Consider the following 52,165-nt stretch of genomic DNA (forward strand, 5'->3'; position numbering starts at 1 on the left):
GCCTTCCGTATTTTGCTATCGGATGAAACCGTGGAAGTGGTGTTTATCAACATTTTCGGCGGCATCCTGCGTTGCGACAAACTGGCTGAAGGCGTGGTTAAAGCCGCCCGCAAGCTGGAAATGCGCTTACCGCTGGTCATCCGCATGAAAGGCACCAACGTGGATCAGGGCAAGCAAATTCTGGCCGATTCCGGCATTCAATACGCCGTTGAAGAAACCCTGGAAGCCGCCGCCAGCAAAGTGGCCAGCTTCCTGAAGCAGCCTGTCGCTTAACAGAACAATGTCTTTTACACGGTTCATAATAACAAAGCCTGATTCTTGTACTCTCCCTTGCTCAAAATTTTTTTCTGAGCAAGGGAAGATTATTGATTTTGCTTTTTATATAGCATCTATGGCTGTCCATATTGACCGAACCACCCAAATTGCAAAAAAAACATTAGAGTTTAATCCTTTAGTTGATAAAGAAATAAATTATGACGACTATGAAGTAGACATGAAGAGTGAAAAAGCTCATCCAGTCTTAGTAAAGCTTGGATCCTATAATATTTTCATCAGGGAATTAATGCTTTCTCGAGGCGTAGACAATTATTTAGCCTATATTTCAGAATTACTTTTCTTGATCTTCAAATCAAAACCAGAAATGCTGAAGTCAAATGAGCAAATAACTATTGAAACCATCTTGCACCATTCATCTATGGATGACCTGCTAATAACAATTGCGGAAAAAAAAGTTCACGAGCTTTCTTACCAAGGATTAAAAGAATTAGCTCTTTATTTGAAGAGTAAATTTGGTCTGATTCTTTTTCAGTCCCAAGCAGAAATCCTTAAAGCCATTGAAATTATAGAAATACGGAACCTTATTATCCACAACAGAGGCGTAATCAATAACATCTACCTTAAAAAAACAAAATCTAAAAATTATGAGATAGGTCAAAAACTAGACCTTTCTATAGAAACTATTCAAGACTATCTAAATTTTTTAGCAAATTCTGTACAAGAAATCGACAGTGCAGCTATAGATAAATTTTCACTCAAACCAGAAACAAATAATTTAAATATTGAGGTCGCATAATTTTTAGAAGGAAACGCAAAATGGCAGTTTTAGTTGATAAGAACACCAAACTACTCGTACAGGGCATTACCGGGAAAGAAGGGTCTTTTCATGCGGAAGGCTGCATGAAGTATGGCACCAATCTGGTGGGCGGGGTTACCCCCGGCAAGGGCGGCACCAGCGTGACACTGGATGGCAAGCAGATTCCGGTATTCAACACCGTGCTGGAAGCCCGTGAGGCCACCGGGGCCAACGCCACCATGATTTTTGTACCGCCCCCATTCGCCGCTGACGCGGTGATGGAAGCCACTGCCGCTGGCATTGAGCTGGTGATTTGCATCACCGAAGGCATTCCGGTGAATGACATGATGAAGGTCAAGCAGTTTATGCGGGATTTCCCCAATACCCGCTTGATTGGCCCCAACTGCCCCGGGGTTATTTCTCCCGAGCTGGCTAAAATTGGCATTATGCCCGGCCCTATTCACAAAAAAGGCCCGGTGGGCGTGGTTTCCCGCTCTGGAACGCTAACCTATGAAGCGGTGGATCAGCTGACCCAGCGTGGCATTGGGCAATCCACCTGCATTGGCATTGGTGGGGACCCCATTAACGGCACCAACTTTATTGACGCCCTGACCCTGTTTGAAGCGGACCCTGAAACCAAGGCCATTATGATGATTGGCGAAATTGGGGGCACCGCTGAAGAGGAAGCCGCCGAGTTTGCCAAAAAACATGTGACCAAGCCCATTGTGTGCTTCATTGCGGGCCAAACCGCCCCAACCGGAAAGCGCATGGGCCATGCCGGAGCCATTATTTCCGGGGGCAAAGGCACCGCCGCCGAAAAAATGAAAGTGCTGGAAGCCGCTGGCATTACCGTGGTGGTTAGCCCCGCTGAAATGGGCGAAACCATTGCCAAAAAACTGGGCGTGCCGGTGCTGGCCAAATAAACGATCTTTTCAAACACCGAAAAGGGAGGCTATTGATTGATAGCCTCCCTTTTAATTCCTTTTGAATGGGTTATTTTTGCATTTCCGCCCATTGTTTCAGCACAGCCAAACGATCTCTCAGGTCCGCCTGCAGGATTCGCAAATCCCAGTAAGCCACATCAGCCTGATGGGTGGTAGGACTTAATAAAAACCGGCTATACTCAAGCATCAGATCTCTCAATGGTATCCTGGGCTTGGACTTTAGCGCTTCAGACGAGGGGACTAACCCCATCGACGAGGCTATCGAGCCCGGAATGCCCACCAAACTTCTCAAATTATGGACAATATCATCCCATTGTCGAATGGGCCGGAAAATTTCAGTTTGCTCAGAGAGTTTTAGCAGGCATGATTCGGGAATCCCGTTCAAATAAGCCTCAATTTTTTTTAATGCTTTGGGATCAACCTCTTCTCCGCTCAAGGCCAGCACAAAAACCGCTCTCATCAACTCACTGGATTTTTTCAGGCTTTTTTGGGCCACCATAATAACCGGAAATTGTTTTAAAACGGCGGCGTCATACTGCTTTTCTTCCATCGGGGGAGGTATAAAGCGAGCCAGCGTCAGCCGGGTAAAATACACATCCGATTGAGCGCCAAAATCCCGATTGTTACGCTGAGCGCTTACTTTTACGGAAGTTCTTGCTTTTGGATGAAGCGCAGCCGCTTTGCGAATAACCATTGGCTCTTTACGAGAAGCTGAAAGGGGTGAGTTAGCGGTAGTTTGCTGGTTTTGAAAACCCGGCACAGGCTGAGAGAGCCTGGAAAGACTTTGAAACATTATATAAACCTACTTGAGATTGATTATGGGGAAACAGAAATGAATCTTACTACAACGGCTACAACATAACCAAACCCCAAAAACCCAACTCTCAAAAAGCAGGGTCAATTTTTACTGGGTTTTGGCCGCTTTACCCAACACACGGACAGACGATGGCGATGGCGCAGCGCCTTTCACCGGCAAAGCGGGGGCCACGAACTTGGCCGCCTTGATAGTAACGCTATTTCTAGCCGCAATATAATTCAGCAATTCATCGAGCAATTGTATTTTATGATTAAAATATTCAGCCCGAAACCGATTATTTTGCTCACTCTGAAGCCAGTGATCGGTAGCCAGACGCAAGGCCATCAAAGCCTCCTGAGCAGCCCCAAGCGATCCGGCAGGTATTTGGCCGGTGGCTTTAAAGCCGGATAAAGCGCTTAAACGGGTATGGAATTGCATGATAGAAGTTTGAATCTCTTGAATTTGAGGTGCGCTTAAGGTGGACAAAGCCCCTTTGGCTTGCAGGGTATTAAATTTTTGGCCGTAATCATCCAGAATTAATTGCAGGGATTTCACCACATTCTGGTGAGGCGGAATGGCGGTTTGTTCTTTGTAAGGGCCTGCTCCCAGGGTGTCAATTTTTTCCTGATCCAGATGAGCGCCCGCAAAGAGGGTGGCCCCCAGCCCGCCATGTTGACGCAAGGCTTCCAGTTGTTCCACCAGTTGCCCGCCATCCAAACGGTGCAGGGCAATGCCGGGATAAATGAGAGAACGCTTTTTGGGGGATGACTGCACATAGTCAAACATGCCTTGTAGCCGCTGGGGATCAGACGTATAAGACATGGGGCTGAGGGTATCCACCCAGCCATTATCAATCCAGGTTTCCCAATCCTGTTGAATGGAAACAATACGGGATTCTCGGCGCATGGGAAAAACAGCGGCGGAAATCATTAACTGCGGCTTGATTTTACGCAACCGCTCGGAAACCTGCTGCACAAACGAGCTGACCTGATAGGTTTTCCAGGCAATCCACAGTTTGGCGGTGTAATCATCCAGATTATCCAGCGATTGGCCGGTGGCCTGATAAAAACGGTCACGCCCCACCGGGTCAAACCCCATGCGGGTGGCGGAGGTTTGAAAAGGGTAGCGAATATAATCCAGTTGCAGGCCATCCACATCGTACTGGCTCACAATTTCCTCGTAGACCTTTAACAACAAGGCCCGGCCTTTGTCACTGGCCGGATTCAGCCAGTACTCATGCTGGCGGCTCCCTGCCTTCAAACTGCCTTCACGGCTGCGTAAGGCTTCACTCATTAATCCGCCTTCAGCCAGCACCGGCCCCGGATAACTGTCGGGCTGGGCAATCAGCACGTTATGGCGCTGGTTACCCACCGCAAACACCCAAACCCAGGCATGCACTTCCATACCCAGCTGGTGTCCCTCTTCCACCGCCGCTTTTAAAGGGTCCCAACCTTGCACCATTGGATTGCGCTTTAAAATAGCGCTGGGGTAAATCGGAAATCCGGCGTTCAGGGTTTCAAAATAAACGATATTAATCCCGGCCTGATGGAGTTTCAGCATCAGTTTTTTGAGTTCCAACGGATTTTTGGTTTGCAAAATGGTGCCGCGATCCAGCCAAATGGCCCTGCCTTCAACACGGGGAGAGGCGCTGGTTAGCGCCAAAGCACGCAGGGTGATGCGGCGGGCCTCGGCATACTGGTTAAGCCCCGCTTCGGTTTGATTGTTTAAATACAAGGACTCAAACTTGCGCTTGTGCTGATAGGCTTCCTTTAACATGGCCCGAATCTTCTCTTCCGGCACCTCCAGACTAAGCTGGCGAGCGGTTTCCAGGGCATTGTTAATGCGGCGGTTATAATCATCCAGAATTCGCAAGTTGTAGGAATAAGTTCCGTAATCAAAAGCCGGGGCCAGCACTTCCGCCGCTTCCGGATCTAAAAAACTGAACGGTTTCTGGGGCTGTTGAGGGGCGGCGGGGTCAACCGGCTGGGCCACGTTAGAAGACGGCGTAGTGAGCAAGGCACTGGGCCCGCTGGGAGGATTCCCCGGCGTGTCAGGCTCTGCCCCGCCCAGAATATTGTTCAGCACCTCTGCCTCAGTTTCGGCTTCCGCCTGCTCCTTGCTAACTTTGCTGGACTTTTTGACTGGCACGGCCAGTGCCGGTTTAACCGCAGGAGCTTTAGAAACAGGCGTTTTAGAAGCAGGAGCTTTATCAAAAGAAATTGGATTAGCAGGCTGAGCCGTTGGGGCTTTTGGAGCCGCCGAAGTGGAAGGCTCGGGTGGTGCCGGTTTAACACTGCTGGCTTTTTCAACGACGTTTTCAGCAACAGGGGTTTCCGCCTCGGCAATGGCCACCGGAGAAGAGGGTGTGCTGGGAGCTTTGACCATTGCCGCTTTATTGGCTTCCAGTGCCAGATTAAAAGCGTAATCGGGGCTTAAAGCGCTTTTTGGGAGTTTTTCAGGGTCAGCGCCATTAACAGCGGTTTGATCCGTTTTTTCTCTGGCAGTTTTTTCTCGGGCCGCTTTTTCAAACCCAACGGGCGGTTGAGTCGCCCCCCCTCCCGAAAAAACAATGGAATCGGGCTTAGCCATTGGCATCACCCGAGTTAAGGCCAGTATCAGGGTTTGATTGGAAAGACGTTGCCCCCAGGGCCAGTTTAAAAAAGCGCCTTTGGCGGTGGTGATAATAGCGGGATATTGCTGTCCCCAGTTGGCCAGCACTCGTTCATTCAAGCCGGGTTGCAGAGTCAGAACCCGACTGCCGGGGGTGAGGGCATCGCCACCGGGCAAGGAAGCCCCTTGCCAATAAAGGTTGATTTCGTTGGAAATTAAAGCCGTTCCGGTCACGTTCAGGCCAATCAGTTCCAGTAGCCGTTGGGCGGAAGGCTCAGGCACTTCTCCTGATGAAATCAGAATCACCTGACCCCCAGCCCCAACATAGCGACTTAACAGGCCAAAAGCGGAAAGTTCAACCCGACTGGACAACGGTACCAGCACATAGGGGGTCTCGGCTGGTTTCAGATGAAACAGAAAGTCTTCTTCCTGAATCAGGCGAGATTTATAGCCCGCCTCATCCATTGTTTTTAGCACCTGGCGATCCACCACGGATAAGTTAGGGCCAGTTACGGAAAAAACAGGCAGCTTTTGAGCAGCCCAGACGGAAACGCTGGTGCAGGCCCCCAGTTGAAAAGCAAACAGGAACCCGATTACAATAGAGCGACGAAAGAGACTTGCGCCATTGCGCCAGCGGAATGCTTGCGTTATTTTCGTTTTGTCAGATAGTTTCATCAAGCTCCGCGCCAGATACAGACACAATACACAGAAGGTTCTTTTTCATGCCGGATGATACAACGCCCATTGAAACCGCTATTAATATTGTAAGGCAAAAAGAGTATCCGCCTTCCAGTCGAATGAACGCCATACTATTTATGTTGGAAAAATTTGAGCCTCAGTGCCTCCCCGTGCTGGAGGAAATTTTGAAAGACCCGGAAGAAGAGCCGGATGTTCGCAGCGCCGCCGCATTGGCTTTGGGCAAAGTGGGGGGCGATGGGGCGCTTGAATTGCTTCAAAATATGGCCCACAGCGAAGACCCCATCCTGAAAAACTACTCCCTGCAAGCGCTGGGTATGACCGGACGTGAGGAAACCATTCCTGTTTTACTGGAAGCGTTGAGCGATCAGGACAATACCATTTTCGCCTCAGCCGCAGAAGCTTTGGGACGCATTGGCAAACCCGTGGTGCCCCACTTAATAACGCTACTGAACACCAGCACGGCGGAAGATGCCCGTTGTATCGCCGCTTGGCAGCTTGGCACCTTGCGCTATACCGAAGCCGTGCCCACTTTAATTGAGGTAATTCAGGCCGATAAGAACCCGGAAGTGATTGCGCTGGCCATTTGGGCTTTGGGCGAAATTGGGTTTGGCCCGCCTGAAGTGCTGGACCTGCTGCAAAAACAGCGCGCCCATGAAGATCCCGCCATTAACAAACGGGCGGAAATGGCCATTAAAAAAATCACCCGCCACGTCAATTAAGCCAGCCCAAAACTTCCACCCCTCCCCTTTTTGAAACCTAAACAGGCACTTAACCTCATGTCCCTGAACCCAACCCCATCAATTGCCTGATCGGGTAGTTGCTCCGCCCTTTTATTTCAAGCATACTGGCCCCGTTAACTGGTTGTTCAGGACTGACTGAGTGGGCTTTCCCCCTTTTATTTGCCGTTACTATTGATGGATGACTATTTAAAATCATGCCTATCTACGCACCCCTCTGCCCCACCAGCGTTTTGCCCCTGAAAGCGTCTTGCCTGAAATTGTTATCGCCTCAAGTACGATTTGGGCTAATACCACTGGCCACCGGGTTTTTAATGCTGAACGCCACTGTGGCTTACAGCGCCACCCCCTTTAAAGATCTGCCCGAGCGATACTGGGCCAACCCCGCCATTCAGTTTTTAAGCGAACGAGGCGTCATTAGCGGGTATGCCGATCAATCCTTCCAGCCCAACCGTCCGGTCACTCGGGCAGAATTTGCGGTCATTCTGGCCAAAAGCCAGGGACTGAACCCCAGCGCTTCCGGCAACATCGCAGATCACCCTGGCGGCAAGAATTTCTCGGATGTGCATCATTCCCATTGGGCGGCCAACGCCATTCAGGCCATCGTCAAGCAGGGCTGGATGTCCGGCTATCCCAACCGGCGGTTTCACCCCAATCAAATCCTGACCATGGCTGAAATGTATGTGATTTTGTCCAAGGCCCAAACCGGGTTGGCCTCCCTCAGCCCCGCCCAAGCCGATGAGGTATTACGCTTTTACCGGGATAGTGATGAGATTCCCGCCTGGGCCAGAATACCGGTGGCGCAAGCCATTGAAAGCGGTATTACGGTAACGGAGCGATCCAAAACCAAATTGTTTCCCAATTCACCCGCCGTGCGGGCCAATGTGGCCATCTCCGTGGCCAAACTGGTGAATCCGGCCTTGAGAGACAACAAGGCGGAGGGCTCGCCCCAAATCCCCGCAACCCAAAGATCCGCCCCACCGGCAGAAGACATTTCAGCGGTGAATCTGGTAGGGGTTCTGGAAAATACGCCTCCAAGCGATCAATGGATTTTAGTTCGAGCCGATGGCCGACGCTTTCCCTTATCGCCGGGTGCGCTGGATACCAGACAGTGGCAAGCCGGTCAGCAAGTTCGTATTACCGGCAATCTGAATGCGGTGGTTGGCACTGCGGCCAATCCTACCGTGGTGGTGCAGACCTACACCCCAATCGCCCCTGCCGTCCCTCCTGCCGTTTTGAATCCAGCGCCAGAGCCAGCACCGGTTTCTTCAGAACCAGCCGCAATATCGAACCCACAGGCAGCGCCGATTTCAGAACCAACCCCAAAGCCAGAAGCAAACCCAAAGGCAGAGCCAAGCCCAAAGCCCAGCCCGGAAAGCTCAACCACAACTCCGGCGGCGGAACTGCCTACCGAGGCGGAAATGGCCCTCCCGCTGAAACAGGACATTCGGACGCCCCAACTCTACTTCCCCAATCTGGCCAATCTGGTGAGTGATCCGGCCCTGATGCTGGGAGAACCGGTGCCTCGTCCCGCACCAGAAATCAGCACGCCCCGCAAGGCAGTAGAAGCGATCCTGAAAGGGCCAACCGAGGCCGAACGACGGCAGGGATTTTTTACCGATGCGGATCTGCATCGGCTGAATGTAGGCAAACTGAGCATAGACCCTCAGGGGCTGGCCACGGTCACGCTGGAAGCCCCCGGAGACTTTCAGTTCAGCAACAGCAGCGTTCCGGCCCGCCTGAGCGAACAGATTCGACGCACCTTAACCCAGTTTGAGGGCATTCAACAGGTCAAAGTTTCGGTTAAAAACCCCAAACACAAAGATCTCTGGATTTCTCCATAACCCAATAATCCCAATATCTTGATTTCCGGCTCTGGGCTTTGGCCTGGAGCCTTGCTCTATTCAAGGCTTTTGATTGAACAGCCTCTCCCGATAATTGAACCGGGACGAAACGGCCGGTTTCTGGTATAACCCCACCTAGAGAAATACAGCCAATGAGCCGCCCATGAAACGCCTGGAGTCCCCCCAAAACCAGAGTCAACACCCCGCCCTGCCTATTTTGATAGTGGGGCTGATTCTGCTGCTGGCGCTGGGACTACGGCTGAGCAATATTGCATCCGCCAGCCTGTGGATTGATGAGATCTATTCCCTGATAGTAGCCAACACCCACCTGTTCCCGGAGCGATTGGACACCCAAATTCACACCGCCCAGTATTATTACACGCATTATTTAAGCTGGCAGCCCATGGATATGAACCGGCTGCTGGCCTTGCTTAAAATCAACGTGCATATGCCGCTCTATTACTTGCTGGTAAATCCATGGATGGGCTGGTTTGGCAATCATGCCGCCGGGTTGCGCAGCTTTTCGGCCCTGTGGTCCACGCTGATGATTTTGCCGGTATTTGGGCTGGGCCAAGCCCTGGGCGGACGGCGGGCCGGGTACCTGTGCGCCTTGGTAGCCGCATTGGCCCCCTTCCAGATTTATTACGGCCAAGAAGGCCGCATGTATGCCCTCAGCCTGTTTTGGACGGCTTGCTCTGGTCTGGCCTTCTGGAAGCTGTTATACGGGCAGCATCCTTGGCGCTGGGCTTGGCTTTACGCTCTTTTTAGCGCAGGCGGCATGCTCAGCCATTATATGTTCGTGTTTTTTCTGGGGTTTCAATTCGTGTTTGGGTGCGTTGAACTTTTTCAAAGCAAAACCCGGCAAAGCAAAAACGAGAAAAATAAAAACGGGCAAAAAGCCCTGCTCTTTCTGCCTGCTCTGGCCCTGTTAACGGGCATTGCCTTCCTGTGGCTGCCGGTGTATCAAATGCAACAACAGGGGGTGAACGATGAGTACCATTTCGCCAAAGGCTGGGTGGCCTGGAGTCGTTATCTGACCGTGCCACTGTGGCAACCGCTGGTGGTGATGGCCGGGGATAACCGGCTGGTGCGGGCCTTTTATTTCCCGCTAACCTTGTTAAGTTTTGTGGGCATTGCCTGGGGAGCTTTGGTTCACAAGATTTCCATCAGCCGAAAGCGGGAAGGCTACATGCTGGCCTGGATACTAGGCCCACTTTTCCTGCAAATAGCCTACGATGCTATAAAACACACCCATATTTCCATCATCGATCGCTATGCCATGTTGATTGCCCCGGCCATGTGCCTATGGGTGGGGCTGGCCCTTCATCGGTGGTTGCAGACAAAATCCGGCCTGCGGCCCAAGCTGGGCCTGGCGGTGCTGGCTGGCATGTTGTTTTTGGCCATCGGATGCGTGTGGGCGCCTTCTCCGTTTCGGGATGAGCATAACAAGGATGACAATATTCGGCAGAAAATCCGGTATTTTACCAGTCAGGCCCAGCCCAACGATTTAATTTTTGCCAACGGGCCTTGGGGAGCCCCCAATCTGGCCGCCTATTACCTGCATCAAAGTAGGCCCGCCCAGCCCATGCTTTACTGGATTAACCAGTTTAACGGGCAAACGGTTCCCTTGCCCAAGCCCGCTTTACTCCAGCCTTATCAGCGGGTTTGGCTGTTTAGACACCGGGCCAATAACGAGCGGGGCCTGCAAACGTGCAAGGACTATTTGCAAGCCCTGTACCCCCATGTGGTGAAAACCCATGACTGGTTCATCTATTCCCGCACTGCCCCGGCCTCAAAACCCTGAAATAAAATCAAAAAAACAGCATGCCCCAATCGATTTTGGAGATACCTCCTATATCCACTGGGGAATTGTAAATAGAGCGGTTTATCTCAGAAACCGAAGTGGTATGATAAGTATGATCGTCTCCTTTGTCGTTAGCAAAATAACCGGGTAATCCTCGTGTCCAAAAATAGCGCTTTCAAACACAAGCCCATCCCCTGGATGTATTCCACCCTGGGCAGCATGTTCGCCGCCGCTTTGATGAAATTAAACCCCATCCACCGGCGTTTGTCCGAAATGGAAATCCGCAACATTCAGGATTACTTCAACAGCGACTTTATCAACCCGCTGAAACGCCGTCCCATCAATAATTTAACCGCCTTTTTCATGAGCTACTTCAACGCCATACGGCGATTGGGACGACTGGGAAAACTGGCCCGTCAGGACTATTACGCCCTGAACCGGCAGGGGTGCTTTGCGGTGCAGGAAATCCCCACCATGGTCACTTCCGCCGATCAGGATTTGCAAAAACTGCCTTTGCTCATTGTGCCGGGGTTGAACACCCCCCCGGTTTTCTTTCGGGAAATGCATGCCTACTTTACCCAAAAAGGGTATCCGGTGGCGGTTATGTCCTTGCCAGAAAACGGACTGGCCGATGTGGCCACCGCTGCGGACAAGCTGGAAATAGAACTGGAAAACCTGAAACGCCAGTGTGATGTGAGTAAAGTAAACGTAATTGGGCATTGCCTGGGTGGGGTTATTGCCCACTACTGGCTGCAAACCAGAACTTTGAAAGCCAATTCCGTGGCCAATCTGGTTTCTTTGGGGGCCGGGTATATGGGCGCTGAAGGGGTGAAGGAACTGAAAAATCTGTGGATTCCTCGCAACCCCGGCAAACCGGTGCCCAAGGTGTTTGACGAGTTGATTCACTGGAACCTGAATCTGGTTCGCCATTCCACAGGGGTGGCCTATCACAGCTTGCTAACCGTTTGGGATTTTATGGTTCACTTTCGCAAAGGCATTCTGGAATCCACAGGCGATGTGCCCTGCAAAATCAATAACCTGATTCTGGATGATCCTGACATTGATCATTTAACCATTGCCCTGAATCATGAAGTATTTGAGCAGATTGAGCGCATGATTCGCCTACCTCAACCCAAAAATAAGGCCCGATCGTAAACAGGGTTTTTACCCCTGTATGGGAACCGCGACTATCATTTGCAAAAATAATGGTAAGAGATGGGAACACAGCCGCAAAAAATCAGTCTTAATCCCAAGTATCTTGTATTAAACGGTGTGTAAACGTGTGTGAAAGGTTTGCAAAGCCTATGCCCCATTCAGCTTTTCAACCCTTTAAGGGCAAAGCCTCCCTACCGCCACTGGACGGGGAGCGACTGCCTTTGCACCAATACTATGTGCCTAACTTGAAGGCCAAAAGCAAAAGCCAGGCTCATTCTCACAATATGGAGTTTTTGAGCAAGGTATTTTCCAGTGAAGGGGCCAGCCGTTTTTTCATTACCTTTTTGCAGCGCTTTTTATTTGATAGTGGCAACCAGTCCTCCGAAGATTACTCTACGACGGCCTTAGCCGCCTAACGCCCCATTTCGGGCGCTCATTGGGCCTGCTTCTTTTTTTAAAGAGCGCAGGCAGTGGGCGAACCGAAGGCTATGGCAAGGCTTTTTTGTGTACGCCGTATTGAATCAACGAGGAACCATTGCCAATGAACAATGTATTGGGCCGCCACTTGCTGGTGGAATTCTACGATTGCGATACCCAAACCCTGGACGACGTGGCGGGCATTGAAACCCACATGAACGATGCTGCCCGTGCCTGCGGGGCCACCATTGTACAGTCCACCTTCCATCGCTTTGAGCCTTGGGGGGTCAGCGGGGTGGTGGTCATCTCCGAATCGCATCTGGCCATTCACACCTGGCCAGAATACGGGTACGCCTCCGTGGATTTGTACACCTGCGGAGACGAAATTGATCCCATGGGCGCTTACGAGCACTTGCGGCGAGTATTGGGGGCCCAGGAAAGTGAAATCCAGATGCTCAAGCGGGGCAATCTGGATTTGATTAAAGCCAGACTGGAGCAAAACGCCCTGAGCGCCGCCGAAGCCGAACTGTCCAAAAGCATCCTGCTGAAAGGGGGTGTACTATGACCCAAGTCATTCTGCAAGCCCAGTCCAAAGCGGGTCAGGAGCCTTCTGACAACCTGGGGTTTGGGCCACATTTAATGCTGGATTGCAGGCAGTGCGACCCCACCCGCATTGGGGATTTGGCCTATGTGTTTGAGGTGCTGAACACCCTGCCTGAGCGCATAGGGATGACCAAGATCATTCAGCCCTATGTGTTTCCCTATGCGGGTCTGGTACCGGAAGATCGGGGGATCACTGGCATGGTGGTCATTGCCGAATCCCATTTGTCTTTTCATTCGTTTACGGAAAAGGATTACTTCTTTTTTGATCTGTTTAGCTGCAAACCTTTTGATGTGGAAGCGGCCCGCCAGTTCATTGTGGAAGCCTTTGACGTAAAAGACTGGGAGGCCCACTACGCCGAACGGGGCCGGTACTTCCCCCGAGGCGGGGAATAGAATATTTACTAAAAAAATGGCGGCATCCCAAACGGTGCCGCCTTTCCTTTTCTTTCTTACTGAATGCTTTCCGGTCTATCTCAATGTTTTGGGACTCAATGCTGTCCAACGTAATTCTTTTCCGATGGAACTTTCCGGAGTGATTTCGGGTGGCATTCACCCCCAAACCGAGCACAAAGTGGCTCGTTTCAGTGGCCGGTTTTAGCTGGCCGCATATAGAACCTGAAGCAAGTCCAGCAGATCGAAGGTTTTGGGGTCCCGCACCGAATAAAAAACCTGATTGGACTGCTTTCGGGATACCAGAATGTCTTTATCCCGCAACTGGCCCAAGTGCTGGGAAATATTAGACTGGGTGGTCCCCATCAGAGCTTCCAGCTGATACACACTTTTTTCGCCCGAACGCAGCACATTCAGAATGCCCAGCCGAATGGGATGCCCCAGCGCCTTTAAACGGCGGCAAACCTTATCCGATGCCTGTGCGTTCATACCGATGACCTCTTGATTTTAATTGCTTTCGCTTCAATGACCCTTGCACTTATTATATATCAATTTATTAATAAATTCTAATATTTTTATAGGCGAATGGTTATCCCTCTTCCTGCTATCCCACTGGGGAATTGAAGCTGAGGCGATCCTGCCTCACACTGGGGACAGACGGAACACACAGGAATTCGCGTTGTTTAACAACACCCGCCATCCCGTGACTAGCAGAAAGGGGACAGCCATGGCCGATGCTCGTGACCCGTTCTACGCCCACTTTGAGAACCCAGCCGAAAGCGCCACCGTTTCACTGTGGAAACACAACGCCCAGAACAGGCCCATTCGTGGCGCCCTCACCAATCAATTTCCGCCCTTAAGCGGTTCACTGGAAACGGATGTTGCCATTATCGGGGCGGGCCTGACTGGACTCAGCACAGCCCTTTTGCTGCATAGGGCCGGTTATGAAGTTGCGGTGGTGGATGCCCACCCGGTGGGGTATGGGGTCACCGGCTTTAACTCCGGACATTTAACCAGCATTTTGCTGGATACCCGATTTCAGGAATTGATACCCGCCTTTGGCGAAGCCAGCCTGCGTAGCGTGGTACGGGGCATTGAAGAAGCCATGCTTTTAATAGAACGACAGGTGACGGATTATCGAATAGATTGCGGATTCCGCTGGCTGCCGGGTTACCTGTTTGCCGAAACCACCGAGCAGCAAAAGGCTTTGCAGCAGGAAGTGGAAGCCATGGCCAAGGCAGGTCTGGCCGCCAATCGAACCTTTAACGTACCCCTGCCCTTTGCGGTGGAAGAGGGGGTTCAGGTCAGCCAGCAAGCGGCCATCGATCCCCTGCGCTACGCCCAAAGTCTGGCCGCCCAACTGCATCAGGAAGGGGTCCCCCTGTTTGAAAATGCCCGAGTCACAGACATCGAAAGCCATGGCCGAGAGGGCGGACACCTCCTGAAAACCGAAGGCGGCAGCATTCACGCCAAAAACGTGGTGATTGCCACCCACACCCCCATTGGGTTCAGACCCCTGTCTCAAACCCGGCTGGAACCGTGGCGATCTTATGTGATTGGGGTGCGAACCGACAGCGTGATTGCCGATGCCCTTTACTGGGATATGGCCGACCCCTATCACTATCTGCGACTGGCCGAGGATGAACAAGGGCCGCTCCTCATTATTGGAGGCGCGGATCATCGAACCGGAGAGTCACGCAATGCCGAGCAGTGCTTTAACCAGCTGGAAGCCTTTGCCGCCCAGCGCTTTAACGTCAACCGGGTGGATTATCGATGGTCGGCCCAGTTTTATGAACCTGCGGATGGCTTGCCCTACATTGGAAAAAGCGCCGATGTGTATATCGCCACCGGATTTTCCGGGGAAGGGCTGACTTACGGCACCCTGGCCGCTCAACTGATTAGCGATCTGATTCAGGGCATTCCCAACCCCTGCGCCGATATTTTAAGCCCCAGCCGCACCAAGCCCATTGCCTCAGCCGGTGGTTTTTTATCGGAGAACCTCAGTACGGTAGGGCATTTTGTGGGGGATCGCCTCAAAAAAACAGCCATTGAGACACCCACCGATGTTCCACCCGGCGAAGGGGCAATTTGTTTGGTGGATGGGGACAAAGTGGCCGTTTATCACAGCCCGGAAGGCGTGTTTTATGGTTTTTCTCCGGTATGTACCCACGCCCGTTGTTTGGTGGACTGGAACCCCACCGAAAAAAGCTGGGACTGCCCCTGCCATGGGGGGCGCTTTAACGCCTTGGGCCAAGTGTTAAACGGACCGCCGGTGGAGGGTCTGAAACCGGTGGAACTCAGCCCGGATCTGGATCAGTCGTTGTAGATTTGGGGGTTTACTATTCCCAAACCCAACAAAAAAGTTACAATAGAAGCATAGCCACGAGGCTGAATCACGCAAACTGAATGTTTGTGCTGTTTCATACCCCGCTTTGGCGTTTCAGCGTTTAGTAAATTCGTTTAGAGAGTTTAGAGTGAGAGCGCCGAACCTGCTTAACCCGGCAAAGGGTCTGCCAATGTCACGAAATCATAACTCGCCCCGATCGCTGTCTTACCGTCGGTACCAGCACAAAAAGCAAAGGCAGCAGCGCATGGCCATTTTGGTGCTGGGCGTGTTGCTTTTACTGGGACTGATTGGCGGGGGAATCTGGACCGCGTTTCAAGTGGTGCCTCAAGTGCTGGCTCAGGGAGTAGAGGCATTGCCCGATTTGCCCGATGGGTCACAGTCGTTCACCGATGCCCCCCCGGACACCCGCCAGTTTGAAACCTTTCTGGATCGGGATTTCGGCTTGCTAAAAATTCCCAGCCTGTTGTATTACCATAACCTGGACTACGCCTTGCTCACCCATCACGGGGCAGGCATCTTTCAAAACAAACTGATGCCGGTGATGCCGCTGGCCGAAGACGCTGCCCTAAAAAGCCAGCTAGAAGCCCTTATGGCACAGTTTCCAGCCGATCGATTCAGGCCACACTTATATTTTTACAACCCACAGGATCGCACCTACGTTGAAATCAATGGGTATGATCCGGTACCTGCCGCCAGCGTGATTAAGCTGCCCATTTTGCTGGATTACCTGATGAACGTGGACAAAAACCTGATTACCATTGATACCCCGCTGTTGTATGCCGAATATCACCGGGCGGCTGGCTCAGGCAGTCTGCAATATCAGGATCCGGGCAAGGCGTTTACCGCCAACGATGTGGCCGGACAAATGATTAGCATTAGCGACAATACCTGCACCAACATGATGATTTCTTATTTGGGTGGCACTGAGGCGGTGAACAAAAAACTGGCCAACCTGGGGCTGGTGCATACCCGCATTCGCAACTGGTTACCCGACTTAAGCGGCACCAATACCATTTCTCCCTACGAAATGGTGAGTGTGCTTTACAATATCGATTCCGGCCCGCTGGTATCCCAATTATCCCGCATTAACGGCACCGAAATTCTGGAAAGTACGCACAACCGCCGCCTGATGGTATGGCCTTTGCCCAAAGAAGCCAAAGTGGCGCACAAAACCGGGGATATCGGCACCTCACTGGGTGATTCAGGAACCGTATACCTGCCCGATGGGCGCAAGTATTTTTTATCCATGCAAGTGGAACGCCCCTATAACGATTACAGCGTAAGGGATCTCTTCCACCAGGCCTCTCGCACCATTTATGATCACGTGGCCGCCCAACCGGCACCGCTGCTGCAATCCATTGATCCCACCCAGCTCACGGAAAACCCGTCATCCCATCACACCGGGGCTTTGAAAGCGTTGTAAGCCCACGCTTTATCCCATATCGCAAAGCGGTTGTAAGCAACAGGGCAAAATCGCTTGGGCGACTGAACGCCCAAGCGATAAAATTTTACCGGCGTGTCCGGGGCCGAATTAAAAGCCTATCAAACGCAAATTGCCTGTTTAAAGCTTCCAAAAAGAATTCTAAACAGCGACTTGAAGCTCTTTCCATTCCTGGTGAGCCAGCTCGATTAGATCACTGGCTTGATAATGGTTCAGATAACCTTGAAACAGGAATGAACCCGCTCCTTTATAGCCTTCAAACCACAGCCGAATAATTTCCACCGTACCGGGGTAACGCATCAGCAAGTCCTGAATGTCCTGCACATCGGAAAAAGGACCATCTTTCAGCAAGCCCACCATCTTGGTGTCCTGCTCGCCGCCTTCGGAAAGCTGCAAAGCCCCAATCAGGCGCACATCATCCAAAGTACCCATGGGTCTGGCCGACGCCAGGGTAATAATATCCATCGGATCTCCATCGCCGCCCTTCTCTTTGGGCAACATGGTTTGCGGGATAAATCCGTAGTTCATGGGGTAGGGTAAAAAGTTGATGACCCGTGGAATCCCGTTCTCTTCATCGTGATAGAAATCGCCACTGATGGGATCGGTTTGCCATTTCTCGTTTGTGCCAGCCGGAATTTCTACCACCATCCGGTATTGTCCTTGAGGACTTTTATATGCAATATCTTGAACCGGGTTAACACCAGCGGAAATGATTTCAATCATGGTTAATGGGGAACTCCGTAAACATCTAAACCAACCACTACCATACTACAGGAACATTCAAGCGCAACCCCGGCCAGCCCATGCTTTTAAGGCCGACTTTTCCGGCCGACTTTTACAGCCGGCTTTTACGAGAAGTGTAATGCCGAACAGGAAGGGCAAACATGAGCGCTGTGGCGGTAACAGTTAAGTGCAACACATTGTCGGCCATGTTAACGGCCATACCCAAAACGCGACCATCGGGGGCCAAAAAGCCCAGCACGGTTAAAAACCCGTAAATGAGGGCAAACAGCAAGACAATCCGACGGGCCACCCCCCAATGCACCCCAAAACCCACCCCCATTAATATCAGGCCCGAAACCAGATGTAACAGATTGTGTATAAAATCAACCCGAAAAATGCCAAACAACAACCCCTGCGGCGCAAATAACGGAATGCCGCCCAAAAGGCCCAACAGAAAAAGGGCCAGCCCCACCACCTTGGCATAGGTATGAACCATCACGCATCCTCCATGGTTTTACAGGGGGTGTTACAGGGGAACCATCCGGTAATCAGTCAATCTAATCGTGATTCAATTCAGCGGGTATTCAATTCGGGAGTCCGGCAAACCAACCATCCAAAACCCATCATCTGTTAAAAGCGGGGACAAAGAAACGCTAGCCAATTTTCCAGTTTGCTTCAGCATAGCGGGCCTCCCCCCATTAAAGAATTAGCCAATCGGGCCATTCCTACCCCCTTCCCCACACACCCAAAAACCGAATCAGGCAGGTCAGGAAAAACAAGCCACAATGGCCCCTCGTTCCGGGAGGCGCAACGGGTCAGGGTCTACTCTGAAAGAGTAGGGCCGATCAGTCGCTGCCCATGGCCGCAAAGTAGTTACGACAAGCCATATCCAGCATGGCCTCAGTTAAAACAGGCTGTGTTTTTTGATAAGAAGCCGCGTTTAAAATCTGCTCCAGAATATCGCGTGGCTGACAGCCCCGGAAGGGTCGTTTCCCCACATAGTGATTCTGAATCAAATAACTCACCTTGGCATCATCGTAAGCCACTTGGTATTTTTCACACAGCATTTTAAAAATTTGCCTGAACTGGGCCTCGCTGGGGTCTTTTACATGAATTTTATAGGGAATCCGCCGCAGAAAGGCATCATCCACCAGCGATTTAGGATCCAGGTTGGTGGAAAAAATAATCAGCTCATCAAACGGCACTTCAATTTTTTGACCATTGGGCAATACCAAAAAATCCATGCGCTTTTCCAGCGGCACAATCCAGCGATTCAGCAAATCAATATGGCTCACCCGCTGCCGACCGAAGTCATCGATTAAAAACACCCCACCATTGGCCTTCATTTGCAAGGGGGCTTCCGATATCTTGAGAATGGGGTTGTACTTGATTTCCAAAGCGTCCATCATCAGCTCACCCCCCACCATCACCGCCGGACGCTTGATTTCCATCCAGCGCTGATCGTACTTGGCCATCAGCGGGTTTTCCTGTGGCACCGGATCATGGTTCTGGGGGTCATACAGCTGTAAAATCTGACCTTCCACAAATAACGATTTGGGAATAAAGATATCGTTGTTAAAGCAAAGGGCCAGTTTTTCAGCAATGGACGTTTTACCGTTGCCGGGTTCCCCGTATAAAAACAAGCCCCGGCCCGAGTTAATGGCAGGCCCAATGGTATCAAACAGGGCCTCATCAAAAATCATGTCCCGAAACGCTTCAGAGAGTACCGCGTAATCGGGTTTTTCGTTGCGAATGGACTGCGCCTTGACCGCCTCCAGATACGTTTCAAAGCGAACCGGCACCGCCCCGGCGTAAGCGGAGATATCCCGAGCCATCATGGCTTTTTCCTGGCCCACTTCGCTGAGCATATACACAAAATCGCCCATGCCCACGTTATTTTTGTGCAAAACCAGCAAGCGACTTTTCAGGTCTGCCAAAATAGTTTCCACCAGAGAGAAGTGCAAACACAAGTCCATGGCCAGTTCTCGCCCGGTCATGGCCCCTTTGGCCAGCATAATTTTAAAAATCAGTTCTTCCACCACCACCTGGGCCAAACCGGTTTCGGCCAGGGTTTTGGGAATAGCCGGTACAAAGCGGCTGGCCGGAGCAGGAATTTGCACAGTGGGGGCCGCAGGCAGATTGCCCATTGCGGCTTGATAACTCTCCAGGGTGGACATGGGGCATGTATTCCTCAAAAAAACAAAAGGGGGACTTTTCGACCCCAACCTGAAGCGGGGCCATGTTCATTCGTATTAATAGGCATATGCCACCATTGCTTCATTCAAAAACCAATGTTAAAGAGAGTTAAAGCAAGCCCATCCATTCAACACATTGGTTTTAAAAATGGCAAACGGTGGCATAATAAGCTATTAGATAGGATTGGATTGGCTAGCTTGGGCCAATGGGCATGAGGCGTTGTATCGGGAGTTCGGTCATGATTATTAAAAAGTGCAATCGTTCCTTTAAGAAAGGGAACTTTACCATTCAATTAATTGGCTTAATTTTTGTTGGCCTCATGATGGCCGCCTTTGCGGTGGATTTTGCCTATTACTTTGCCGCCCAGAATTTACTGCAAACCAGCGCCGATAGTGGTTCTTTGGCCGCAGCCACAGCCCTTTACCGGGATACGGAAGTTGACCCCGCCGCCAAGTTAAGCAACGCCAAATTCGCCGCACAGGATCTGGTTCAGGAAAACACGCCCGAACTGCGACTGGCTGAAGAGGATGTGACCTTTGGTTTTATTGATCCAGCCACCAAAACTTACAACGCGGCCAGTTTTACCATTCCCAGCGTCAATCCCGATTACAGCCTGACCAACGGATACAACGCGGTTCGGCTGACAGTGCGACAGGCCGAAGGTAGCCTTAACAAACCCTTGCCCACTTTTTTCGCCCGCCTGTTCGGGGTGGATCATATGGATACCGGGGCGCAATCCATCGCCCTGATTGATCAAACCGTTAACGGTATTACCAACGGGGGATTACGCCCCATGTACGTTTGCGAGGCCCAATTCAAAAAAGCCATGGAAGATGGCGTTCCTGAAAATAACGTGGTTCGCATTTACGGCGATCATGTGGAAGTGGACGGGGTTCAGAATCAGGCCGGTTGTCCCGAACTGGGTTCCGGCAACTGGGGTTTTGCCGACTTAAGAAACTGTAGCCCCGATGCCGTAGGCAGCAGCACCATTCGAGACTGGTTTGCCACCGGCTTTCCGGGCACCGTAAACGTGGGAGAATGCTACAGTAGTAGCCCCGGTAACTTCATTTCCAGCGCCAGCAACGAGCTGGACAAACTCATCAGCAATAAAACCCTGTTTCCGCTGCCCCTTTACGATAGCTGGTCTGGGGGAGGCTCCAACACCAAAGTGAATGTAAGCGGGTTTGTGGGTTTTAAAATGACTGGCTACAAGGCCAATGGTTCTGCTGATAGCCGCTATATTGAAGGCCGCTTTTACCGGCACGCCTGCAAACAGGGATGCAACACAGGGGGCGCAGCCGCCGGAAGTACACCCGGTGGCTCTGTTGTTAAAATTCGGCTGGCCTCTCGTTAAGGCGACATAACCTCTATACCCTCACCTCCTCAAACCTGTTACAGGGTCTTTACAAGCGCGTTTGCTCAGGTTTGAAAAGTTTTAGACCGAGGCATTCTGCTTACAGTTGAAGTGGTTTGAAGTGGATTAGTACTAAGAACGTTATAGAGGTGTTACCCATGCAAGCAGCCAAACGGCGATCTTATGCTGGCGGGTCTGCCATCATTTTAAGTATTGGAGCCTTGATGCTGGGGCTAAGCGCATCGGTAATGGCCATTGATTTGCCCTATTACTTTGCCACCCAAAATCAGTTACAAACCGCCGTAGATGCCGCCGCACTGGCAGGGGCCACGGCCTTGCCCACCGGTGAAGCAGAAGCCTCCGAAGCCGCTTTGGAACTGGCCGCCGAAAACCCGGTGGGAGGGCAAGCATTGAGTGAGTCCAACCTCAATTTTTCGGTTGATAAAAGTAAATTTAAAGTCACCGGCGAAGTCTATATACCCACCATTATGGGAAAGCTGCTCTGCGCCCTGAGCGGCAACGGTGGCGGGAAAGAACTGGAAGGTGAGCAGGTGGAAGGCGGCAATGCCGGAAACTCTGGTGAAGCCAGTTGTAACGCCATGAAAGTGGTAGCCGGATCCTCAGCGGCCCCAGCGGCCCGAGACACCATTTTGGTCATCGACACCTCCAACTCCATGGATGACCTGGGAAACAACCGCCCCATGAAAGACATTAAAACAGCGGCCAATAAGTTCATCAGTATCATTGCAGCCTTGGACAATGAGTCCGTGGATCGCATCGGGCTGGTGAGCTTTGACCAGACCGGTGCCAAAGAGATTGGCTTAACATCGGCCAACCAGTCTCCCAGCTTTACAGCCGTTAAAAACAAGGTAAATGGTTTAAGTTTATTTAGCGGTGTGGGCTGGAACACCAATTACGAACCGGGCCTGAAACTGGCCCTGGATGAATTACAAAGCAAGGGCCGCAAAAACGCCAGTAAAATTATTATTTTTATGACCGATGGCATCCCCAACCTGCCCGCCCCCGACAGTTATTATTCCTACAACTATCGGGAACCCTACCGGAAGTGCATCGATCCGGTTAACAACTCTCAAGTGGTCAGAAACCTGTGCTACACCAGAAATGGTCAAAAAATTTGTCCGGTGTTGCCCAACGATGCCATTAAAAACAGCATGATCCCGGCCTCCGCCGTGCAATGTACCAACACTTATGTAGACGCCATGGAAAGCAAAACCAACCTGCAAACCGAGCGGGCCAAAACAATGGGGGTCACCATTCACACCATTTCCCTCTACGATCCTTATCTGTCAGGTAATTCTCAGGATATTTTTCGCCGGTTGCTGAAACAACCCACCTGGCGGCCTGAACAACTGGACTTTATGGCCCAGCGTACCGAGGGGCAACAGTACGAGGCAGCCAACTACGATTCTAATCGGATACAGGAAATTTATGAAACCGTGGCCCAGGATATTCATGTGCGATTGACCAATTAAGGAGCCTTTGCCCATTATGCTTAAACCACAGAAAACAACCCGCCTCTTCACCCGTACATCACTGGCCCTGTTGTTTGCGGCCATGGTGATGCTGGCCCAAGCCCATCTAGAACCGGCTTACAGCGCCTTGTTAGACGGCCTTGCGACCACCCCCATCGCACCCTCTCAAAATGAGAATGAGCCGGGCGGCGAATGCACCGATGCCGACGGCGACGGCCAATGCGACGCGGATACCGACAAAGAATAAGCAGAGGAAATAAGCACAAGGCCCCCCCCGATTCACTGCACCCCAACCACTGTTAAAAAAACAGCGGACCTGATCGACTGATCACGTCCGCTGTTTTGATATGTTTTAACAGAACTAGCCCTGAGGCAAAAACCTTACAGGCTGCGCTGACAGGTTACCCGGTACACGGCCTTGGCCACCGGCACCCCGTCCAGAATATACTCGGCAATCAATTCGCCTTCCAGGGTTTGCTCATCCATATAAGAAACCATCAGCGTTTCATCACGCTTCCACAAATTGTTGGTTTCATACTGGTAGCTGGTGTTAATAATGGCCAAAGCGCCATAAATGCGGGAAGGGCGCTCTGAAACCCGAAACAGGCGAACCCGTTCCGGCTCAATGTTAATGCCAAAATTATCGTAAACCACTTCCACCAAACTGCCGGTTTCCATCCAGTCACCCCGAAACTTATCGGCGTCAAAGGCGGCGTGCATGGCCTCAATTTTTTGATCCCGCTGCTGCACCTGTTTGTGCAAGGTTTCATTCAATAATTTCTGACGCGAAATTTCTTCCTGCTTGTACTGACTGAGCTTCTCTGCGTCAATCAGTTGCTTTTGCAAACGAGCTTTATCGTCCAGCAGTTTAAATTTCTCGTTTTCATTAAAATTTTCCCGCAACTGGGTCATTTGCAGGGTCATATCCCGCACTTTTTTGTGGAATAAATTATTGGCGCTGTACAGGTGCGAGTTCAGTTTTTCGGTTTCCAGCAACTTTTTATAAAGCTGATCTTTTTCCTTGTTAAGCTTTTGTACCAGATTCACCACGCTGGCAGCGCCACTGCCTAACTCTCCGGGTCGGGTGGGCCGCTTGGGCACTGAGGCGTAAGCGGATTTTTGCAGCACTTTGGCGGAAGCCGACTGAGCGCCAGCATCCCCGGTTGGCGAAGCAAAGGCAGGACGGACTTCTCTGGGTTTTGAATTTTCCAGCGGCGGCAGGCTAATGAGTTGCCGAATTTCCTGAATGGTGCGCCCCAGGGTAATGTGCTTTTTAATGTTTTTGAACAAATTAACGTGATGCGGACTGTATTGCTTGCGGCCATATTCGTCCACCGGAATTTCCAGGCTGAGTTCTTTTTCCCATCCCAGAAGGTCAGCCTCGTGTATATCGTACTTTCGCAACGACTCTAACGCGGTATCGACGGTGTACAATCTGATGTCCCCTATATTTTGCTGTGCTCCCACTCATCCTATTATAAAGGATGGCGGCGCTCTGTAAATATTACGCTCGTCATATCCTCCAAACAAAGGACATGATGGCCTCAAGGCGAATACGTCTTTTACCCGTGGACTTAACTGCCGGGATTGATAAACACGTTATAGACGTCGTTGCCCAAAATAAACACAATCAGGGCCAGTAAGCCCATAAAGCCATACTGGGTGAAACGCTCCCGCACTTCCTGCTTAACCGGAGAGCCCTTCACCGCTTCAATCAGCAAAAAGAAAATATGCCCGCCATCCAGCGCCGGAATGGGCAACAGGTTCATTACCGCCAAAATCACGCTGATAATGGCCGTTAACATCAACCCGGTCTGAATCCCATTTTGATCAATCATGGCAGCGCCTTGCTTCACGATGCCAATGGGCCCCGCCAACTCTTTCAGCGCCATTTGGCCCGTAAACAACCGACCGAACGCCTCAAACTGCTTTACAATAACCGTACCCAAAAAGGAGGAGGTTTTAACTGCCCCATCCACCGGACTTTTCAAGGCATCGTAGCGCTGCACGGCGGCCAACTGAATGCCAATGGTACCAGCCTTGTTCGGGGTTACGGTCAAGGCACGGGTTTGCTTGCCCCGCAGCACTTCAACCTCAATGGGGCGGGTGGCGTTTTCCTTGAACACCGCCTGCACATTCTTTACCATGGCCATGTAATCTTTACCGGCAATGGTTTGATTATTAATGCTTTTAAGCTCATCGCCCTTTGCAAAACCAGCTTGAGCCGCCGGAGCAGAGGCGTTGGCCACTCCCCCAATCATCACCCTGCGTTCGGCCTCGCCACTGGGATAACCCCAGGCCATAAACACCACAAACATCAGGGTCCAGCCTAAAATGGCGTTGACCGTCACCCCGGCCACCATCACCGCAAAGCGGGACAATAAAGGCTGATTCTCAAATCGCTCTGGAGAATCCTTGGGCAAGGGGTTTTCAGGATCATCATCCGCAAAAGCCACATAGCCCCCAAACAAACAGGCATGAATACAATATTCCACATCGCCTATTTTTTTGGACCACAGGGTAGGGCCAAACGGTAGGCCAAAGCCAAAGCGCTCTACCTTTATTCCGCATTTTCTGGCTACAAAAAAGTGTCCCATTTCGTGGGCAATGATTAAAACGCTGATGAAAATCAACATCATTAAAATGGAGCCGAACTTGGAAATGTCCGGGATAGCCAGTAATTCATACATGGTGGTACGGGCGCCTCTTTTTCATTAAAACCGGATAATGCCTGCGACACACCTCAGGCGGCGGGTAAAATGCCACTTGTTTCTTAAAGGGGATTGTTTCCATTCAACAAGTAGACTTTTATTCTACCAAATCCAAGCGATTAAACGGCTCATTTCAAAAATGGATGCCCCCAAACACGGCATCAGAACGCCGATGACCAGCCCAATCCGGCCAGCAACCAGTCCACCAGCCAGAACCCCGCCGCGAAGCCAGTCATCATTTGCAATAAGCCCGCCCCCCATAACCGTCGCCAAAAAGAAGGGACGCCGTGGGGACGTTCTGTAAAGCGCTCAAGCAACTGATGACCCGCCCGAATGCCACTGGCCAATTGCGCCCAAGAAGGCGTTTTGGTGGTGAAGTGCCTTTGCAACCAAAGCCCCATCGGCCTCCAGAAAGAAAAGACCAGCCAGAACCACAACGTGGCATACAACAACAAACCCAAACCGCTCAAACGCGGGTTGGCGTAAAACAACGAAATGGCGGCAATCTGCAATCCACCCAGCAAAGCCACCAGGTTGGTGCCGCACCGCTGATGTTCTCTGGGTTGGGTGCGAACCATAGGTTCAGTTAATGCCAAATCGGCTTCAATGGCGTTAATGGTCATATGTTCGGCGGCATGCAGACCCGCCAAAGGGGTCAACCGCAGTAACCCTAGCAAACAAGCCAGCAACAGCCCGCCCTGCAAAATGGTTTGCTCACCCACCGGTAAAATTTGAACCGGCGGATAAACCAGAACCAGCACACTAAAAAGCGCCACCGACAGCAAATCCAGAAAGGGGGCCAGTATGCCAAACAAAAAACCGGCGGCCACCAAACCCGGCCAACCGGCCCCGGCCATGTAATGCCCAGAAGTCATGTAAACCCCCAGTGGCGTGGCCAGCCCACCCACTCGGGGTGGTCGCAAGGTGCCAGATTTCAGCCGTATCAGCCGGGGCAAACTGGCGCATTTACCAGTATAGCGGCCTTTGGCATCCACCAAAGGCAGCATCGCTTGCTCACAGGAAGCAAACCGATAGTTCACCTGCTGCAAGGTTTCATTGGCAGAAACCTGACAAGGCATCCACGCCTCTGCAAAAGACTGAAGCCGCGCCTCATCTGGCTGTTTCCAAAGGTGTGCCAGATCGCCACGCCCAATCACAGCCAAAGGCTTTCGCTTTGGGCCTATTAGCACCACAAAGTCCAGGTTTAACAGCAATGCGCGAAGCTGGCCCATAGCGATATTTCCCTGAACGGCAGGCACCACCTCGGCAATCACATCAACACGCAGCCCTTGATAACGAGGGCTTAACTCACCGTTTGCATTGCCGGGTTGATGAACGGACTGTAACAAGATCATGGTATCCCACTGGTTGGGTGGCTTTATTATAATCCGCAGGTCCCCGTTTTGATACCCAAAAACAGGAGTAAAGCCCCGCAAGGCAAAGCCAGCGAGACTTTAAAAGGTGATATATCCGTTAAATTAGACGCCTAACTTACTTTTAAGTTCGCGGCTAACAACAACCGGTTCAGGTAGCTCATATGGCGGGGAGGGCCTTCCAGGCGTACATTAAATCCCCGAATCTCGTTATTATCGGCATAAATTGGATCAATTGAATTGATGGCCACTTTTTTGGCTTTTTGCACGTATTTATTGAGCAAGCCAATCTGATGAGTCACTCGCAGGCTTTCCGTCACCAGCGATTCTGGGGTCGTTGTTTCCATCGACACACACCTATTGCTTCTTGATAGTCAGGAACCGGGTCACAGTACTTTTCTTACGTAAAACAGGAACAGCGGCAAAACGCTATGTCTACTACTAAACATAGCAGTTGCTTCCTCTCAGTTCTATTATACTAATAGAGGATTTTTTGCGTTTGGCTTGTAACAAAATTACACGCAAATTTACATAACTTCGTACAGACCCAAAGTCAATGTGTGTATTCAATTGTTGGATTTTACAAACGACCCGGCTTGCGCCGAAAGCAACGTTTCCCCTTGCGACTTTAACTCAAACTCTTGCGACAGGCTCCTTTAAACAAAATTAACCCCAAACGACAGGAAAGCCGGGGTTGAGCAATTGTCTCCCCGGCCCATTTAACGCTAAACAGCCAAGGTGGCGTTCAGCTTATCCCAATCCGCTTTGAACAGGGACATACCCTTTTCAGTCAGCGGGTGATCATACATTTGCTTCAACACTTTGAACGGAATGGTAGAAATATCAGCGCCCGCAGCAGCGGCCTGGGTAACGTGCAATGGATGCCGAATGCTGGCGGCCAGAATTTTGCTGGCAAACCCGTGCTGGCGAACCAGATCCACAGATTCGGCAATCACTTGGGTACCATCAAAACCAATGTCATCCAAACGCCCCACAAAGGAGCTGATAATGCTGGCCCCGGCATTGGCGGCCAGTAACACCTGATTGGTGGAAAACACCAGGGTTACGTTGGTGTGAATGCCCTCTTGGGCAAACCACTTGACGGCTTTCATCCCTTCTACGCAAAAGGGAACCTTGACATAAATATTGGAAGCCCAGGTGGAAAAGGCCTTGCCTTCTTTAATCATTTGCTCGGCGGTGTCGCCCACCACTTCCATACTCACCGGGCCATCCGGCACCAGTTCGCAAATTTCACGAATCACACTTTTCACATCGCCACTGCCGTTTTTGGCCAACAGGCTGGGGTTGGTAGTAACACCAGAAATCACGCCCATGGCGGCGGCTTCACGAATTTCTTTCAGGTCGGCGGTATCAACGAAAAGTTGCATAGTGGCTATGAGTCCTTTTTTGATGCATTTTTAATTTAAAAAATAAAGATTTAATTTTTCAGCCTTGCTTTTTTTCAGCTCAACTCGAATTTTTATCGCTTTTTTTGAGTGGTCGTTTTTTGTTAACTTTGTAAGTTAGGCCGCTTACGGTAAGTCCCACACAAAGCCAAAATATCCTAGCAGAAAATCATCTACGACAAAAAGGCGTCGGTAAAGTTTTTCACACGATCCGGCCAAACAGCCGCGCTTTGCGAGCGTTTCATCAATACAGGAACGGCTCTAGGACATTCAGGGGATAACGCTGGGATTGCGCTTAAGGTAAACTGTGAACAGGGTTCTGTTTTAGTACCTATACGAACAAATGACGAACAAAATCGGTTTGGCTCGTCTGTAGAAAACAGAATCAGCCCGTCCGGCGGCATCAATGTTAAAAATGTGGAGTCCAGGCGCTATGAGCAATAAAACCATCCATACGCAACCGCTAATTGCCGCCACGCTAGCCTTGGCCCTGGCTTCTTCCGGTTTATTGGCCTGGACCCCAACCGCCCAAGCCCAGGATGCGGGTCAAACCGTATTGAAGGGCGGGGTTATCAAAACCAAAAAAACCATTACCAGCCCCACCGTTAATGAAAACGACATTAAGGAAATCCCGCCCGGCACCACGCTGGATATGGTAATTTCCACTGCCGTAACCACCGGTGTGAACATTGAGGGCGACGAATTTTTTGGCAAGGTGAGCAAAGACTACACTGTAGACGGCAAAGTGGTCATCCCCAAGGGCACCATCGTGCATGGACTGGTATCCGAAATGGAAGGCCCCAAGCGGGCCGGACGCAATGGGTATATCAGCACCAAGTTTGATTATATGATTACCCCGGACGGGCGGGAAATTTCCATTGAAGGCAAAAACACCACCCGAGATTCCAAAGCCAAGGCAGCGGCCAAAGTGGTGGGCCGAGCCACCGGCTTTACCGCAGTAGGCGGCGTGGCTGGGGCAGTTATGGTTTTAAAATATGGCGGAATGGCCGCAGTGGCAGCCTCTGAAGGTTACGCACTGGCTGGCGGGGCCGCCGTGGGTGGTGTGGTGGGACTCACTGCCGCCATGCTGACCAAAGGCAAAAACGCCATGATTCAACCGGGCGCCGAAATTCGGGTAAAACTGGCCGAAGATTTACACCTGCCCACCATGAATATGCCGGATGCCTCAGCCGATAACTACGCCTTAGAGGGGCTTCAGGTTAAAGTACTGGGCATGCGCTTTGATAATGACCCTTTCGGAGAACCCACCGAGATTAATTTAACGCTGGATGTGACCAATCACACCGAAAATACGTTTTCCACCTTTGAAATCGGGCTGGAAGACGAGCATGGCAACATGTTTTACCCCTCTCCCTTTGGCGATACCGGCATGTGGTTCAACAAAATCACTCCCAATGCCCATGTAACCAGCAATATTACCTTTAATGTGGACAACGTTAAAACTGACCACAAACTGGTCTTTTTCAAGCAATACAGCCGGGAACCTCTAGCCAAAATCGCGCTGACCGATGCCATGGCGACCCCTAAAAAAGGGCAACGCAAAACCGAAAAAGCGTCGAGCCATTAAGTTTTAAAACCGCCATCCGTCCACACCCCAGCCGTATCACAGCACCCGCTATCACCCAGGGCGGGGACAACCGGCGCTTGTGGAAATTTTTTCAGTATGTAATATAGTGTGACCCCGACTACGAATTTGCCTGCCTTTATTTTTGTTTTTAACGTTTGTGTTTAAACAGAAAAAATAAAGCCCAAAAAGCCAATTCGTTGTGAGGCACTATTGCCTATTGGTATCGTCTGTATCACCCACGTGAGACTTATTTGAAGGAGCAAGAACCACATATGCCAGTCGCATCACTACAAGAGTTGCTGGAAGCCGGCGTCCACTTTGGTCACCAGGTACACCGCTGGAACCCCAAAATGAAACCCTATATCTGGGGCGAACGCAACGGCATCTACATCATCGATTTAACCAAAACCAGCCACCTCTTGGACGAGGCGTATGAGTTCATGAAAAAATCCGCTGCTCAGGGCAAAAAGATTGTTTTCGTTGGCACCAAACGCCAGGCTTCCGACATTGTAGAAGAAGAATCCACCCGTTGCGGCGCATACTTCATCAACAAGCGCTGGTTGGGCGGAACCCTCACCAACTTTGAAACCATCCGCACCCGGGTTAACAAGCTGCGTGAACTGGAAGAAATGCGGAACAACGGCCACTTTGAGCGTTTGGGCAAAAAAGAAGTCGCCGTATTGACCCGCCAACTGGATAAACTGGAGCGCTCTTTGGGCGGCATTAAGGAAATGCGTGGCATGCCTGATGTGCTGTTCGTGGTTGACCAGCGTCGGGAATCCATCGCCGTTCAGGAAGCCACCAAAATCGGTATTCCTATCGTCAGCATGGTAGATACCAACTGCAGCCCCGACAACATTAAATATGTGATTCCCAGTAACGATGACGCCACCCGTTCCATCCGCCTGATTTGCAAGAAAATGGCCGATGCGATTATCGAAGGCAGCGCCAGTCGTGAAGATCACGTTAACAAAATGCGTAGCGGCCAGGCCGGTACCACGGTTAGCGCTGAAGAGATGACCGGGGAAGCCGCCGCCGCTCCTGACGCTGAAGCGCGTGAAGTAGTGGCAGTGGCCAATCAGGAAGGTTAATGCCTTTCGGTGATTGCCGACCCTGTGACTTATTAAATTTTTTAAAGGAATGAATCCAAAATGGAAATTACAGCATCGCAAGTAAAAGAACTGCGGGAAAAAACCGGGGCTGGCATGATGGATGCCAAAAAAGCCTTGGTGGAAGCAGGCGGCGATATGGACAAAGCCGCTGAAGTCCTGCGTCAAAAAGGGATTGCCACCGCTGAAAAGAAAAGTGGCCGTACGGCTGCTGAAGGCCAAGTGGCTGCCCTGATTTCCGCCGACGCCAAAACCGGCGCCCTGGTGGAAGTGAACTGTGAAACTGACTTTGTGGCCAAGGGCGAAGCCTTTTTAACCATGGTTAGCGAAGTCAACAAGCAAGTACTGGAAGACGCGCCTGCCAGCGTGGAAGCCTTGTTGGATCAACCCAGCCAAGCTTTGGCTGGTAGCAATGTGCAACAGTACGTCACTGAAAAAATCGCCGCCATTCGGGAAAATTTGAGCATTCGTCGCTTTGTGCGCTACCAGCGTGAAGGCAACGGGGCGGTTCACTCCTACATTCATACCGGTGGCCGGGTGGGCGTATTGATTGAACTGAAAGCCGGAAAGCCTGAAACCGCCAGCAAAGATGGCTTCAAACAGTTGCTGAAGGATTTGGCGATGCAAATTGCCAGCGCCTCCCCCGACTTTGTGACCCGTGCTGATATTGATCCTGCCGTTATTGATGAAGAAACCCGTGTGGAAATGGGCAAAGAAGATTTGGCCAACAAGCCGGAAGAAATCCGTCGCAAGATTGTAGATGGCCGGGTGTCCAAAATTTTGGGCCAGCGTTGTCTGATCGAGCAGCCTTTTGTGAAAGACCCATCCCAGTCCGTGGATGACATCATCAAGGCCCGTGCCACCGAATTGGGCGACAACGAGGTTGAAGTGATTCGCTTTACCCGTTACGCCCTGGGCGAAGGCATTGAGAAAAAAGAAACCAACTTTGCCGAAGAGGTGGCAGCCGCCGCCCGAGTGTAAAGCTTCTTATTAAAAAAGCCCCTCCTTTTTACCGGGAGGGGCTTTTTTTCAGACAGTCTTTCCTTTATTTAAATAGCGTCCCTATCATTGAAGACCAGCGAGCGTTAAAATGACTATGACCCCAACAGAAGCCGAGATTATGAACCAACCCAGCCCACTCACCCCCAAAGGCATCAAATACCAGCGAGTGCTGCTTAAAATTAGCGGCGAAGCGCTGATGGGCGATCAAGGATTCGGCATCAAGCCGGAAGTCATCAGCCTGGTGGCCGATGAGATTGTGGAAGCCGCATCGTTGGGTTGTGATGTTGCCGTGGTAGTCGGCGGCGGAAATATTTTCAGGGGCGTACAAAACTCCACCAAGCTGGGCATGGATCGCGCCGCTGCCGATTATGTGGGCATGCTGGCCACCATTATGAATTCGTTGATCCTGCAAGAAACGGTTAAATCCAAAGGCATGCAGGTTCGGGTAATGAGCGCCATTGGCATGGATCGCATCGCAGAGCCTTATATTCGCCTTAAAGCGGTTCGGCACCTGGAAAAAGGACGTGTGGTTATTTTTGCGGGCGGCACCGGCAATCCGTTTTTCTCCACCGATACCACTTCTGCACTCAGAGCCGCCGAAATTGGGGCCGATGTGATTATGATGGCCAAAAACGGGGTAGATGGGGTGTACGATAAAGATCCCAAGCTTTGCCCGGATGCCGTTAAATTTGACACACTGACTTACGATGATGTGTTGATGAAAGACTTAAAAGTAATGGATCAAACCGCAGTGACCCTTTGCAAGGAAACCCGGTTGCCCATTCTGGTGTTTGACTTTAACCGTCACCGGGCCATTACCAAAATTTTGCAAGGCGAAAAAATAGGGACCTACATTGGGCCCCTATCCTAAAAAACCGGTATAAAGCGCAGCCCGTTACAGGGCTGTATTTCGGGATAAATGGCGATCAAACGATTTGCGCCCCTCATCGCGCAATGCATCGGCTGCGATTTTAAGGCCTTTGCGCTCGTAAGACAGCGCCCACTCAAAAAAGCGCTTGGCTTCTCGAAGATCATCCGATTCAAACACGTTCATGTTTACATTGAATGCCAAATCATCCATACCATGCTGCATGCGATTAACCTCTACTCAATCATCCAACCTTAAATAAAGCGCTTCAAAGCACTTCGCCCCAAGGAACAGTCTGATGTTACCCCAATAAATATCGAAAGGATGAGTTTATATTAACTCATCTCAGTGGTTTTGAGAACCTTATTGTAAGGAAAACAAGAATTTCACTTGCATTTCGCATTTGTTTCAACAGCTAAAACAGGGGGCTTCAGAAGCCACTCGCTTACTCTCCGCCAAAAAACTCGGTAAGCATGCGTTCACGGTAATCAAAAACCCGTTCCATTTGAGCCCGAGCGAAAAAGCCGCCCACTTCCCCAAACGGCCAAAAGGGCAAGGCGTAATGGATGGTGTCTCGCACCTCCACCCCACCTTCTACAGGCTCAATGGCGTGTTTGTGATGCCAAAAGCTGAACGGGCCGTTTTTCTGCTCGTCAATAAAGTAGTGAGGGGCCTGAGCCTGGGTGATGATAGACACCCAACTAGAGGGAATCAGCCCGTAAGGCTGGATTTTATGCAACAACACCAGACCCGGATAAATTTGTCGAACCTGCTCGTAGCTCTGGTCCTGAAAATGCACCCATGGCGGGGTTAAAAGCGCCAAATTAGAAGGATTGGAAAAAAATGCCCAGGCCACATCCTGAGGGATGGGTAAAAACTGGGAACGAATCAGGCAATGAATTTTCATACTTTTATTTTGCACCATTTTCACAGATGGGGCTAGAGCATTGCTCATAAACATTGAAAAATTCAAAAATAGAATCTGAAAAAATCAAAAAACCAACCTGCCACGCCTATAATAAAGAGATGGAAAGAACGTATCTCAATGACTGCCTGAAAGATGGCCTGACGGTTCGCTGGCCAGACTCGGCCATGCCCATTAAAATTTATGTGGCGCCCTTTCGCTGGTACGAAAAATCCAAGCAAAACGAATCTTACGCCTATAACCAAATGGTGTTTGAGGCCTTTGATTTGTGGAGTCGGGTTTCAGAAGGGCGCATCCGGTTTCAGCAAATGGCCCAGCTGGACGGCTCACAAATTGATGTGAGCTGGCGGCGGGTGGATCGCAAGTCTCTGGGGCATTGCCAGTACATGGTAAATCCACAATCCCTGATGTATTCCGCCGAAATCAAAATCGGCATTTCAGATGGGCTGGTACACGGTCAATACAACGACATGGACGAGGTGAAGCACACCATTGTGCATGAAATCGCGCATGCCCTGGGCTTAATTGGCCATAGCGACGGGCCGGAAGACATTATGTTTGTGCCCCATCAATACGGGGTCACCAGCATTTCCCCCCGTGATATTGAAACGCTGAACACCTTGTACAAACTGCCCACCGCCTTTGATTATCAGGCCGTGGGGCGCAAGTTTAAACTGAAAGAACCCTTTACCATCCATGATGTGCTGAACAAGCTGGAAGGGCGTACCGAGGAAAGCGGGCGGAAAATTGATTTCATTCCCCCACCACCGCCGGAAAACCCGGAAGTGCTGATGAGCCAGCACGATATTTTAAGCCAAATGGGCAAATTTCATTTGGCCACGCAAAATATCAAGGTGGACCCAAACCTTAAAAAAATGTTTATCACCCAAAAACGAAACCCGCCTCCCTCCTAGCCAAGCCGTTGCGCCGCTCCAGCGGAAAAAGAAGGTGACAGCACCGCCGAGGGCCGGTTAAGCAGGTTCACATTCATATTCTTTAACAACCACTGAAGAATCTGCCTGCCTTGTCGATAGCTAAGGGACAGACTTGTTTTGAAAGGGTTCCTGCATGCTGAGCAAGATTTCATACCCCGGCAATACCACCGCAGAATACGGCATTGTGCTGGGCCTGCTGATAGGCTTGGGCATTTATGGGTTAAATGTACTGGGCCCAGCCATTAACGGCAACCTGAAAGAGGTTGCGGCCACCCAGGGGACTCTGAGCATTCTCAGCCCGCTGGGTAGTGGATCGCCCGGTAAAAGTAGCGCCCCCAAAGCATCGAGCCAGCCCCCTGAAGAAGCCTCCAGCCACCCTGCGGGTAACGGCGGCAGCGGCGGAGCCAGTAATCCTACGCTTAACATCGCCACGCCCGACGCCACCCAGGTAACCCCGCAAGTGAGCGGCAGCAATGGCAGTTATGTGCAGGCCATGACCCATAACGCAGGGCAGTTACTGAACATTGCCGAAAAATACAAAGACAAGGATCCCGAAGTTTACGAAATGATTATTAAGCTGGGGCAGCAAGGCCAAGCGGTCGCCAACGCCATGAATACTTCCGCTGGCTCAGCGTCAATGCAGGATGAAGTGATTAGCGACAGCAACTCCGACATGTTTGTGGGCATGTTTTCCGCCATGAGCGCAAGCGCCAGCATTGATTTTAACCAGCAATCAAATGACTACCGCAACTTCTGGGGCTTAACGGTCAAAAACTCTAAAGATTTCCAGAGTATGAGTCCGGCGGATCAGGCCATCGTGCGCAACCTGGTTGAAAGCAGCAATCAAGCAATGGAAAGTTTTCGACCAGTCGATTCCGATGCGGAACAAACCGCTGCACAAGTGAATCAGGATAATGAAGAAATCGAAAACTGCGGGCGAGGCGGTTGCTAGCGGCAGCCGTTCAACCGAGTTTTTTTGATGGCTCTTTGAATTGCCCCTACATGCCAGTATGCCCCCCAAAGGCCTGAAAAGGGGAAGGACGCAAATACACCCTTCCCCTGAAAGCCCCAGAAACCTGACGCTTAACCCATCGAACTCAGCTCAAAATATTGCGGGCGATAACCGTGCGCTGAATTTCGGAGGTGCCTTCCCCGATTTCGCACAGTTTGGCATCCCGCAAATAGCGTTCCACCGGGAAATCCTTGGTATAGCCATAGCCGCCATGAATCTGAATGGCGGAATTGCTGGCCCGCATGGCCACTTCAGAGGCGTACAGTTTGGCCATGCTGGCTTCTTTGGTAAACGGCAGACCGGCCAGCTTTAAGCGTCCGGCATTGTACACCAGCAACCGGGCCGCCTCAATTTCCATAGCCATATTGGCCAGCATAAACTGAATGGCCTGAAACTCGGAAATGGACTTGCCAAACTGCTTGCGTTCCTTGGCGTATTGCAAGGCTTTATCCAAAGCACCTTGGGCGATACCCACCGCCAAGGCCCCAATGGAAATACGGCCGTTGTCCAGGGTTTGCATAAAGTACTTAAAGCCTTTGCCTTCTTCCCCAATCAAGTTCTCAGCGGGAATTTCGGCTTTATCAAACTGCAAGGTACCCCAGTCGGAACCCCGCATGCCCATTTTTTCATCTTTAGAACCCAGAGAAAAGCCCGGCGTGTCCTTCTCGAAAATAAAGGCGCTGATACCCTTGGTGCCTACGCCCTTTTGGGTCACTGCCGTGGCAATAAAGGTTTCCGCGTAATTGGCGTTGGTAATAAAAATTTTGTTGCCGTTCAAAATATAGTGATCGCCCTGCTTCACGGCCGTGGTTTCAGTGCCGCCCGAATCAGAACCGGCGTTGGGTTCAGTCAGGCCGTAAGCCCCCAGTTTTTTACCCGAGCATAAATCGGGCAAATACTTTTGCTTTTGGGCTTCATTGCCAAACAGAAAAATGGGCATCACCACCAAAGAAGTGTGAGCGGCCAGCCCCAAGGCGGTGGAAGCGCAAACACGGGCCAGTTCCTCAACCGCAATGGCGTAACTCAGATAGTCCGCCCCACTGCCTCCGTACTGCTCGTCTACGGGCAGGCCCATCAGTCCCAGTTCAGCCATTTCCTGAAAGGTTTCCACCGGAAAACGGCAGTTTTTATCGATTTCGGCAGCCCGTGGCTCTACCGATTGAACGGCAAATTCCCGAACCATATCCCGAATCATACGCTGCTGTTCGGTTAAACCCCATTTGTCCTGGCTGACGTCAATTGTAAGCGCCATCCTGCCTCCTTATTTCACTTCAATGATTTTCTTTCACTCGATTCATGTCATACCGAAATGATCGATCCCCGGTAGATTATTGAGCCGGATATCCTAAAAATTGGCCTATTGCTATTTTAAGGCCGAAAAGCGGAATTAAACCACCCAACCCCGGAATCTGACCCTCGTGATAACCCCTTCGCTGGAGAAGAACCTCATTACTACTATACCTGCTCAAGCCATCAACTCAATCACCTCCTGCCAAATAAATGAAAGGCCGTGCGCCAGGTTTGCCAAACGGTCGCTGCTTGTCTATGCTGATTGCAACACCGCCTTGTCAAAATACCCAGCCCTAAACCAGCCAGCTGATCATTAAGGGAAGAGAGATTATGCAAAACCAACCCGGCAGTTCCCTGTTTATTAAAACCCTGCCCGTGGGGCCGTTGCAATGCAACTGCACCATTATTGGCGATAAAGCTTCCGGGCAGGCCATTGTCATCGATCCCGGCGGCAACCCCGAAAAACTGCTTCAAATTTTGGCGGATGAAGGGCTCAGTGTGAGTCAGATTATTCATACCCACGCTCACTTTGATCACTTTCTGGCATCCGGGCAAATGCACCATAGCACCGGAGCCCCACTGTGCCTGCATAAAAATGACAAACCCTTGTGGGAAAATCTGGAAATGCAGTGCCAACGCTACAACATTCCTTTTCAAGCGGTCCCCCAACCTCACCACTGGCTAGAGCATGAAGAAACCTTGAAACTGGACGCCGTAACGGGGAAAGCCCTGTTTACCCCCGGCCACACCCCCGGCTCCATGAGCTTCTGGTTTGAAGCGCCCAAATTGTTAGTGGCCGGGGATACCCTGTTTAAGGGCGCCATTGGGCGTACCGACTTATGGGGCGGCGATTACCCCACCATTGAGCGTTCCATTAAAACCCAACTTTATACACTGGATGAAACCGCCACCGTAATTACCGGCCATGGCCCCAGCACCACCCTGGGAGATGAAATGCGGCATAACCCCTTTGTCAGGGCCTGATATCAGCGCACTTGTCAAAGTGGAGGATATCAAAAAAAATTCCATCACCTCGTGCCCAGCGCCAAATCTCCCGGCAGCTTTTATTGCAGTCCGGCTTGATGCACCGGCAAAGTCACCACAAACGTAGCGCCCGCTTCAGGCTTGCTTTGGGCAGTGACTTCCCCGTGATGGCGGTTAACGATTTTTTGAACAATGGCCAGCCCCATGCCGGTGCCACTGTATTCATGCTCCCCATGCAAGCGATCGAAAATGGTAAAAATACGGTCCAGATGCTTTTCATCAAACCCAATGCCCTCATCCTTGACCCGGATTTGACAATGCGTATCAGAAACAGGCACGACGGATACCTCTATTACCGGCCCTGTACCGGGTTTATGAAACTTCAGGGCGTTATCAATCAGGTTTTGTAATACCTGTTGCATCTGCAATCTGTCGGCGTCAATGGTCATCATTTCCCCTATGGAAACCTGAGCGCCAGTTTCATGAATGGTTTCCTCCAAATCAGAAAGCACCTCCTGAGTAATTTCCATCAGGCTGACAGGCGTAAAAGGTTGCCCCCTGCGAGTCACTCTGGACAGGGCCAATAAATCGGTAATCATGCCCTGCATTTTGCCAGATGCTTTCTGAATGCGATCTACATAATCCCGGCACTCCTCAGACAAATCATCTCCGAGTGCCGTGCGTAAAAACTCGGTGAATACGATTACTTTTCGCAAAGGGGCCTGCAAATCGTGAGAGGCAACGGTGGCAAACTGTTCCAGCTCCGTATTACTCACTTCCAACCGGCTGGCGTAGTTTTTCAGATTTTGCTCGCTGGCCTTTAACTCCTGGGTCAAACGTTCTCGCAGGGCTTCATCTCGCACCCCCACAATAATATTGGCGCAAGCCACCAGATAAGGTTGTAGCTCTTCGGCCAGCGCCTCATCATATCCGCTGGATCGATTGGCGATGCCGATCATGCCTACCATTTCGCTTCCCTTGTACAAAGGAAGCCCCAAAAAAGCCCTTAACGGCGGATGCCCTTTGGGCAATCCCCCACGGCGGGGATCCTGAGCGGGATTGTTGGAAAAAACCGGTTTCCCCGTCACCATGACCTGCCCAAACAGCGTTTTCAAATTATGAAATTCCATGCCTGAGTCAATCGTTTCCTGATAAAGGCGGCGGGTTTCCTCGTTCCAGGAAATATCGGTTAAAAAGTGCGTTTTCAGGTAGGGCTGCTGCTCACTATCGTGCAACACCTCACCGATAAACCCATATTCACTGTCTGTATAAGCCAGCAAGCGGTTCAACAGTTCCTGAAACATTTCCCAGTTATTGCCACTGGTAATAAAGTGGTTTTGAGCCTGACTGATAATGTGAATGAGGTTATAGCTTTTTTCCAGCTTTCGCATCATTTGTTGTTCGTGCTGGGCCAGCTCCATCTGGTAAAAGGCGGCCCCCAAATAGTTAACCACATCACCCAGCAACGCCAGATCCTCGGTGGTCCACTGGTTGGGCTGGGCGCAGTGCTGCAGATTCAAAGAACCGTAATGTTTGCCCAGATACTGAATACCCAGACGAACATAAGCCACAACCCTAAACCGTTCGCTCCAAACCTGACGAAACGCTTGCATGTGAGAGGCCACCGTTTCATCTGACAGACCGTTCAATCGAAAAGCGCGCTCTATCAGATTTAAAAAATCTTCTGAACTGACCACCGGACGTTTTAAGCGCTTGAAATAAGCCGGAACGTAAGTTTGAAGACAAGATTCCAGAGCCGGGGGAAACTTTGAAAAATCAAAGGGCTGAATGGCGGAAGAAGATAAATACTGATTGGAAATTTTAAGGCCGTTGTCACCGGGCTCTGACCCCGATGGGTAATAAATAATCATGACCCGATCCGCTTGAAATCTGGCCCCGATAATGCGAACCGCCTCATCCATCACCGACTCTATACTGTCACTGCGAGTGGCTATTTCCAGAATTTCCCGGTTCAGTGATTCCCGATCCAGCCTTTTTTCCAAAGCCCGCTGAATTTGCTTGCGAGGGGAAATGTCAAATACCATAGTGACAGCAACATCAGGATCTTCCTCTAACAAGCGGGCCGACGTTACCAACACATCCAGCCGGGAACCATCCTTTCGGATGTATTCTTTTTCAAAAGGCTGGCAAGCGTCCGATGTTTTTATCTGCTGAATGGCGTTGGCGCAAACGGCCCTGTATTCGGGCGGGGTCAAGGTCCAGATATCAAGCGCCTGTTGCGTCAATTCCTCTCGACTGTAGCCGGTCATAGCCATAAAAGCCTGATTACAATCCAGAATTTTGCCATCCAGCCGAAGGTAAAAAATCCCAGCCAAATTGGCATCCATCATCCACTGGGTACGGGCGGTGGACTTCCTTTCCTCGGTCACGTCAACGGCAGCCATCACGTAACCCGAAAACTGCTCTGCGGGCTGAAAGTGAGGGGCGCCAGTATTCATCAGGTATCGAACCAGACCATCATGACGAATGGCCCGATACTCAAACGTAAAAGGCACTTTTTGAGGAATGGCACGCGCATAAACATCGATCAACTTTTGGCGATCCTCGGGATGAACCACTTCCATCCAGCTTTTATAGAGTAAATCATCGCAAGAGAGACCCGTAAAATCCTGACACGCCTGGTTATAATAAACAGCCCGTCCCGTTTCATCACAAATACAGATTAAAACCGGCACGGCATCCGTCAGGGCCCGAAACCGACTTTCAATATCCTGTCCTTTCAAACTGGATGACTGTATTTCAGGATTGCCACTGGCCAGCCGAACCTGGGACTGTAGCACATCTCCCAATAAATAAGCCACGGATTGTAAAAAGCGCAATTCATCCGACCTGAAAACACGATGCTGAACAGACCCCATTTCTAACACCCCAAAGCAGGCCCCGCCACTAAAAATGGCAACCGCCGCCGCAGTGTTTATATGCTCATAATCCGGCCCTGGCTGAAAACGAGGCTCCGCTCCCGTGTTGGGCATAACCACCACCCCGGCGCTTTGCAAGGCCAAGCCTGCCAAACCACCATAACCCACCGGCAACAATTCATTCAGCAAAAGCGCATCCGACAAACTATCTGGCCAGCCCTCAGCCGCATTTAAAATCCAACCGCTAGCGGATGAACCTTGCAATAACCGACAGGCCTCTACTGGTAAAGCCCAGGTTATCTGATGAGCCACCTCTAAAAACAATTCCGTCAAATCGGCGCCCAAAAGGGCCGCATGACTCAGGGATGACAAGACGTGTTGCTGTCGTTGAATGGCCTCCAGAACCTCTTGTAACGCCGCAACCGTCATTTCATTCATACTGGGGCAGCCTGAATAGATAGCCCCTGTTTCAGCGCCTGCCTTCTCAAAAACAGAAAATGCTTTTTTGGATTTCTTACTCATTGCTTTCGCAGGTCAAGCTCAATCTCTCAAAAAAACCCATTTTGAACCAACTGATATTTACTAAAGCATAAAGTGTTGAATCAATAAATTAGCCACCCTGTTCAAAGGTTATATTGTGGCGTATGCTGGGTTGGAACGCCTTCCCTGAGTTTTCAATCGAGAAGTTCTGAATTGAATGTTAAACCGCTCAATCCCCGGCCATTGTCCACCCAGCCAAAAATCAATCTTCATCAGTGGGGCTTCCTCCGGCATCGGGTATTGTTGCGCCCAAACACTGGCTGAACTGGGTCATCAGGTTTTCGCCGGTTTTCGAAACCCAACGGACGGAGAAGCCCTGCGAACACTGCATCCCGGCATTATCCCCATTCCACTGGAGGTGACCAGCAGCACCGCCATTGCTCAGGCGTTTCACTTGATTGAAGAGCAACTTCAGGGAGCGGGCTTACACGGACTGGTGAATAACGCGGGCATTGTGATCAGCGGCCCACTGGAACTGGTGCCCATTGCGGAATGGCGACATCAACTGGATGTTAATTTAATTGGCCAGATTGAAGTAACCCAGCGTTTTTTGCCCCTGCTACGAAAAGGGCGGGGACGCATTGTGAATATGGGTTCGGTGGCGGGCATCAACGCCCTTCCCTTTGTTTCGCCTTATTCCGCCTCCAAATTTGCCTTGGCGGCCATTACGGATGCCTTGCGTGTGGAGCTGAAGCCTTGGGGCATTCAAGTGGCCCTGATTGAACCGGGGAGCGTGTCCACCCCCATTTGGCGCAAGGCCCGGAACATATCCAATGCGGTTCAGCACAAACTTCCCGAGGACTTGCGGCAACTCTACGCAAGCGCCTTAAATCTGGTTGAACAGGCATCGAAACAGTCCGAAAGCCGGGGCATTCCCCCGGAAGTTGTGGCCAGGGCGGTGGTGCATGCCTTAACTGCCCCGCGTCCCAAAACCCGCTACACCCTGGGTAAAAACGCCTTGTGGAGACGCCCCTTTTCCTGGCTGCCCGATACCCTTCGGGACACACTCATCGCCGCCAAAATAGGACTGCCTACCGGCGAGTAATCAATCCTCAACATCGCCCTGAAAACTATAATTACAGCTTGTGCGGGGCGAAATAACGATTGAGGATGGGAATCAGGCGATCCGGGAATTGCTCATCGTCGTGAGGGGCCATCACAATGCGGGAGCAAAACTGGGGAGAGGCCAAGCGCTGCAAGGTACCACACCGAATCAGCTCCGGCACCAGCGTATTTTGAACCGCCACCACATTCACCCGCCGACCCAGCGCGTAACCCACTTCAAAGGCGGTTAAGGGATCAAATTCCTCGCCATAATAAACGGCAATTAGCAAATTGGCCTTGTTAATGGCGTCCATACAGGCTTCCGTCATCAACAAATCCAAATCGGTTTCACGATCCCCGGTCAATTTCATATCAGCCCGTGGTTGCCAGTCTCGCAACGAACCGTTTTCAGCCAACTCAGGACGAACCTCTTCCGGCATAAACAAAGGGTAATTGTAGGCCCGCACCAACTTGGCAAGCCTTTGATTAAAGGCCCGTTGCTCAGCATGCTCAAACGGGGCGGCCAGATAAACCAGTTCTGTAAAACGTAGCATTTTCCGAGTTTACCGGAAAAACTCATTTTTGAAAACCAGAGCTTCAGGGCTGTTTTCAAAAAAGGCCCCCATCACGCCCGGTCATGGTATGTCGGGCTGCGTTCGGTTTGGGTCCGTGCGGTTGGGCCCTGTTGAAGGGCTAGGCTGATTCAGGGGGGCCTCTGTGGTAGGATAGGTTAGCTTCAAAACAAGCAATATTCCCCAGTCCGTCATCAAGCCCTGAAGGAGCCCACCGCATGCCCTCCCCTGCCCGTCAGGCGGTATCGACATCCGCCACTCTCAATGCTCAAAATCAGCAAGATCAAAAAGTGGTGATTGGCATGATTGGGCTAGGCACCGTTGGCTCCGGGGTATTTAAAATTTTTCGGGATCAGCCCGAAATCTTTTTTCAGAAAATCGCGGTTAAAGATGCCAGCAAAACCCGCAACATTGATGATTTAGATCTGGACGTGCTGTCTCAGGATCCTTATGCGGTGGTGCGTGATCCTGAAACTCAGGTGGTTGTTGAGCTGATGGGCGGGGCGGAACTGGCCAGAGAACTGGTAATAGAAGCGCTGAACAACGGCAAGCACGTGGTTACCGCCAACAAGGAACTGATTGCCAAACACGGCCCGGAACTGTTTGATCTGGCCCGCCAGAAAAATGTTCGCATTTTGTTTGAAGGCGCTGTGGCAGGGGGTATTCCCATTATTATGCCGCTCAAGCTGTCTTTAGGAGCCAATCGCATTCAGGAAGTGGCCGGTATTTTAAACGGCACCACCAACTATATTTTAACCAAGATGACCCAGGAGGGCTGGAGCTTTGATCAGGCGCTGGCCGAAGCCCAGGCCAAAGGCTTTGCGGAAGCCGACCCCACCAATGACGTGGAAGGCTTTGATGTCTGCTACAAAATCGCGGTGCTATCCCTGATTGCTTTCAAGCAAGTGGTAGATCCTCTGGCCATTTACCGGGAAGGCATTACCCGCATTACCGCTGAGGATATTGAACATGCAAGGGAACTGGGCTATGTGATCAAACTAATCGGCCTGGCCAAAATGGGGGAAGATGGCCGACTGGACATTCGGGTTCACCCCATGCTAATTCCCAACGATCACCCGCTGTCCAACGTGCAAAATGAATTTAACGCCATTTTTGTAAAAGGCGACGCAGTGGGCGACGTGATGTTTTATGGCCGGGGCGCCGGAGAAATGCCTACCGCCAGCGCCGTGGCCGCCGACATTTTAGCCATTGCCACCGGCTTGCTGAAAGGCAATGAGCCGATTCCTTCCATGATTATCGATCTGGCCACCCCGGCCAACCTGTTGCCAGTGGCCGACACCCAAAACAAATATTACTTACGACTGAACACCAAGGACAAACCCAAAGTGATGGGCCATTTGGGAAATGCTTGCGGGGATGCGGGCGTCTCCTTGGAGGCGGTAATGCAAAAGGGCATTAACCCCGATGGCACGGCGGCCATTGTACTGCTTACCCAAGCGGTCAGCGAAAAACAGATGAATCAAGCCTTGGAAACCATTCGTCAACAAGACAGCACCCGTGATATCGGTTGCCTGCTGAGGGTTTTGTAATGCCCGGTATTTTAGAGCGCTATCGCCGCTTTTATGATTTCCCGTCCGACTTTCCAATTGTCAGCCTGAACGAGGGGAACACCCCCTTGATTCCCGCCCCTAAAATTGCGGCGGAAGTCAGCCGTTTGTCAGGACAATCCGGCCTCCAGGTGTTTTTAAAGTTTGAAGGGCTAAATCCCACGGGCAGCTTTAAAGATCGGGGCATGACTTACGCGGTTTCCAGAGCGGTGGCCGATGGGCATACCCATATTATTTGCGCCAGCACGGGCAATACCAGTGCGGCGGCCGCCGCTTACGGCGCACGGGCCGGACTCAAAACCCTGATTATTTTACCGGGCGGCAAAGTGGCGCTGGGCAAATTATCACAGGCCATTATGTATGGCGCCTCCATTGTGGAAATTGACGGCAACTTCGATCAGGCGCTGGATATTGTGCGGGCCTTGGGAGAAACCGGCAAGGTTTGCGTGGTCAATTCCATTAACCCCTATCGCCTGCAAGGCCAAAAAACGGGGGCTTTTGAGGTGTGCGACGTACTGGGCGAAGCCCCCGATGATCTCTATATTCCGGTGGGTAACGCCGGAAACATTACCGCCTACTGGATGGGCTTTCAGGAATACGCCAAGCAGGGCATTACCCAGAAACTGCCCCGCATGTGCGGTTATCAGGCCGAAGGGGCTGCCCCTCTGGTATTGGGACACAAAGTGGAAAAACCCGAAACGCTGGCGACCGCCATCCGCATTGGAAATCCGGCCAGCTGGAAACCGGCGGAAAGCGCTCGGGATGAATCGGGCGGGCGGATTGACTGCGTGTCTGACCCCCAAATTGTAGAGGCTTATCAGTTTTTAGCCGGAAAAGAAGGCATTTTGTGCGAGCCTTCCAGTGCGGCCAGCGTGGCGGGCTTGTTTAAAGCCGCCCAGCTCAATCAGATCAAAGAAAACAGCACCATTGTGTGCGTGTTGACCGGCAACGGCCTGAAAGATCCCGATTCCGCCATTCAATACGGCACCCCGGAGCGGGCCCAATTGCCTGCCGACCCGGATCAGGTGGCCGCCTTTTTTGGGGTTTAAAAAATCGCCGGAAGAGCTACCCATTCAGCCTGAGTATTCGGGTTAAACTTGGGTAAGTTTTTGAATGGCGCTAACCCTAGCGTGTTTTAAACCGCTGCTGCTCCCGCCCAACGTTTTTTTAAAGCGGTTCGCTGTAAAGCAGCTGAGCGCCTTCGGTATCCACGCTGACATCATTAATTTCCACCGACCACCCCTTGGCCCGCACCAAATGCTCCAGTTTTTCCAGCAAAAAGGCATGCAGCACAGTGGGATAAAAAATGGCCATGGTAGAACCAGAGCCGCTAATAATCATGCCAAAAGCCCCATCATCCATCACCAAACGCTCAATGGCCTCATATTCGGCAATTAACTTTCGGCGATAGGGTTGATGCAACCGATCGTGCAAGCTGGCCCGCAAGGCGTCGGGATCTTCCCGTAACAAAGCGTAAGTGAGGGTGCTGGCTTTACGCAGGTTAAAAATACTGTCTTCCATGGAAACCGATGCCGGGAGAATGCGTCTGGCCGCTTCCGTCATCACCGGATAATCGGGGCTTACGGTCATCACCCGCCACTCATCCGGCCAAGGCAACGGGTAAGGACGATCATCATACAGCACCACCCCGCCCAGCAAGGCCGGAGCCACGTTGTCCGGGTGGCCTTCCATGGCCACGGCCATTTCCAACAGAGTGAGGGATTGAAAGGGTTCCTTCAGGATTTGATTGGCGGCCACCAGGCCCGCCACCACTGCGGTGGAGCTACTGCCCAGCCCTCTGGCCACGGGAATATCCGCCTGAACAGTGACTTGAAAAGCAGGACGGGGCTGATTGGCTTTGGCATACAGGACATCCATGGCCCTGAACAACAACCCGCTTCCCGCCGAGGCTTGAGACGATTCCTGTTGCAGGGAAGCCGTATCCGCGCTGCTGTCGCTGGAAATAATTAAGGCATCTTGCGCCGCATGCTGAAAGGAAAACCGGTTATACAGACAAACGGCCATGCCAAAACTATCAAAACCCGGCCCCAGGTTAGCGATGGTAGCGGGAACCCGAACCGTAAACATGGCATGTGTCCTCTTTTAATTCATTTCAATTGGAATTCACTGCGATTTGAATTCACTTCAATCCATCTCAATTCAGTTCCATTCTCTCATCTGAAGCAATTGAACTGACTTTGTTGGACGGAAGCGCCCATTAACGCTTTACAGTGTACCCCAAACCACTTAGAAGCACAGAGCACTTCCTGAGCTTTCCATACTGCCCATTCGACTAATCAACCTCGACTGGAAAATGTGCTCCTACGGGTAATATGACAAATCGTTTAAAAAACATATTATATTTCCACTGAAACAAGTTTAAATCCTATAGCTCAAACGTACTTTCCACGCTTTACCACTCGTAACCCTTTACGGTTTATCCGTAAAGGGCTTTTTCTTTTTTAAAACGCCATACCCTGTCCTGTCCTAGCCTCAACTATAGACAACCGGGCAATAGGTTCCACCTTGACCAGCGTTTAATATGCTTACATCAAACACAAATTTTCATTGATAGCTCAAACGTACTTTCCACGCTTTACCACTCATACCCTTCACAATGTGAAGGGTTTTTTCTGTCCATTTTTTGGGGTCAACCGACCGGATTCGGTTTTAAACTCACCCATTGGCAGAATGGTTATCCCGCCATGGTCTATCACACCCGAGGGCTTGAGATGTGGACTTTCGGGCAATGGTGAGAGCCGGTTAAAACCCGTATTCTATTGAGTATCGAAAAAGTTTTACACCTGATAGCTCAAACGTACTTTCCACGCTTTACCACTCTGCCCTTCACCCTGTGTGAAGGGTTTTTTCTTTTTTAAGCTAGCGCATCGCTTTTAAGCTTGCGCTTCGCTATCGCTCAAGCGTTGCTGGTAAGTGGCCAGCGCCAGAGACACCAGATCCTGAAAGGCGGCTGAAGCCTTATCGGAACCATAATTTTGGTGATAATCGGCGGTAAACAGTCCAATCAACCCGGCCAGCACTTCAAATACAGCCTGGGTATCAATTTCATCATCCGCATCCGTGCAATTTTCCAGCAACAACGGGTACAGCTCGCCAATAATATCCAGCGCCAAATCACTTTGAAACGACTGAGGTGACTCGGCAGGTTCCGCCTTCTTGCGGGCAAAGGCCGATTCAGACTGGCCGCTCACAATGTTTTGTTTGCCTGCACCCGTTATTTTTTTGGATGGCATGGCCCGTCTCTCCCTTGCAAACTCTAGCTTGCCCAGTGTAACTGTTTTCAAAGGCGGAAACCAGTTTTATTCATGCTTTGTAAAACAAGGCGTTTTCATACTCAAATTCGCCATCAACGCACGGCCAAAAAGCGTTGAGGCTTTTTCCCGGCTTCCTGAATCAAACCTTCCAGCTCGGAGGCCAGCATGTCTTTGCCCTGCCCGTGATCATCACTCAAAAACTGAATGTAGGACAACGCATCAGTTCCGCCCCCATGACTGCCCCCCCAGTGCAGGCCCTCTTGAGCTTCTGCCACCTGATCTGGCAGCCAGCCCACCTGTTGCACCGGAATCAACTCTCCCAAAAACAAACGGGTTACCGCCATCAATTTAAGCCGATGCCGGTGATGGGTGAGCCGAACATCCGCCTCCGCCCCCCGAAAGTGAGCGCTGGTTTGAGGCCACATTTGGGGCACCAGCTGCTGAAAAGCATGGGGGTGTTTTTGTTGAAAGTCTCGCAAAACCACCAGATGCTGAACCCGCTGGGCCAGTGTTTCGGTGGGACCAGCCTCCATGCGGGCAATCACCGGCAAGCGCAACTGGTGCGCGGCGCTCACAATTTCAAGCCAACGCTTTACCGTGGCCTTTTTAGGCGAAATCTGGGCGCGGACCCGATCCACCAGAATTTCGGCCCCAAAGCCGCCCAAAACCTGCAAGCCGTAATCCATCAGCAATTCCAGAATATAGGGTTCGTTTCGGTTGCTCAAAATACAGAGAAACTCAATTTCATCGGGAGAAAACCCTTGCAGCCGAATGCCCGGCATCTTTTCCCGAATATGATTCATCAGCTTTACATAGGTTTTTAAGGCCGTCGCCGCTTCCAGCCCCGGCAAACAAAGCAGGGAATGAAACCCGCCGCCGCTCAGGGTCAAATGGTCTACCTTTCGAGACTGAGCCAACTCCAAAGCGGCGTCAATCTGATCAATGGTCAAGGTATAGGCCCCTGCGTCTCCCGATTGTTTGGGATACGGGTAAAGGGTCGGGGCCATTTCGCACAAATTGGTCAAAAACAGGGAAGTGCCAGTTTCATAGCCAATCGATTCTCCGCTGTGGCGAATTTTCAGCGTTTCTGCCACCTGGCGCAACCGGCTCAATTCTTCCTCCTGAGTGATCCCCAGCAGGTGAATGGCCTCTGGCACGGAAAGCACCCGCCCGTCTTCCGCCGCATCCAGAATAGAGCGGGTGTTTAAGGGGGCGCCCGAATTTCGGCCCGTCTTTATTTTTTCAGGTTGATGGGAAAGCATACTGGTATTTTAGGGGAAACACGCCGTTACGCATTCAATTCCCGCCTCTCGATCATTTTTCGGCAAAAAAAAGGCGGTTTTTTGCAAACCGCCTATATCTCATCATTCTATCTATTTAGATTTCATCATTCAGGTTGGGATTAAAAGGCTTCTCTATCCGGTCAACATTTAAACTTGGTGTTTACGTTGTTTAAAAGTTATTCAGGCAATCCAGGCTGGTACCCCGTTGGCCGAAGTCAGCTGGTTGACAGCCACGCCGTTGATCTGACCGCTGACGATACCGCCGCTGGGTGCCGAAACAGCACCCTGCTGCTGATTAAATAACTGCCCCATCAAGGCCACCTGGCTTTGAAAAGGAAACACCACCGCAGTACCGGAAACGGCGAAAGGCTGTCCGTTATTCAAACCATTGGTAGAAAAACCGTTAGAGGCAACCACCACCGTGTTTTGCTGAGGCTGGGCCTGCAATTGCAGAATGGCCTGCTGAGTACTTTGTAACTGTGCTTTTTTCTGATTGATTTGAGTCTGCAAGGTGACAGCCTGCTCTTGAACGCGATTTTTGTCCTCATCGCCAGTTTGATCCAGTTGCAGCACCCGAGCCCGCTGGGTTTCCAGAGCGTTAATATCCTGTTGCAGCAATTGAAGCTGACCTTGCAGTTGCAAGCGAATGAATCCGTTTTGAGAGGTGTTGCTCACACCACTCACCGGCTGAAACAAGGGGGAACCGCTCAGGAACGTTTGGGGAAAAAGCTGGGCCTGCTGAAGAACCGGGGTTACAAAATTGTTAAAAGGCGGCTGAGATCGGGTAATGGCCGGAAATAACGGTGGCACCAAATTGGGCTGAAACAGGCCATTACCGCCAAAAATCTTGTTGGTGGCATCCATGGTGCCTATCAATACATTCGTCGCGCTGGGATCGGTCCAAATCAGCGGGTTAAAGTTAGCCAAATCCTGATTAAGACTGGCCGATGGGGTCAGAAAATTGCCGCCAAAACTGGAGGAAAAACCATTATTCAGGGTTCCACTGGTGGGGGTGATGCTCTGGGAAAATCCATTGACCGAACTCAGGATATCTCTGGGATCCAGAAAATCGTTACCCCGACCATTAAAAACCCCACCGGCCTGAGTGCCGGAATCAATGGTGGGATTGGCAAAACCGGGCTGGGTAATGAGCGGATTAAAGCGGGTGGTGGATTGGATAGACATGGCGATCCAGTTCCTTATGATGAGCAGAATGCTGACTGATGAGAGAATGAAGAATGAAACCATGACGAATTATGAATCCGTAAAGGCAGAGAGAAAAGATGGAGGAGATGTCCCTTACACTTAAATAAAAAATACTTAAGATATAAAATTGATCTCTTTTAACAAATGTTGTTACAAAATCTTAAAAATACCCCGCAACCAAACAGGCCAAAATCAACCGCAAGCAAACCCGCAGTTATCCAGCGTCCTGTTAATTTCTGGTAAAAAAGAGGGGGTTAGCGCTTGACCATTTCAAACAGCAACACGGCAGTGGCGGTGGCCACGTTCAAAGAATCAACGGTGCCATGCATGGGGATTTTCACCAGAAAATCACAGTTTTTCTTCACCAGCGAGGCAAGCCCTTTGCCCTCGCTGCCCATAATCAGCAGTACCGGCATCTGGTAATCCTGACGATGGTAATCCACCGCCCCGGTATCATTGGCCGCCCCGGCCACCCAAAATCCGGCGTCTTTGGCCTGCTGAATGGCCTGATTTAAATTGGACACCACCGCAATATTAACGATCTCTTCCGCCCCGGAAGCCGTTTTGGTAACCGCAGGGCCAAACCCGGCGCTATGCTGCTTGGGAATAATCACCCCGTCAATACCCGCCGCATCGGCTACCCGCAAAATGGCCCCAAAATTACGGGGATCAGTCACCCCATCCAGCATCAACAAGCGGGGATGCTGGCCTTGTTCTTTGCGGCTCTGGCAAAGTTTGAGCAAGGCGGGCAAATTCAGCAGGGTTTTCGGGGCCACCGAAGCCACCACCCCTTGATGGGTAATGGATTCCTCCTCATCGGAAACATGACCCTCGGGCCTTGCGGCGGCTTCCGCGCTTTCCTGACTGCGGAGCATCTGATCCAGTTTTTGACGAGGCACCACCTGCACCGGAATCTTGGCGTCCCGAGCCATTTCATGAATGGATTGCACCCGCTTGTCGGGCTTTAAACCTTCGGCCAGAAAGATTTTAAAGACCTTGTCCGGGCTGGCGTCCAGCAAAGCCTTCACACTGTTTTTGCCGTAAACGTAACGGGAACCACCACTCATGGCAAACCTTCCTTTTCATTGCACAACCGGAAGGCAGCAGGGGCCAACCGAAGAAACTAAACGGGCGCCATACCATCCCCTTATTTCCGGGGGCTGGCGGGCTGAGCCTTATCATAACTGAAAGGATGACGCAGGCGCTCCTTCAATGGAATCTTCCCATCCATTTCCGGGGGCGGCGGAACCGGGAGTGGCAACCATCCATTGGCGGCCACCGCCGGGGATTCATCGGCCAAAGAAACCAGTTGGGCCCGTTCTTCCTCAACGTTGTATTGCCAGAGGCCCAAAAACTTTTTTTCCTGCCGATCGTAAACCCATGCCTTCAACAACACCACCGCATCGCTGTTTGGCTCCCAGCCCAGGGGCTGAATATCCCAGGCCAGCTGGTCCATGTGGGGCAGGTTGGCTTTTTGAGTCCAGTAGTGTTTGATAATCCGCTGAATTTCCGGGTAAATGGTCACCGTGCCTTGGGCTTGATCGTAAACCAGAATATTGGTGGTGCGCAAACCCAGGTGCAAAATACCGCTGCGCTCTTTAAACAGAACCCTTTTGCCACTGGCCGACCAATCAGTAATGGTAAGGGTACGAAAACTGAAGCGACTGACCTTGTTAAAGCCCGCATTGGCTATCGCTTTGCGGATACCGGTGGTTTTTCGGGGATCAAAGCGGGCGGCGTACACCCCATAATCAACGGGCGGCGGCGGGGGGTTCTGTGCTTCTTCGCTGGGCAAGCGTTCCAGTGGGGGTTGGGGCAAAGGCTTCACCGGCACCCAGTAAAGCTTGGCGATGGTTTGACGATCATCGGGCATAAACAACACTTCGGTATAAATAAAAGCGCTTTTATCAGGAGAAACCACCGGCGGGCTTTGAATCAGGCGTTTCCCCTCCAGGTTCCATAAATCCAGC

47 protein-coding genes (1 of these 47 only partly in view) are annotated in these 52,165 nt (G+C 51.2%); 25 read left to right on the forward strand and 22 right to left on the reverse strand.

The features are described 5' to 3' along the window. The 3 genes in view from sucC to sucD are tightly spaced (at most 20 nt apart) and all read left to right on the forward strand, a layout consistent with a single transcriptional unit that may run on beyond the window. Nucleotides 1-273 carry the final stretch of an ADP-forming succinate--CoA ligase subunit beta gene (gene sucC / locus ACEW81_RS12490; protein WP_373533320.1) on the forward strand. 906 nt of this gene lie to the left of the window's left edge, so only the last 273 of its 1,179 coding nucleotides appear in the window; its start codon lies off the left edge, out of view; it ends in the stop codon at nt 271-273. A gap of 7 nt (nt 274-280) precedes the next feature. Next, complete coding sequence (locus ACEW81_RS12495) at nt 281-1,072, forward strand: hypothetical protein (RefSeq protein ID WP_373533321.1); 792 nt, start codon at nt 281-283, stop codon at nt 1,070-1,072. Between the two features lie 20 nt (nt 1,073-1,092). Beyond that, complete coding sequence (gene sucD, locus ACEW81_RS12500) at nt 1,093-1,995, forward strand: succinate--CoA ligase subunit alpha (protein WP_373533322.1); 903 nt, start codon at nt 1,093-1,095, stop codon at nt 1,993-1,995. Between the two features lie 70 nt (nt 1,996-2,065). On the opposite strand, the gene ACEW81_RS12505 is transcribed toward sucD, so the two are convergent. Both ACEW81_RS12505 and ACEW81_RS12510 read right to left on the reverse strand, forming a co-directional pair. Further along, entirely contained in the window at nt 2,066-2,710 is a 645-nt protein-coding gene (locus tag ACEW81_RS12505) for a hypothetical protein (protein ID WP_373533323.1), read from the reverse strand. Between the two features lie 210 nt (nt 2,711-2,920). Continuing rightward, nucleotides 2,921-6,097 (reverse strand): glycoside hydrolase family 10-like protein, encoded by a 3,177-nt coding sequence (locus tag ACEW81_RS12510; RefSeq protein ID WP_373533324.1) that lies wholly within the window; start codon nt 6,095-6,097, stop codon nt 2,921-2,923. 47 nt (nt 6,098-6,144) lie between these two features. Between ACEW81_RS12510 and ACEW81_RS12515 the strand changes: the two genes are divergently transcribed. The 7 genes from ACEW81_RS12515 (at nt 6,145) to speD (ACEW81_RS12545) (ending at nt 13,074) form a co-directional block, all read left to right on the forward strand. Next, nucleotides 6,145-6,840, forward strand: a complete 696-nt coding sequence (locus ACEW81_RS12515; protein WP_373533325.1) for a HEAT repeat domain-containing protein — start codon at nt 6,145-6,147, stop codon at nt 6,838-6,840. A gap of 215 nt (nt 6,841-7,055) precedes the next feature. Continuing rightward, complete coding sequence (locus ACEW81_RS12520; RefSeq protein ID WP_373533326.1) at nt 7,056-8,702, forward strand: S-layer homology domain-containing protein; 1,647 nt, start codon at nt 7,056-7,058, stop codon at nt 8,700-8,702. 163 nt (nt 8,703-8,865) lie between these two features. Continuing rightward, nucleotides 8,866-10,506 carry a glycosyltransferase family 39 protein gene (locus tag ACEW81_RS12525; RefSeq protein WP_373533327.1) on the forward strand — a complete coding sequence of 547 codons (1,641 nt, stop codon included), beginning with the start codon at nt 8,866-8,868 and terminating at the stop codon, nt 10,504-10,506. A 156-nt stretch (nt 10,507-10,662) separates the two neighbouring features. After that, nucleotides 10,663-11,661, forward strand: a complete 999-nt coding sequence (locus tag ACEW81_RS12530) for an esterase/lipase family protein (protein ID WP_373533328.1) — start codon at nt 10,663-10,665, stop codon at nt 11,659-11,661. 149 nt (nt 11,662-11,810) lie between these two features. After that, nucleotides 11,811-12,077: a hypothetical protein gene (locus tag ACEW81_RS12535; RefSeq protein ID WP_373533329.1), complete on the forward strand. Its 267-nt coding sequence runs from the start codon at nt 11,811-11,813 to the stop codon at nt 12,075-12,077. Nucleotides 12,078-12,202: 125 nt separating this feature from the next. After that, nucleotides 12,203-12,643, forward strand: a complete 441-nt coding sequence (gene speD / locus ACEW81_RS12540; RefSeq protein ID WP_373533330.1) for an adenosylmethionine decarboxylase — start codon at nt 12,203-12,205, stop codon at nt 12,641-12,643. Next, nucleotides 12,640-13,074 (forward strand): S-adenosylmethionine decarboxylase, encoded by a 435-nt coding sequence (speD, locus tag ACEW81_RS12545; protein ID WP_373533331.1) that lies wholly within the window; start codon nt 12,640-12,642, stop codon nt 13,072-13,074. Before speD (ACEW81_RS12540) ends, speD (ACEW81_RS12545) begins: the two co-directional genes overlap by 4 nt. Before the next feature lie 201 nt (nt 13,075-13,275). On the opposite strand, the gene ACEW81_RS12550 is transcribed toward speD (ACEW81_RS12545), so the two are convergent. Then, nucleotides 13,276-13,560, reverse strand: a complete 285-nt coding sequence (locus ACEW81_RS12550) for an ArsR/SmtB family transcription factor (protein ID WP_373533332.1) — start codon at nt 13,558-13,560, stop codon at nt 13,276-13,278. Nucleotides 13,561-13,798: 238 nt separating this feature from the next. On the opposite strand from ACEW81_RS12550, the gene ACEW81_RS12555 reads away from it, so the two are divergent. Both ACEW81_RS12555 and ACEW81_RS12560 read left to right on the forward strand, forming a co-directional pair. Next, the gene (locus ACEW81_RS12555; RefSeq protein WP_373533333.1) at nt 13,799-15,397 is read left to right on the forward strand and encodes an FAD-dependent oxidoreductase; all 1,599 of its coding nucleotides are present in this window, start codon (nt 13,799-13,801) and stop codon (nt 15,395-15,397) included. 190 nt (nt 15,398-15,587) lie between these two features. After that, nucleotides 15,588-16,841 (forward strand): serine hydrolase, encoded by a 1,254-nt coding sequence (locus ACEW81_RS12560; RefSeq protein ID WP_373533334.1) that lies wholly within the window; start codon nt 15,588-15,590, stop codon nt 16,839-16,841. A gap of 159 nt (nt 16,842-17,000) precedes the next feature. On the opposite strand, the gene ACEW81_RS12565 is transcribed toward ACEW81_RS12560, so the two are convergent. The 3 genes from ACEW81_RS12565 to ACEW81_RS12575 all read right to left on the reverse strand — a co-directional run bounded on the left by ACEW81_RS12565 (nt 17,001) and on the right by ACEW81_RS12575 (nt 19,759). Continuing rightward, nucleotides 17,001-17,582: an inorganic diphosphatase gene (locus tag ACEW81_RS12565; RefSeq protein ID WP_373533335.1), complete on the reverse strand. Its 582-nt coding sequence runs from the start codon at nt 17,580-17,582 to the stop codon at nt 17,001-17,003. A 112-nt stretch (nt 17,583-17,694) separates the two neighbouring features. Continuing rightward, on the reverse strand, nt 17,695-18,078 hold the full coding sequence (locus tag ACEW81_RS12570; RefSeq protein ID WP_373533336.1) for a DUF4383 domain-containing protein: 384 nt from the start codon (nt 18,076-18,078) through the stop codon (nt 17,695-17,697). Nucleotides 18,079-18,427: 349 nt separating this feature from the next. Continuing rightward, the gene (locus ACEW81_RS12575) at nt 18,428-19,759 is read right to left on the reverse strand and encodes an ATP-binding protein (protein WP_373533337.1); all 1,332 of its coding nucleotides are present in this window, start codon (nt 19,757-19,759) and stop codon (nt 18,428-18,430) included. Nucleotides 19,760-20,016: 257 nt separating this feature from the next. Here ACEW81_RS12575 and ACEW81_RS12580 point away from each other — a divergent pair, with 257 nt between their 5' ends. From ACEW81_RS12580 to ACEW81_RS12590, 3 genes are all read left to right on the forward strand, one after another. Continuing rightward, a complete protein-coding gene (locus ACEW81_RS12580; protein ID WP_373533338.1) occupies nt 20,017-21,132 on the forward strand; it encodes a TadG family pilus assembly protein in 1,116 nt (371 codons plus the stop codon). Between the two features lie 158 nt (nt 21,133-21,290). Continuing rightward, entirely contained in the window at nt 21,291-22,625 is a 1,335-nt protein-coding gene (locus tag ACEW81_RS12585; RefSeq protein WP_373533339.1) for a vWA domain-containing protein, read from the forward strand. A 16-nt stretch (nt 22,626-22,641) separates the two neighbouring features. Then, entirely contained in the window at nt 22,642-22,872 is a 231-nt protein-coding gene (locus ACEW81_RS12590; protein ID WP_373533340.1) for a hypothetical protein, read from the forward strand. Between the two features lie 134 nt (nt 22,873-23,006). On the opposite strand, the gene ACEW81_RS12595 is transcribed toward ACEW81_RS12590, so the two are convergent. The 5 genes from ACEW81_RS12595 to fsa form a co-directional block, all read right to left on the reverse strand. Continuing rightward, a complete protein-coding gene (locus tag ACEW81_RS12595) occupies nt 23,007-24,059 on the reverse strand; it encodes a MerR family transcriptional regulator (RefSeq protein WP_373533341.1) in 1,053 nt (350 codons plus the stop codon). A 140-nt stretch (nt 24,060-24,199) separates the two neighbouring features. Further along, nucleotides 24,200-25,315 carry a M50 family metallopeptidase gene (locus tag ACEW81_RS12600; RefSeq protein ID WP_373533342.1) on the reverse strand — a complete coding sequence of 372 codons (1,116 nt, stop codon included), beginning with the start codon at nt 25,313-25,315 and terminating at the stop codon, nt 24,200-24,202. Nucleotides 25,316-25,497: 182 nt separating this feature from the next. Continuing rightward, nucleotides 25,498-26,685 carry a DUF1385 domain-containing protein gene (locus ACEW81_RS12605; protein WP_373533343.1) on the reverse strand — a complete coding sequence of 396 codons (1,188 nt, stop codon included), beginning with the start codon at nt 26,683-26,685 and terminating at the stop codon, nt 25,498-25,500. A 137-nt stretch (nt 26,686-26,822) separates the two neighbouring features. Beyond that, nucleotides 26,823-27,056, reverse strand: coding sequence for a hypothetical protein (locus ACEW81_RS12610; RefSeq protein ID WP_373533344.1), 234 nt, complete (start codon nt 27,054-27,056; stop codon nt 26,823-26,825). A 378-nt stretch (nt 27,057-27,434) separates the two neighbouring features. Further along, entirely contained in the window at nt 27,435-28,097 is a 663-nt protein-coding gene (gene fsa / locus ACEW81_RS12615; RefSeq protein WP_373533345.1) for a fructose-6-phosphate aldolase, read from the reverse strand. A 451-nt stretch (nt 28,098-28,548) separates the two neighbouring features. On the opposite strand from fsa, the gene ACEW81_RS12620 reads away from it, so the two are divergent. From ACEW81_RS12620 to pyrH, 4 genes are all read left to right on the forward strand, one after another. Continuing rightward, complete coding sequence (locus ACEW81_RS12620) at nt 28,549-29,703, forward strand: hypothetical protein (RefSeq protein ID WP_373533346.1); 1,155 nt, start codon at nt 28,549-28,551, stop codon at nt 29,701-29,703. A 272-nt stretch (nt 29,704-29,975) separates the two neighbouring features. Continuing rightward, nucleotides 29,976-30,794, forward strand: coding sequence for a 30S ribosomal protein S2 (rpsB, locus tag ACEW81_RS12625; protein ID WP_373533347.1), 819 nt, complete (start codon nt 29,976-29,978; stop codon nt 30,792-30,794). Nucleotides 30,795-30,854: 60 nt separating this feature from the next. Beyond that, nucleotides 30,855-31,793, forward strand: coding sequence for a translation elongation factor Ts (gene tsf, locus ACEW81_RS12630; RefSeq protein WP_373533348.1), 939 nt, complete (start codon nt 30,855-30,857; stop codon nt 31,791-31,793). Nucleotides 31,794-31,932: 139 nt separating this feature from the next. Continuing rightward, a complete protein-coding gene (pyrH, locus tag ACEW81_RS12635; RefSeq protein ID WP_373533349.1) occupies nt 31,933-32,685 on the forward strand; it encodes a UMP kinase in 753 nt (250 codons plus the stop codon). Between the two features lie 24 nt (nt 32,686-32,709). Here the strand turns inward: pyrH and ACEW81_RS12640 are convergent, their stop codons facing one another. Then, nucleotides 32,710-32,907, reverse strand: a complete 198-nt coding sequence (locus tag ACEW81_RS12640; RefSeq protein ID WP_373533350.1) for a hypothetical protein — start codon at nt 32,905-32,907, stop codon at nt 32,710-32,712. Between the two features lie 220 nt (nt 32,908-33,127). Then, a complete protein-coding gene (locus tag ACEW81_RS12645) occupies nt 33,128-33,589 on the reverse strand; it encodes an SRPBCC family protein (RefSeq protein WP_373533351.1) in 462 nt (153 codons plus the stop codon). 119 nt (nt 33,590-33,708) lie between these two features. Here ACEW81_RS12645 and ACEW81_RS12650 point away from each other — a divergent pair, with 119 nt between their 5' ends. After that, on the forward strand, nt 33,709-34,521 hold the full coding sequence (locus ACEW81_RS12650; RefSeq protein ID WP_373533352.1) for a matrixin family metalloprotease: 813 nt from the start codon (nt 33,709-33,711) through the stop codon (nt 34,519-34,521). A gap of 154 nt (nt 34,522-34,675) precedes the next feature. Beyond that, a complete protein-coding gene (locus ACEW81_RS12655) occupies nt 34,676-35,494 on the forward strand; it encodes a hypothetical protein (protein ID WP_373533353.1) in 819 nt (272 codons plus the stop codon). A gap of 145 nt (nt 35,495-35,639) precedes the next feature. Here the strand turns inward: ACEW81_RS12655 and ACEW81_RS12660 are convergent, their stop codons facing one another. Then, on the reverse strand, nt 35,640-36,806 hold the full coding sequence (locus ACEW81_RS12660) for an acyl-CoA dehydrogenase (protein WP_373533354.1): 1,167 nt from the start codon (nt 36,804-36,806) through the stop codon (nt 35,640-35,642). A gap of 368 nt (nt 36,807-37,174) precedes the next feature. Here ACEW81_RS12660 and ACEW81_RS12665 point away from each other — a divergent pair, with 368 nt between their 5' ends. Further along, on the forward strand, nt 37,175-37,828 hold the full coding sequence (locus ACEW81_RS12665) for an MBL fold metallo-hydrolase (protein ID WP_373533355.1): 654 nt from the start codon (nt 37,175-37,177) through the stop codon (nt 37,826-37,828). 80 nt (nt 37,829-37,908) lie between these two features. On the opposite strand, the gene ACEW81_RS12670 is transcribed toward ACEW81_RS12665, so the two are convergent. Then, entirely contained in the window at nt 37,909-41,145 is a 3,237-nt protein-coding gene (locus tag ACEW81_RS12670; protein WP_373533356.1) for a PAS domain S-box protein, read from the reverse strand. Between the two features lie 259 nt (nt 41,146-41,404). Here ACEW81_RS12670 and ACEW81_RS12675 point away from each other — a divergent pair, with 259 nt between their 5' ends. Beyond that, the gene (locus ACEW81_RS12675) at nt 41,405-42,292 is read left to right on the forward strand and encodes an SDR family oxidoreductase (RefSeq protein ID WP_373533357.1); all 888 of its coding nucleotides are present in this window, start codon (nt 41,405-41,407) and stop codon (nt 42,290-42,292) included. Between the two features lie 31 nt (nt 42,293-42,323). Here ACEW81_RS12675 and ACEW81_RS12680 read toward each other — a convergent pair whose 3' ends face one another. Next, the gene (locus ACEW81_RS12680; protein ID WP_373533358.1) at nt 42,324-42,845 is read right to left on the reverse strand and encodes a nucleoside 2-deoxyribosyltransferase; all 522 of its coding nucleotides are present in this window, start codon (nt 42,843-42,845) and stop codon (nt 42,324-42,326) included. Between the two features lie 236 nt (nt 42,846-43,081). Here ACEW81_RS12680 and ACEW81_RS12685 point away from each other — a divergent pair, with 236 nt between their 5' ends. Together ACEW81_RS12685 and thrC are read left to right on the forward strand one after the other, a co-directional pair. Further along, complete coding sequence (locus ACEW81_RS12685) at nt 43,082-44,413, forward strand: homoserine dehydrogenase (protein ID WP_373533359.1); 1,332 nt, start codon at nt 43,082-43,084, stop codon at nt 44,411-44,413. Next, nucleotides 44,413-45,480: a threonine synthase gene (thrC, locus tag ACEW81_RS12690; protein ID WP_373533360.1), complete on the forward strand. Its 1,068-nt coding sequence runs from the start codon at nt 44,413-44,415 to the stop codon at nt 45,478-45,480. Before ACEW81_RS12685 ends, thrC begins: the two co-directional genes overlap by 1 nt. 118 nt (nt 45,481-45,598) lie before the next feature. Here the strand turns inward: thrC and thrB are convergent, their stop codons facing one another. From thrB to ACEW81_RS12720, 6 genes are all read right to left on the reverse strand, one after another. After that, nucleotides 45,599-46,519: a homoserine kinase gene (gene thrB, locus ACEW81_RS12695; RefSeq protein ID WP_373533361.1), complete on the reverse strand. Its 921-nt coding sequence runs from the start codon at nt 46,517-46,519 to the stop codon at nt 45,599-45,601. A gap of 806 nt (nt 46,520-47,325) precedes the next feature. After that, nucleotides 47,326-47,685: a hypothetical protein gene (locus ACEW81_RS12700; protein WP_373533362.1), complete on the reverse strand. Its 360-nt coding sequence runs from the start codon at nt 47,683-47,685 to the stop codon at nt 47,326-47,328. Nucleotides 47,686-47,798: 113 nt separating this feature from the next. Then, nucleotides 47,799-48,968, reverse strand: a complete 1,170-nt coding sequence (locus ACEW81_RS12705; RefSeq protein ID WP_373533363.1) for a radical SAM protein — start codon at nt 48,966-48,968, stop codon at nt 47,799-47,801. Nucleotides 48,969-49,169: 201 nt separating this feature from the next. Continuing rightward, a complete protein-coding gene (locus ACEW81_RS12710) occupies nt 49,170-50,174 on the reverse strand; it encodes a hypothetical protein (protein WP_373533364.1) in 1,005 nt (334 codons plus the stop codon). Between the two features lie 275 nt (nt 50,175-50,449). Continuing rightward, on the reverse strand, nt 50,450-51,262 hold the full coding sequence (gene rlmB, locus ACEW81_RS12715; protein ID WP_373533365.1) for a 23S rRNA (guanosine(2251)-2'-O)-methyltransferase RlmB: 813 nt from the start codon (nt 51,260-51,262) through the stop codon (nt 50,450-50,452). An 80-nt stretch (nt 51,263-51,342) separates the two neighbouring features. Beyond that, nucleotides 51,343-52,165, reverse strand: an 823-nt coding sequence (locus ACEW81_RS12720; RefSeq protein WP_373533366.1) for a hypothetical protein, incomplete at its 5' end; no start/stop codon positions are given.

Origin of the sequence: Vampirovibrio sp. (genome assembly GCF_041737375.1) — a bacterium.
Classification (GTDB): Bacteria; Cyanobacteriota; Vampirovibrionia; order Vampirovibrionales; family Vampirovibrionaceae; genus Vampirovibrio.

What these genes read in the sequence shown, in the direction of transcription:
- ACEW81_RS12710 (WP_373533364.1), bottom strand. Translation starts at nt 50,174, where the DNA reads ATGTCTATCCAATCCACCACCCGCTTTAATCCGCTCATTACCCAGCCC.
- rpsB (WP_373533347.1), top strand. Translation starts at nt 29,976, where the DNA reads ATGCCAGTCGCATCACTACAAGAGTTGCTGGAAGCCGGCGTCCACTTT.
- ACEW81_RS12580 (WP_373533338.1), top strand. Translation starts at nt 20,017, where the DNA reads ATGATTATTAAAAAGTGCAATCGTTCCTTTAAGAAAGGGAACTTTACC.
- ACEW81_RS12560 (WP_373533334.1), top strand. Translation starts at nt 15,588, where the DNA reads ATGTCACGAAATCATAACTCGCCCCGATCGCTGTCTTACCGTCGGTAC.
- pyrH (WP_373533349.1), top strand. Translation starts at nt 31,933, where the DNA reads ATGAACCAACCCAGCCCACTCACCCCCAAAGGCATCAAATACCAGCGA.
- speD (WP_373533331.1), top strand. Translation starts at nt 12,640, where the DNA reads ATGACCCAAGTCATTCTGCAAGCCCAGTCCAAAGCGGGTCAGGAGCCT.
- ACEW81_RS12555 (WP_373533333.1), top strand. Translation starts at nt 13,799, where the DNA reads ATGGCCGATGCTCGTGACCCGTTCTACGCCCACTTTGAGAACCCAGCC.
- thrB (WP_373533361.1), bottom strand. Translation starts at nt 46,519, where the DNA reads ATGTTTACGGTTCGGGTTCCCGCTACCATCGCTAACCTGGGGCCGGGT.
- ACEW81_RS12550 (WP_373533332.1), bottom strand. Translation starts at nt 13,560, where the DNA reads ATGAACGCACAGGCATCGGATAAGGTTTGCCGCCGTTTAAAGGCGCTG.
- ACEW81_RS12660 (WP_373533354.1), bottom strand. Translation starts at nt 36,806, where the DNA reads ATGGCGCTTACAATTGACGTCAGCCAGGACAAATGGGGTTTAACCGAA.
- ACEW81_RS12565 (WP_373533335.1), bottom strand. Translation starts at nt 17,582, where the DNA reads ATGATTGAAATCATTTCCGCTGGTGTTAACCCGGTTCAAGATATTGCA.
- tsf (WP_373533348.1), top strand. Translation starts at nt 30,855, where the DNA reads ATGGAAATTACAGCATCGCAAGTAAAAGAACTGCGGGAAAAAACCGGG.
- ACEW81_RS12655 (WP_373533353.1), top strand. Translation starts at nt 34,676, where the DNA reads ATGCTGAGCAAGATTTCATACCCCGGCAATACCACCGCAGAATACGGC.
- ACEW81_RS12645 (WP_373533351.1), bottom strand. Translation starts at nt 33,589, where the DNA reads ATGAAAATTCATTGCCTGATTCGTTCCCAGTTTTTACCCATCCCTCAG.
- ACEW81_RS12585 (WP_373533339.1), top strand. Translation starts at nt 21,291, where the DNA reads ATGCAAGCAGCCAAACGGCGATCTTATGCTGGCGGGTCTGCCATCATT.
- ACEW81_RS12520 (WP_373533326.1), top strand. Translation starts at nt 7,056, where the DNA reads ATGCCTATCTACGCACCCCTCTGCCCCACCAGCGTTTTGCCCCTGAAA.
- ACEW81_RS12680 (WP_373533358.1), bottom strand. Translation starts at nt 42,845, where the DNA reads ATGCTACGTTTTACAGAACTGGTTTATCTGGCCGCCCCGTTTGAGCAT.
- ACEW81_RS12515 (WP_373533325.1), top strand. Translation starts at nt 6,145, where the DNA reads ATGCCGGATGATACAACGCCCATTGAAACCGCTATTAATATTGTAAGG.
- ACEW81_RS12620 (WP_373533346.1), top strand. Translation starts at nt 28,549, where the DNA reads ATGAGCAATAAAACCATCCATACGCAACCGCTAATTGCCGCCACGCTA.
- ACEW81_RS12610 (WP_373533344.1), bottom strand. Translation starts at nt 27,056, where the DNA reads ATGGAAACAACGACCCCAGAATCGCTGGTGACGGAAAGCCTGCGAGTG.
- ACEW81_RS12600 (WP_373533342.1), bottom strand. Translation starts at nt 25,315, where the DNA reads ATGTATGAATTACTGGCTATCCCGGACATTTCCAAGTTCGGCTCCATT.
- ACEW81_RS12575 (WP_373533337.1), bottom strand. Translation starts at nt 19,759, where the DNA reads ATGTCCACCCTGGAGAGTTATCAAGCCGCAATGGGCAATCTGCCTGCG.
- ACEW81_RS12590 (WP_373533340.1), top strand. Translation starts at nt 22,642, where the DNA reads ATGCTTAAACCACAGAAAACAACCCGCCTCTTCACCCGTACATCACTG.
- fsa (WP_373533345.1), bottom strand. Translation starts at nt 28,097, where the DNA reads ATGCAACTTTTCGTTGATACCGCCGACCTGAAAGAAATTCGTGAAGCC.
- ACEW81_RS12685 (WP_373533359.1), top strand. Translation starts at nt 43,082, where the DNA reads ATGCCCTCCCCTGCCCGTCAGGCGGTATCGACATCCGCCACTCTCAAT.
- ACEW81_RS12675 (WP_373533357.1), top strand. Translation starts at nt 41,405, where the DNA reads ATGTTAAACCGCTCAATCCCCGGCCATTGTCCACCCAGCCAAAAATCA.
- rlmB (WP_373533365.1), bottom strand. Translation starts at nt 51,262, where the DNA reads ATGAGTGGTGGTTCCCGTTACGTTTACGGCAAAAACAGTGTGAAGGCT.
- ACEW81_RS12510 (WP_373533324.1), bottom strand. Translation starts at nt 6,097, where the DNA reads ATGAAACTATCTGACAAAACGAAAATAACGCAAGCATTCCGCTGGCGC.
- ACEW81_RS12570 (WP_373533336.1), bottom strand. Translation starts at nt 18,078, where the DNA reads ATGGTTCATACCTATGCCAAGGTGGTGGGGCTGGCCCTTTTTCTGTTG.
- thrC (WP_373533360.1), top strand. Translation starts at nt 44,413, where the DNA reads ATGCCCGGTATTTTAGAGCGCTATCGCCGCTTTTATGATTTCCCGTCC.
- ACEW81_RS12495 (WP_373533321.1), top strand. Translation starts at nt 281, where the DNA reads ATGTCTTTTACACGGTTCATAATAACAAAGCCTGATTCTTGTACTCTC.
- speD (WP_373533330.1), top strand. Translation starts at nt 12,203, where the DNA reads ATGAACAATGTATTGGGCCGCCACTTGCTGGTGGAATTCTACGATTGC.
- sucD (WP_373533322.1), top strand. Translation starts at nt 1,093, where the DNA reads ATGGCAGTTTTAGTTGATAAGAACACCAAACTACTCGTACAGGGCATT.
- ACEW81_RS12650 (WP_373533352.1), top strand. Translation starts at nt 33,709, where the DNA reads ATGGAAAGAACGTATCTCAATGACTGCCTGAAAGATGGCCTGACGGTT.
- ACEW81_RS12670 (WP_373533356.1), bottom strand. Translation starts at nt 41,145, where the DNA reads ATGAATGAAATGACGGTTGCGGCGTTACAAGAGGTTCTGGAGGCCATT.
- ACEW81_RS12535 (WP_373533329.1), top strand. Translation starts at nt 11,811, where the DNA reads ATGCCCCATTCAGCTTTTCAACCCTTTAAGGGCAAAGCCTCCCTACCG.
- ACEW81_RS12505 (WP_373533323.1), bottom strand. Translation starts at nt 2,710, where the DNA reads ATGGTTATTCGCAAAGCGGCTGCGCTTCATCCAAAAGCAAGAACTTCC.
- ACEW81_RS12640 (WP_373533350.1), bottom strand. Translation starts at nt 32,907, where the DNA reads ATGCAGCATGGTATGGATGATTTGGCATTCAATGTAAACATGAACGTG.
- ACEW81_RS12525 (WP_373533327.1), top strand. Translation starts at nt 8,866, where the DNA reads ATGAAACGCCTGGAGTCCCCCCAAAACCAGAGTCAACACCCCGCCCTG.
- ACEW81_RS12665 (WP_373533355.1), top strand. Translation starts at nt 37,175, where the DNA reads ATGCAAAACCAACCCGGCAGTTCCCTGTTTATTAAAACCCTGCCCGTG.
- ACEW81_RS12700 (WP_373533362.1), bottom strand. Translation starts at nt 47,685, where the DNA reads ATGCCATCCAAAAAAATAACGGGTGCAGGCAAACAAAACATTGTGAGC.
- ACEW81_RS12705 (WP_373533363.1), bottom strand. Translation starts at nt 48,968, where the DNA reads ATGCTTTCCCATCAACCTGAAAAAATAAAGACGGGCCGAAATTCGGGC.